Raw genomic sequence first — 57,671 nt, 5'->3', positions numbered from 1 at the left:
CTAAAAATAGGCACTGGTGGGCACCATCCTTGAAGTGCATGTTGTAATAAAAATCCTCCTACTATTCCTGAAATATAAAACCATTTTTTATTTACTTTAAGTCCTAGCATGGTACTTAAAATCACAGCAGATGCTGCATTAGCTTCAAGTAATCTTTCAATATCCCATTCTTTGTTAAGCTTTTTTATTCTAGATATAATTTCTTCATTTTCTTTATTAGTATAATACTCAATATTTTTCAAAGTTCTTTTTCTAATCTTTTCATTAATGCACTCATCCGTATTCAATTCTACTCTTTTTGTAGTATCTGGAAAGCTAAACATTCATAAAATACCTCCTATTAATCTATATAATAATTACCTATAGTTATTATGTTCGAAAATAAATTATTAATTAGGAGATATTTTATTGTGAAATGATACCAATTGTAAACATGAGCATAAGCTGCGCAATCTAAATGCATAAGAGTGAATATCCACTTTACTGTTAACTTTAATTATCCTGTCCTTTAATTAATACAAAAAAGCAAACCTTATTTTCTTCACATTCTGCCCATATCTCTCCATGATGTAGCTCAACAATGCTTTTTGCAATAGAAAGACCTATACCAGAACCTCCAGTTTCAGAGCTTCTTGCCTCATCAGTTCTATAAAATCTATCAAAAATCTTATCTAGTTCTTCTTTTCTTATACTCTTACCTTCATTTTCAATACTAACTATTGCCCCATCTTTATGCTGAGAAATTTTCACTTTTATGTTTCCTGCTTTATCACTATATCTTATGGCATTAGTAATAATATTTTCAAAAACTCTCATCATTTTCATAGGATCCACATTTACAATTACTTCTTTATCTGGCGCTTCTAAAAAAATGTTTAAATTATTTTGATTGCATGTAGACATCATACCTTCCACTACTTGCCTAATAAACTCATTTAATGAAATATTAGTTTTCTCAAGCTTAATATCATAAGAAGTCAGCTTAGTATACTCAAAAAGATCATTTATTAACTCTTCAAGTCTATGAGATTTATTGTCCATTATATCTATATATCTGCTTATATCATCTTTTCCTTTGTATTTTTCCTTTAGAAGTTTTACATAACCAACAATTGACGTTAAAGGAGTTCTTAAATCGTGTGATACACTGACTATAAGCATATCCTTATTTTTTTTAATCTGTTTTTCTTTTTCCTTTGCAATCTTTAACTCTTCAGTCATATAATTTATATTTTTTCCAAGAAGTGCAAGTTCATCTTTTCCTTTTATCTGAACTCGATAATCAAGATTCCCTTTTGATATCTCCTTTAGTCCTTTTGACAAATTATCTATATACTTTATTCTTCCATAAGTTAATAGTAAAAACACTACAATAAATATTATTATTAATAAAATGAAAGTTATAGAATCATCCCCCATAACCAAAAATACGGAAGCTACAATATATCTATTTTCATCTAATTTTTCTATATTGTAATACTTAATTTCCTTTCCATCAAAAAATATACCTTTATTCCCTCTAGAAAAGTAATTATCTTGTGATTTTATTTTTAGAAGTTTATCTATATCTAACTGTTTTTCACAATTATTTTGTTGTTTTAATAGTACCTCTCCATTCTTATTAACTATGTAGATATCCTTATTACTTGAATTTTTATCTATGATATTTTGTAATTCTTTTTTATTGTTCATATTTTCTTTTATTTCACTAAATATAGGCGAACATCTACGATTAAAATTTTGTATCTCTTTTGAATAATCTGTTCTTCTATTTCTTAAAATATTATTTATAGTAAGTGCACTAATGGTTGCGAAAATAATAGATATAAAAAATATTAAGAGAAATCTGAGTCTGATACCACCTAAGTACTTATTTCTCAATTTTATATCCAACTCCCCATATAGTTTTTATATATTTAGGATTTTTAACACTGTCCCCAAGCTTTTCCCTAATATTCTTTATATGTGTCATAATAGTGGAATCTGATTCATAAAATTCTTCCTTCCATACATGTTCATAGATGTTTCTGCTGCTAAAAACCACATCTCTATTTTCTGCTAGTAATTTTAATATCTCAAATTCCTTAGAAGTAAATTTTATTTCTTTTCCAGATACATAAACCCTATGTGTATCTGAATTTATTAGCAAATCATCAATTACTATTTCATTACTTTTAGGAACTATAGCTGCCTTGAGATATCTTCTTAGTTGTGCTTTAACTCTTACTACAAGCTCTAGGGGATTAAATGGTTTGGTAACATAATCATCTGCCCCTGTAATTATACCTAAAATTTTATCGTTATCTTCTCTCTTGGCTGATAGCATTATAATAGGTACATCTAAATACTCCCTTATTTTTTTACAAATTTGTATTCCATCAATATTAGGAAGCATAATATCAAGAATAATAAGTTGTATATTGCTGCTTTTAGCTAGTTCTAAAGTTTGAAACCCATCTTCTGCAGTAATTACATCATAGCCTTCATTCCTTAAATATATTTCTATAAGTTCTCTAATTTCTTTTTCATCATCCACAACCAATATAGTAATTTTATTCATAGTGACTCTCCTTAATATACTTTTCAAAAAAGTTATCAACAATAAAGTTGAGCTGATAACTTTTAAAAATTCTATTTATTATCAATTAAATTTATCAACATAGTGAATATATAATTATTATCATCAGCATTATCGTTGATATAAAACTATCTTTTAACTTAACTTTGTTTCTTCTTATTATCAAAAATCCTATACCTTGTAATATAAAAATTAATAACATAAAAATTATTATAGGATTTAAATTCTTATTACCTATCCAAATAGCATTGCTAGCAAATGCGGAAGTAAGCCCCAATAAAACATAAAATATAAATTTAAAAGATTTCTTAGCTATAGATTTAAATAAGTCATTTTTATTCTTAATTGTTTTTCTAGCAATTATTAAATAATAAAAAATTAAAAATATAACAAGCCATTCCACAGTTCTTAAAATTAAATGCTTAAAATTGCCAAGAGCTATATTGAAAACTTTATTTTCTATATTCCTTGAAATATTTTTAAGTTCATTTTTTACTTTTTTAAGTTTTTCTTTACTACTACTATTCTTTAAAATTTCAACAGAAGCTTTGGTTATTCCTTTTATTTTTTCAAATTCTCTAACATCGTTAAAATATCCATTTTCATCTCTATATGCAATAATACTTTCTGCATCGCTTTTACTTATGCCTTTTAATTTAAGTAAGTCTTCTTTCTCACAAGTATTTATATTAAATACATACATAGGGAAATTAAGACCTGCAAATTGATCCATAATTACATTAGAATGCTTACCTTCACTAACTATCCATATTTCTCTACCACATTCCTTTGTGAAATCATACCCTGTACTTTCATTAAAAATATTTAATACCCTATTCTTGTCTTCTGGATATTCTTTAATATATCCATTTGTAAATTGTATTAACTCAGGTTTATCGTCTTTATTTATATGTTTACTAAATACATTGAAAACCTTAGAATATCTTTCGCTTAATGTTCCTTTATCAGTAGTTATAAGTTTTACAAAAAAACTAGAATTAACTGCTTCTGTAGATAAGCTTTGTTCTAGTGTTCTTTTGTTAGATTTGTCTTGATAAAGTCCCATATTTCTATACAAAACTGATTTTTCGCTATTCATAAAATCATGTCTTAAATTTTTATACTTACCATGGCTATTTAAAGCAAATTCATGCCTTTTTAATCCTTCATATTGTGATTGGCAAAACATACAAGTTTCTCTATAATAATCTAATCTTAAAGGAAAAATAAAATCTCTGTTTATTCTGTTTATTCTTGGATTTATACTATTCTTTATTCTTTCTATATCATTATATATACCATCTTTAACTACTTTGTTTTCTTCATAAAGCCTTGAAATAACCTCAAAGTGCTCTCCAAAGCCTTCATTAAAGGCAATGCTATACTCTGTAACAATATCTGAATAATGTATATCTACTGTATTTTGATCAATATCCTTATTTTCTCCAGCAGTAATCCCATATAAAACATGTCCCATTTCATGAGGAAAAATTTGTGTTATAGATTGAAGCCTATTATAATTATTATTTAATTGATCCGGCGAAAGTTCTATATAAGGTGACTTTGTTTTATTATAAAGTTTCCCATCCTTTTTAAGATAAAAACCAATACTGCCGTAACAGCCTGAGCCTTTCTTAAAAGCTACATAGAATTTTTTATTTTTTGAGGTTGAATATTGTTGTGCTAGTCCATATAGATCTATGGATTCTTTCATAAAGGATTTGTTATAAACCTCCATAAAAGCTTTAGTATCTCCACCCTCTTCATAAACGGGAAATCCATCCTTAGTTTCGTTTCCAGCTTTAAGAACTATTATATTTATTATTTCTTTTGCTGATACCTTTCCTATTGTGAAAAATAATACTATAGATGTAATAAACAAAAAAATATATTTCTTCATAATTCTCCTCCTCTATTTTGCATTTTCAAAAATTAAGTTGTTATTTTTGGAAAATACCTTATTGCTTTAATTTTAGAATATATTTATCATGGAAATATAAAGCAAATCTGAAGAATTTCTGAAGAAATATAACTATATTTATGTTACTATACTAAAAGAAAGTGCGGCTTTTAATATAATTGAGGTTCTTCTACAAGAACCTCACTCATATTAAATAAGTTACTATGGTACTAATCTTTTCCTATCTCTTGTAATTAATGTTGCTTCTCTTACATTTTCTAGTCCTAGAATCTTTGCTGTTATTCTCTCTAAACCAATAGCTAATCCTCCATGTTTAGGCATTCCGTACTTAAAAATTGATAGATAACTGTCATAATCATTAGGGTTAAATCCTTTATATTTCATATTTTTTACTAGCATATTGTAGTTATTAATTCTTTGTCCACCTGTAGTAATCTCTATTCCCCTAAATAATAAGTCAAAACTATGGGTTCCCTCTTCACCAAGTGGCATAGTATACATTGGTCTCTTCTTTCTAGGATAATTGGTTAAAAATATGAACTCACTATTTAACTTTTCCTTTGCATATTCACAAAGAAGTTTTTCTCCTTCTGGGTCTAAATCTCCTTCTAGGTCATCTTTATTGTATTCTTTACTTAATATCTCCAAAGCCTCTTTAAATTTTAGCTTAGGTATCTCTTCCTGTATAACTGGCAATTCTGCCTGTAATAAATTTAAATATTCCTTACATTCTTTATTAAGCATTTCTAGTATAAACTTTAATACTCTCTCTTCAAGTTGCATAATATCTTTTTCATCTTCAATAAATCCCATTTCCAAATCCATACTTATATATTCATTAAGATGTCTATTGGTATTATGCTCTTCTGCCCTATAAGCATGGCCTACCTCAAATACTCTTTCAAAACCTGCTCCAACCATCATCTGTTTATAAAATTGAGGACTTTGAGCTAAATAAGCCTTATTTTTAAAGTATTTCACTTCAAAAACTTCTGTCCCACCTTCTGCCCCTTCCTTTACGATCTTTGGAGTATGAATTTCAGTAAATCCTTCCTTATTTAAAAATTCTCTAAAACCATTTACTATTGAGTTTTGCACCTTAAAAATTGCATTTATCTTTGGATGTCGTATACTTAACACTCTATTATTAAGCAGTGTATCTAAATTAACTTCTAAATCTTCCTTATTTATTTCTATTGGAAGTTCGTCTTCAACGTTACTTATAACTTCTAAATTTTCTACTTGTACCTCAAAAGGATTTAAAGCATTCTTGCTTTTTTTAACTTCTCCTATAATTGATACTACTGATTCAACCTTTACTTTTGATAAATCAAATTCATTATTGTTAACTATACATTGAACTAATCCTGATCTATCTCTTAAAATTACAAAAGTTATGGCCTTTAATTTCCTAATTTTATGAATCCAACCTTGAATATTTACTTTTTCATCTATAGAATTTTTTAATTCATTTACTAATTTTCTTTTCATTTTAATCATTACCTCCAAAATAAAATAATCCCCTTGAGTAAAAACTCAAGGGGCAAAATAATTTGCGGTACCACCCTTTTTTAACAATGTTCATAATAAATTAGGATAGGCATCACATATAGAAAGGAGCTCCTCTTTCTGTATAACTTCCTAGAAGAGTAATAAAAAAGCTTTCACTCCTTATAGAAGTGAAAGCATATCTTCACGGTACCATCCTAATTTAATAACGTATTAATACATTATTATCTCTAGTCCCTATAACGGAAGAAACCCGACTTATCCTAATACAATTTTCAGATAAGTATCTCCAGGATGTCTTTCGATACTACTTTTCTCATAGGCTCACACCATCCCTACTCGCTTTGGATACTTAGTAAATATCTACTCTTCCCTTCAAAGAATTTATCTTTTCTATATATTACTCTGGAGTAATTAATTTGTCAACACTAATTACGAAAAATTTATTTCTATTCCTCCACATATGAATCAGTAATTTTCTTACATAGCTTTACAAAACAATCCAATTCCTTTTCTGTCAAAGTGTTCTCAATCAAATCCATAATTTCATTTCTAAACTTTTCTGATCTGGCAAGAAAGTTCTTACCATCAGGAGTAATTAGAATGTCATAAGCTCTTCGATCAGTTTTCCTACGCTGTTGAACAATGTATTTTTTCTCTAACAATCGCTTCGTTAACTTAGACATTCCAGCCTGAGAAATCCCACGGATTTCTGCCAACTCCTTTGTAGTCTTAGAACCTTGTTTATCTAAAATATCCAATACATTATATTGTGCTGTTGTCACTCCCTCAATATTAAAACGGTTAATATTGCTGATAATCATACATTGAAAGGGTATATAATATTCTTCTAACTCTTTTTTAGCCATAAGCATTCTCCTTATTTTATATATTCCTTTAGATATTGTGCCGTTATGGATGACGAAGAATTTATTAAATCCTTTGGTGTTCCCTGAAACATTATATTTCCACCATTTTCACCAGCAAAAGGACCTAAATCAATAATCCAATCTGCTTGACTGATCACATCTAAATTATGTTCTATTACAATTACAGTGCAGCCTTGATCAACAAGACGATTCAAAATTTTAAGTAGCTGTGCTATATCAGACATATGAAGTCCTGTGGTAGGTTCGTCTAGTACATAGATGTTTCCATGACTCTCAAGTTCCGAAGCAAGCTTTACTCTTTGCAATTCACCACCAGATAAAGTGTTTAACGGTTGACCAAGTGTAATATAACTAATTCCTACGTCTGCTAGTCTTTTTAGTATATCACATATTTCTTTTTCATAGAAAAAATTCAAGGCCTCATCAATTGTCATATTTAAAATTTCACTTATGTTTTTGTCACGCAATTTGTAGTTTAATACTTCATCTGTGAATCGCTGCCCCTGACATACCTCACATACGGTAACAACTGTATCCATAAATGCTAAATCTGTATAGGTTACTCCCAAGCCCTTACAATTTGGGCAGGCTCCTTGAGAATTGAAACTAAATAAAGCAGGCTTAACATGATTTGCTTTTGAAAATAGTTCCCTTATATAATCAAACATCCCTGTAAAAGTAGCAATATTAGATCTCTTTGAAGTTTGTATTGGTTTTTGGTTAATAAAAATTGTATCTGGATAAAATTTAGGTAACACCTGATTGATTAGCGTACTTTTTCCTGAACCCGCTACTCCAGTTACAACTGTCATAACACCTTTAGGGATATCCACACTAATATTTTTAAGGTTATGTAAATTGGCATCTTTTAGAGATAACCACTGAGTAGGAGTCCTAACATTGTTTTTAAGCTGCGCCTCATTGCATAAATATTTTCCTGTAAGTGTATCTGATTGTGCTAAACCCTCTAATGTACCTTGAAACATTATTTTACCGCCACTTATACCAGCCTTTGGTCCCATATCAATGGCATAATCTGCAATTTTAATAACATCAGGATCATGCTCCACAATTAACACAGTATTTCCTTTGTCACGTAAAAGTTTTAAAAGCGTATTAATTTTGTCTACATCATGGGGATGTAACCCAACACTAGGTTCATCAAAAATATAGGTAAGACCTGTTAAACTACTTCCTAATTGGCGAACCATTTTTATTCGCTGCGATTCACCACCAGAAAGTGTTGAGGTTTCCCTGTTTAAAGTCAAATAGCCTAAACCAATAGAAACTAAATGTTCTAGGCGGTGGGCAATTGCTTTAACCATAGTTGCTGCTTTTGGTTCATAAATTGTCTGAATAAAATCTAATAAATCTGTAATTTGCATTTCAACACAATCTGCTATATTTCTATTATTTATTTTACACTGCAATACAGTTGGATTTAATCGAGTTCCCCCACAGGTAGGACATGTTTCTTTGCCAACAATTTTAGCTATTTCTTTTTTATATTTAGTAGCTTCTCCATCTTCTTTTTTTAGAAAACTTCTCTCAATTCTAGGTATAAGGCCTTCATAAAGTGAAGTCTTAGGCCACTCTGGATCAGAAGTAGTAACTTTAATACCTGACTTATGTAAAAGCAACTCCATTTCCTCTTCTGTAAAATCTTTTATTTTTTTATCGTTATCGAAGAAGCCTGAATGCACATATCTTTTTAATCGCCATCCTCCTGGTTCAAAGGTTGGAAATAAAATTGCTCCCTCATTAAGAGATTTATTTCTATCCAACAATTGGTTAATATTTATTGTATCGATTTTTCCAAGTCCCTCACACTCAGGACACATTCCTTGAGGATTATTAAATGAAAAAACATCAGAATAGCCAACAAATGGTTTCCCTATACGAGAAAATAATAGTCTTAACAATGAGTATATATCTGTAATTGTTCCAACAGTTGATCTTGCATTTCCTCCAATACGTTTTTGATCAATAATAATTGCCACAGATAAATTTTCTATAGCATCCACATTTGGCTGTCCATAATGAGGTAAACGATGACGAATGAAACTTGAATATGTTTCGTTTAGCTGCCTTTGAGATTCTGCTGCTATGGTATCAGATACCAAAGATGACTTACCTGAGCCTGAAACTCCAGTAAAAACAGTTATTTTTTTCTTTGGAATTTTTACATTTATACTTTTTAGATTTTTTTCCCTAGCTCCAACTACGTTTATGTATTCTTCAATGTTTTCTTTATTCATAAAATCACCCTTCAAATAAGTATTATATATAATTAAATAACCTAGTTAATATATAACCAGGTTAAGTATATTTTAATACTTTTCTTTTAGGATTGCAATAATTTTATCTTCAATACTAGAAATATATTTCCAATAACCTTTTAAGGACAAAGAAAATAATAGGTATTAATAAAGATGGTAATAAATTTAATACTTTTATCTTTTTTATCTCCAATATATTTAGTCCTGAGCTTAATATCAATATCCCTCCAATTATTGATATTTCATTTAATAAATCAGCAGTTATATATGGAGATACAATATTGGCAGATAAATAAATTGAACCTTGCCATAAAAATAATATAACAGATGAAATTATGATCCCTATACCAAAGTTTGAGGCTAAAACAATTGAAGTAATTCCATCCAATATGGAATTAGTATATAGCAATGTATTATCACCTTTTAAAGCACTTTCAAGTGGACCTAAAATGGATAACGTACCTGCACAGAATAATAATACTGCTGTGGATAATCCCTCTACTAAATTGTTTTTTGAAGATTTTCCTCCTATACTATAAAGTTTCTTTTCTAAATCAAATCTTTGTCCAATAAGTCCACCTATTGCAATACTTATAATAAATAAAACATGATATTTACTCTTAGGCATACTGTTAACAGCTGAGCTAATACCTATAACACTTGCGGACAGCCCCATTGCCTGCAGCATTATATCCTTATATTCTTCTTTTATTCCTTTTTTAAAAGCCGCACCTAAAATACTACCAGTAATAATTGAAATACAGTTTACTATTGTTCCTATCACCTTAACCCCCCCCATTTGTCTATGTTAAGGATTATAAACTGTCCAGTAACTGGAGTGTCAAGACTTATTTATTAATATTTGAATTTCAGTTATAAACTCTGATTTTTCAGTAGTTAGTCCAAAATCAATTAATGTTATTTCTACTGAGTCATCCATAATTGTGTATTCTTTTTCCTCTATATATTTTAAAAGTTTATTATAATATACTGGAGAATCCTTGTGAGTTCCATTAAAGCGAATAGTAACATAAACACCCTGTGGCAATACTTTTAATAAATTTTTATTATATCTCTCCCCTTCTGTAAAGGAAAATATATAATCATATTCATCAAATATTTCACTTTTTAATTTATCTATAGAAAGTGATACCCCTACTTTTCCACTAAAAATAGAAGCATCTTTATTAGCCTTATTTTCTAGCTGTCTAATTGATAATTCTAAATCATTGTTTGATTTTATTTTTTGTTTTAGTAAAACAACTTTTCTCTTTTCAAACTGAACCTCTTCAATTACATTTAAATTATCATATTGCCTTGCATAGTTAACTTGATTTATTCTATTTGCAATTTTTTGATTTATAAATTCTAGCTCCTTTATCTTTTCCTCAGTAATTTTTTTCTGCTTTTCAAGTAACTCAACAATATTATCAATACTCCGTTTCTTTAAATGATAATCTATTGTCTTTAGTGACATTCCAAGAGCTCTTAAATATTTTATTGTGTTTAATTGCTCAAATTGTTCTGTTGAATAATGTCTATAATTATTAGTTTTATCTATAAATGTTGGCTTAAATAAATCTATCTCATCATAATATCTTAATGTCTTTATATTTATATTAAATAATTTTGATATTTCTCCAATTGTAAATAAATCTTTCACTTAATTTCTCTCCCAATTATTAAAAATATAATTTTTATATTTAAACTCCTTTAATTAAATTCCCTGTATAACTTTCCTTTACTTTTGATACTTCTTCTGGTGTGCCTTGAGCAATAACATATCCTCCTTTATCTCCTCCTTCTGGTCCTAAATCTATTATCCAATCAGAATTTCTAATTACATCTAAGTTATGTTCTATTATTACAACAGTATTTCCTGCATTTCTTATTTTTTGAAGGAGTATTAAAAGGGTTTGAGTATCCGAAAAATGTAATCCAGTTGTAGGTTCATCAAGTATATAAAGAATTTTTCCGCTTGAATTTTTACTAAGTTCTTTAGCCAGTTTTATCCTTTGCGCTTCACCACCGGATAGTGAAAGTGCACTTTGCCCTAGTTTTATATACCCTAGCCCAACTTCGCATAAGGTATTTAAAATCTGTGTTATTTTCGGTGTGTCTGTAAAAAAATTCAAAGCTTCAGCCACATTCATCTGAAGAACATCATAAATACTTTTATTCTTATATTTTACTTGGAGAATATCTTTTTTATATCTTTTCCCCTTACAAACAGGACATTGTGTCCATATATCTGCCATAAATGATACAGGTGTACATACTCTTCCTTCTCCATGACACACTTCACACTGCCCTTCCTTACTATTAAAACTAAATTTATTTTCTTTATATCCCCTTCTCTTTGATTCCTCTGTACAAGCAAAAATATTTCTAATATGATCCATAACTCCAGTATAGGTAGCAGGATTTGAACGAGGTGTACGTCCAATGGGACTTTGATTTACATGAATAATTTTATCAATATATTCATCACCTGATAAGGCATTACAGTATCTACTTATATCTTTTTTCCTATTAATTCTATTTTCAATGGCAGGATACAATACCTTAGAAACAAGACTACTTTTACCTGATCCACTAACTCCTGTTACACAAGTAATCCCTCCAACAGGAAAAGAAATATCAATATTTTTAAGATTATTGCATGTGGCGCCATTAAGTTTAATCCAATTAAATTTATTAAAAACCATTGATTTTTCTATAGTTACTCGCTTTTCTCCTGAAAGATATTTTCCTGTTTCTGAATTATGATTTTTCATAATTTGTAATGGAGTACCTTCTGCTACTATTCTTCCTCCGTAAATACCAGCCTTAGGACCAACATCTATAATATAATCTGCCATAATCATAGTATCTATATCATGCTCTACAACAATTACTGTGTTTCCATAATCTCTAAGCTCTTTTATAATGTTTATAAGCTTTTCATGATCTTTTGGGTGAAGTCCCGTAGAAGGTTCATCTAAAACATAAAGCATATTTGTAATACCACTGCCTAATTGTTTTATAAGCCTTAATCTTTGTAATTCTCCACCAGACAACGTTGGTACAGCTCGATTAAGGGTAAGATAAGAAACTCCAACTTTAACATAACCCTGTAGTCTTTTATGAAGTTCTTTTAATATAGAATCTGCTATAGCTAACTTAGAATCTGATAACCTATTAGAAAGTTCTTCAATCCATTTATTTAAATCACTTATTGTCATTGAAGCAGCTTCTGGAAATCGTGTACCAAGAATCTCTACCTTTCTTCCTTCTTTTGAAAGTCGTTCTCCATAACAACAATCACAATTAGATTCCTTGATAAACTCACTTACAATTCTTTTTGCAGACTGTCCATTACTTTCAGAAAAAATACGCTTCAAAGAGTTATAAGCACCTTCCACTGGTCTTGTAATCTTTCCACTTCGCCCGTTACTATTTTTATATATAAAGGTAACTTCTTTTCCATCTGATCCCCAAATAGCTTGCCTACGAAAATCCTCTGGCAACTGATTCCACGGTTTTTCTAAATCAACTTTCATTTCATCTGCCAATGCTAATACTTCACCTTTCATCCAATTTGCATTTGGCTTATCTCTAAACTTTCTTAAATCTTTCCAAAAGTTTGAAGCTCCATCTAAGATAGATAGATGAGGACGTGATACAATCAAATTAGGATCAATGTCTATTTTAACTCCAAGTCCACTACAAACAGGACACATACTTTCGGGATTATTAAAACTAAATGTAGATGGAGTCAATTCAAATAGAATATGATTGCAATGATAGCACATTTGCGTTGTTTGAAATAAAATTTTCTCTTTATTATTAATCCTTACATAAATTGCTCCTTTACCTATTTCTAATGATTTATTTACATAGGATAACAATTTATCCTCTCTAGCATTATTTTCAGATACAACATATTCATATGAAGGACTATTAAGATAAAATGGCGTTATTTCAATGGCTGTATTGGACGAAAGTTTTGATAAAGTTTGTACAATCTCCTCCGCACTTAAAGGAATAATTGCATTTCCACAATGAGGGCAATGTCTTACTCCAATACTTGCAAACAGTGTACGGAGAAAATCATATATATCTGTAATTGTTCCTACTGTAGAACGTGGATTACGTCCAATGTTTTTTTGAGATATTGAAATTGATGGTGGAAGACCACATATCATGTTAACATCAGGCTTTTCCATTTGTTCACAAAGTGAATAATCAGCTGTAGAAAGACTATCCATAAATCTTCTTTGACTTTCAGCAAATATAGTATCAAATGCAAGACTAGACTTTCCACTGCCACTTACTCCAGTAATTACAGTAATTTTATTATAAGGAATTGTAACATCTATATTTTTCAGATTGTTTTGTCTAGCACCTTTTACAACAATACCCTTTGTATGTTCAATTTTTTCATTTTTATTACTGTGGAAGAAATTCTCCCTATTAATTATTTTATCATCAGATCTAAAATATTTCTTAATAATATCCAAACTAGATGGCTTTAAAGAAATCTCATTTCCTGAATTGTCTATTATACTATCATCTAACCACTGTGGCCAATGACATAACCATTTAGGAACTTTAAAATCCAAAATTTGATCAATTGCTGGTATATAAGGAGAAATTTCAATAAGTGGTGTATTATCAAAGCAATCTAAATTACCCACCTTAATTCTTCCTAGTTTTCTATCAAAGTTAATAATTCGTGCAGTAGTTAAAGCTATAGGATTAGGACGAACTGGTGAACGTGAAGCAAATACCCCAGTCCTTGGTGCATTTTCATATGGCGGTTCACATTCTGTTATTCTCCTATATTTGCTTTTATCAAAACCATTAAACCACCAAAAAATTTTTATGTAGGAATATCCATCAAGTCTTTCAAAATATATTTCAGTATTATTGTAAAACTGAAGAAAAAACTCCCCTTTTATCTTTCTAATGTTTCCTATAGATGTTACTTTTTCAGTGGGTACTAGATCCCTTTTACCCATTGTATCCTCTATTTGTGCAATTTTCCTCTGCCCTGGTAACTGCATATTTTCTGGTACGATGCAGTCCTTTACCCTATCTTCACAAGGGAAATATGGTTTAATATCATAAATAAAATCTCCTTCTGAAAAATATAAGTTTTTATTAAACGAAACTATTCCAGCTTTCTCATCAACACCAATTATTTTAATAATGCTATGTGAAAAAGGAATATTAGATTTTTGCTTTTTAGAATAGATTATTATGGCATGACTAAACAAAGATAAAAATTTAAGCCCTTTTACATATTCTTTATTAATTATTATTTTACTTTTATTATCTTCTATTTCTATTTGCCCAATTGGAAAAAGATCATAATAATTTTTATTATCCATTAAATACACCTCCTGCTTAAATCCATAATAAACCCTGACATCCTGTGAGAGTCAATAAAAAATGGACTGAATAATCTATCAATCCATTAATGTATTTGTTTTTAATTCAACAGGAATTTGTATTTCAGTAAGATATTTATTTGGGTCTTCCTCATTCCATGGCCCTTTATGACAAACTTGACGACTAATACCACTCATTTTATATTGATTATTTTCCTCCAGCCAATGCACAAAAGACATATAAACAGATGATATATTTTCATAAGGCCCATACACCATTGAACAAGCTACCTTTTCAATTGGTTCTGTTTCCCGAAATATAAAACCATCTTTATTTACACCCTTTTCTTCTGTTATAATGCACACTTCCACATCAACATCTTTGTCCTTATATTCCTTGTCATGATAAATAGCAAAACTATCATTGCTTTCCGAAATGTTTAGTTTTTTAGTTCTAATATAATCATATATTTCCTTCCATAGATAGCCTTCATAAAAATACTCCGGTATGGTTTTTCTTAAAGAAAAAACTCTATAGCTAGGAATTTCTTTCAGTGTTACATTATAATGAATTCCTATTTGTTTTTTATTTATATCATTCATAGCAGTTCTTATCTTCTCTAGTCGCCGCTTTTCTGAATTTATAACATCTTTAATTTTTTCTTCCTTTATTTTAAGCTGTGCTTTAATAAAATTATTATCCCAATTATTAAGAGCATTATAAATTTCTGCAACACTAAACCCAGTATCCCGGAAAAACAATATTTTATTTAAAGTTTTAATTTGTTCTATAGAATACATGCGATATCCCGTATATTTGTTTATTTCAGCAGGCTTCAAAAGTCCTGTTTCATCATAATATCGTAACATCCTTACAGAAACCTGTGTAAGTTTTGAAAACTCTCCTATTTTAAACATGTATATCCTCCTCATTTCAAAAGCGGTGTATCATAATTCAGTATATATTTTGTTTTAATATACTTCAAGATTACAAAATTTCCTCATAGCTACTTTTTTAAAATATTTTCATCTAATTTTATATATTTTTATATTCCATATTTTAGTATATGTTATGGAATATAATAGACTAATTAGCCAGTACTATCTATATACTTATAAGGTATACATGTAGGCGTTTTAAATACTGGACAAGGAATTACTTTAGAATTTATATCAAATACATCACTAATAAGCTTCTCTGTAATAATTTCTTCTGGCTTACCTTCTGAATATACCTTCCCATTTTTTATGGCTATTATATGATCTGCATATCTACATGCTAAATTAATATCATGAAGTACAATGATTATAGTTCTTTTTTCATTCTTATTTAGATCCTTAAGAAGATCTAAAACTTCAATTTTATATTTAATATCCAAATGATTTGTAGGTTCGTCAAGAAGAATAATATCTGTTTGCTGTGCTAATGCCATAGCTATCCATACCCTTTGCCTTTGACCACCAGAAAGATCAGAAATCTTCTTATGTTTTATATCAATTAGTCCAGTTTTGCTAAGAGCATAGTCTATCATTTCTTCATCCTCTTTACTCCATTGATTAAACCAAGTCTGATAAGGATAACGACCTTGCTTTACTAAATTAAATACTGTCAAATCAGGAGGTGCTTCAGGGGCTTGTGTAAGTATAGCTAGCTTCTTTGAAATTTCCTTTGAAGATTTTTCAAATATATTACTATCTTCTAAAAAAACACTTCCCTCAGCTGGCTTTAAAAGTCTAGAAATAGTTTTTAAAAGAGTAGACTTACCACAACCATTACTTCCAACTAATATAGTTATTTTATTTTTGGGTATAATTATATTTATATCTTTTAGCACAATGTTATCTCCATAGGCTAATGTTAAATTCTTTGATGATATGCTCATTTTACGAAACCTCCTTAAGTGATTTATGATTTTTAATTAGAAGATATATAAAAAATGGAGCACCTATTGCAGCAGTAAATATTCCAACAGGCAAATCCAAAGGAAAGAATAATGTTCTTGCAGCTATATCTGATAAAACTACTATTATCCCACCTATTAATGCAGAAAGTGGAGTTATATATTCAAAAGAAGAGTTTGTTAACTTTCTACATATATGTGGAGCTATAAGACCTACAAAACTAATTCCTCCACCAACTGCAACAGCTCCACTAGCTAGTGCTGCACTTAAAATCATAAGAATAAATCTATTCTTTTCAACGGCATTTCCAAGTCCTGTTGAAATACTATCATCTAGACTTTGAACGTTTAATTCTCGAATATATATTAAAGTAATTAGATAAATACATGAAAGCCAAATAAATAAAAGTTTTACATTAGTCCAGCTTGTACCGTATACTGTTCCAGTAATCCAAAGTTGAGCTTCTTTTATAAATATTACTGGCCCATTTATTATCAATATAGAAGTTAGAGCTTTTGCAGCGCCCGAAATAGCTATTCCTATAAAAATTAACCTATAGGGTGTAACTCCCTTTTTATATGCAAGAAAATAAATCAACATTACAGACAAAAGAGCTCCTACAAAAGCAAACACAGGCATATAAAATATACTTGTAGTAAGTGAGTTATTTTTGGGATCTGTAAATAAAGTTAAAAATACTAATGCTCCAACAGATCCACTATCTGTTATTCCAATGATATTTGGAGCAGCTAAAGGATTTTTTACTACCCCTTGGAGAATGGCTCCAGAAATTCCCAAAGAGGCTCCAACTAAAAATGCCCCAAGTGTTCTTGGTAATCGAATTGTATTAATAATTAATGAGTCTCCACCTTCACCATTTCCTAGCAATACTTCAATTACTTTAAATATGGGTATATACTTCTGTCCTATACTTGTACTAAGCAATATTGATGCAACGGAAAGTGTTAATACAATGGCAATTATAAAAACACTTCTTTTTTCATATATAAAAGACAATTTTCCTTTTCTAAAAACTATAAATCTGTTCATTACTTATTTTCCACCTTTCTAGCAAGGTATATGAAGAATGGCATACCAATTATTGCCGTAACTGCACCTACTGGTATATCTTTTGGATATACTATAAATCTTGATCCTATATCTGCTAAAAGTAAAAATATTGCCCCTAATACTATACTAAATGGAACTACCCATTTAAATTCTGATCCAACCAAAGTACGAGTTAAATGAGGAATTATTATACCAACTAAAGATATCGGACCTGCAACAGCAACTGAGGCCCCTGCCATAATAACTACTAAAAGAAGAATTTGGAGTTTAATTAATTCAGTATTTAAACCTAATCCCTTTGCTATCTCTTCACCAAGAAAGAATATATTTAATTTACCTGAAATTAGATAACATATAATCCAACAAACAACCATATATGGAATAACAATCTTAAGAGACTCTATAGATCTACCTTCTACTGAACCTGTTAGCCAAAACATTACTTCCTCCATGGTTTTTTGATCTTTATAAAGCACTACTTGAGTAAGAGAAATAAAAAAAGCGGAAATTGCAGCACCTGCAAGTATTAAATCAAAGGTGTTAATTGAACCTCTTATTCCTCCAGCTAAGGTATATACAAGAACTACAGCCATAGCAGCACCAATAAAAGAAAAAAGTATCATATAATTTTGTGAAAGACTTGGAAAAAAACTGTAGGTAAAGACCATAAAGAATGCAGCTCCTGAATTTACTCCAAGAAGTCCTGGAGATGCCATTTGGTTTTTAGTAAGAGTTTGCATAAGCACTCCCGAAAGACTTAAACTAGCACCTATAAATAGAGCAGTAACTGCTCGAGATATTCTTGATGTTTTTAAAATTATATGTTCTAGGCTGTTATTATAATTTGTAAATGTATTTATTAAGTCTACATAAGAGGTTTTAATATAACCTAAAAGTAAACTGGCTATAAATGATACAATTAACAAAGTGATAAGTATAATCAGTATAATAATCTTTGATCTACTACTTTCTAATGGTAATTTTCTTTTAATACTCACCTATCAATACATCCTTTCATTAGTAATGTTACAATTTTAACCTAAAATGTATATCCTTATATACCTGTAAAATCAAGCTTTCGCTAATATATTGAGAGTATAAACTATGCTTAAAATATTGTCAATGAAATTTATTATCATTTGCTAACGAAAATCACTTGCATTTAAAAATTATATATGATATCATTTCTTCACAATATTAAATTAACAAAGGAGAAGATTATATTATGAAGGCAAAAAAATTAGTTAGCGCCATTTCAGCATTAGTTCTAGCAGTAACAGTTACAGCCTGCTCACCAGCTAAAGAGGATGTGGAAAAGTCCCCTAAAAAAACTAGTGACACTATAAGAACTATAGACCACGCAATGGGCAAAACAGAAATTAAAGGAAAACCAACAAAAATTGTAGTTCTTACAAATGAGGGAACAGAAGCACTTCTTGCTCTAGGAGTAAAGCCCGTTGGTGCTGCTAAATCTTGGACAGGCAATCCATGGTATAAACATATTGAAAAAGATATGGAAGGAGTGCAAAACCTAGGAGAAGAAAGTCAAATTAACATAGAGGCAGTAGCTGCGTTAAATCCAGATTTAATTATAGGAAACAAAATGAGACATGAAAAAATATATGATCAACTTTCAAAAATTGCACCAACAGTTTATTCTAATACGTTAAGAGGAGAATGGAAAACTAATTTAGCATTCTATGCAAAAGTATTAGACAAGGAAAAAGAAGGTGAAGAAATAATTAAAAATTTTGATAACCGCGCAGCTGAAATAGCAAAATTATCAGGTGATAAGCTTAAAACAGAAGTTTCCTTAGTAAGATTTATGCCTGGAAAAACTAGAATATATCTAGGAGATACATTCTCTGGAATGATTCTTAAACAAATAGGCTTTGCTAGACCAGAAACACAAAGAAGTACAGATTTTACTCTTGAAATAGGTAAGGAAAGACTAAAAGAAGCAGATGGACAGGTTATGTTTTACTTTACTTATGAAACAGGAAATGGTGAAGGTTCTTCAAGAGAAAAAGAATGGCTAAAAGATCCATTATTTAAATCATTAAATGCTGTTAAAAATAACAAGGCATACAGAGTTGATGATGCTATTTGGAATACTGCAGGTGGTGTAAAGGCTGCGAACTTACTACTTGATGATATAGAAAAGTTTTTAAAAGAAAATAAGCTTTAATATATTTCAACAAGCGATTTACAGTACTCTAGTAAAATATTTTTATAATTTGCCTATATAATTATATAGTTTAGAGAAGTATTATTCTTCCTTAAAATAATACTTCTCTATTTTTTCAATCAAGCTTCCAGTTCCTATTTCAGCTTGATAAATAAAATCAATTATCTTTTCATTCCAGCCAGCTAATATATTCACTTTTTCACCACAAAACTGTTGTGTTCCGTAGCCCTGCATATCTATAGCGTGTACCCATACATTAGGATTAATTTTACTTTTATACTCCTCAACATATCTTTGGCACACACGGCCATAACCTCTGTTTATTTCATTGTCAGACAAAATTATTATTCTATCTACGAAAACTTTATTGTTAAGCAAATGTCTTATAGGTAATGAAATATCTGTTCCTCCTCCATTAACCTTTATAGAATTAGCATTAGCAATAATTCCATTTTTAGTTGATAAATTACTCATATAAAGCTTACTATCAAAGGTTGTAGTTATGGTTTCTTCGCATATATAATTGGCTATAGACATCATAAGTACAGCAATTTCTGCACATGTGATTTGACTTTTTTCACTTATGTAACAATTCATAGAACCAGATACATCTGCTGAAACCATTGTCTTTCCTGTGAGCTTATTAATATTTTTAGTAGAATGTTTTATTGCAGTTTCCAAGGTATCAAATATCTTTGATGTTCCTATGCCCTCATTTTCCAAGGTCTTATATGCAGAATAATATCTAAATGGCAAGAGTTTGTTTCTTAACACCCTATTTTCATCAGATAAAAATTCATATACCTTGTCTATATTATATACATCGCCTTTTAATATATTTCTTAAATTTCGAAGCATTGCCATGTATCCTAAACTATTATTTTCAATAAGCTCTTCCCACACTTCCTTTTTATTGCCTCTACTTGATAATTGTGTTTCCCATGTAATAGGCGTTTTAAGCTTATCTTCAAGTAGTCTTTTAAACATATCATTTTGTTCTTCATCTTTAGCCTTAGGATGAACCAAACAAAGCAAATCTTTAAGTTTTACTGCATTGCTACTACGATTATACTTTGCTAACTGATATTCATCAAAATTAAGCAATTTATCTCCTATGCCTTTTTTTATAGAGTTGGGTATAGGCTTTCCATATTTGTTTATATAATAAGCAAGAATTTCAGTCATATCATCAACTCTTAAAATACAATTATTCATTGCATTTCTAACATATGGTTTACCTTCATTTGCCTTTGCTAATTCTCCAATTAATACCTGGGAAATAGTTCTTAAATGCATTTCCTTTCTTGTATATATACATAAGTTTGCAATAAATTTAGGATCTTCCTTTATAACTCTTTGGACTGTATTAACTATATCCTCTGAATTATCTTTATAAAATTTATTTTCATTAAAAAGACTGGTTAGTACTTGAGTAACCAGTTTTTCTTTATCCGTCATTTGGTAAGCCTTATGCATTGATAAGTTTTTTGTCTTTATATAACTTTTGCAATTAAACTTTGCCATAGTTGTCACTCCTTTATTAAATTTTAACTTGGGAGAAAATTAGAAGTGTTTTTCAGCTTTTGATAAGAAGTAACACTTTCTAGCACTACCCAAGCTTTTTTAAAAATGGAATAGAGAGAAAAATTATTTGAGTATTTAGTGCTCTACCAACTGAGCTATTCATTTTCATAAGAAAATGAAACTGGAATCGAACCAGTGACATCCACTCTCAAATTCGAAGTAACTCAAATATACACTACTCTATACATTTTTAACTTAGAGGAGAAATTTGAGAAGAGATCTTAAATCCAATATGAAGTAACTCTTCTCTGCACTGCCTCTTAATCAAGCTCAACTTAGATTTAAGAATCACTTGATGTTTATATTATAAGGCTAATATAAATTAAGTTACAGACAAAAACTTTGCAATAATTAACTTAGGCATATTTAATTAAATGATAGATGAAATTCCTAATCTATTATCTTTTTCATATATCTTAATAACAAAAAAAGCCAGATTTATATCTGACTTAAAAATTAATTTATTCCCCTGCTTTAAAATTGTAAATAGGCTTGATTATTTTTAATATATGAACAGTATCTTGAATATTATTTATAATTTCCTCCATAGGTTTATATGCCATAGGAGCCTCATCAAGAGTTGATAAATTTACTGATGTAGTAAATATACCCTCCATGGATTTTTCATATTCTTCAAAATTTAAGATTTCCTTTGCCTTTTTTCTACTCATAAGTCTTCCTGCTCCATGTGGTGCAGAATAGTTCCAATCAGAATTTCCTTTTCCTACTGCTAATATGCTTCCATCTCTCATATTTATAGGGATTAATACCATTTCATCCTTATAAGCTGATATACTTCCCTTTCTAATAATGTTATCCTTAAAATTTATATAGTTATGTATAGTATTAAAGTAATGATAGTCCTCTAATTTTTTACCAAATAGCTTGTTTAATATTATATTTGCCATAGTTTCTCTATTTAAAGCTGCATATTCTTGACATATATTCATATCATGTAAATAACGTTCTCTATAGTCCCCCGTTAAAAAGCACAAATCTTCCGGATAGTCTGGTAATAAATCTTTATATTTTTGTTTCAATTTCTTTAATTCACCTTGAATAAGTTCTCTCTTCCCTTCCTTCTTATATTCATGGATTATTCTATCTCTTTCATAAAAATACTCTTCTTTTCCTGAACATAAATCAATGGCCATATTTTGATAGCATTCTGCTACTTGTTTTCCTAAATTTCTGCTTCCAGAATGAATAACAAGATATACATTTTTTTCATCATCAATATCTAATTCTATAAAATGATTTCCTCCACCTAAAGTACCTATACTTTTTTCAATTCTTTTCGTGTTCTTCAATTCTCTATAACAATATAACTCTTGAAGTTTAGGAAATCTTACTACTCTTCCCTCATGAACTTCCATTCCTGCTGGTACATACTTTCTAATAATTTCATCTATTTCTTTTAAATCTATATCAACTTTGCCTAGTTCAATGGTAGTCATACCACAACCTATATCAACGCCTACTATATTAGGTATAACTTTATCTCCTAAATCTGCTGTAAATCCAATGACACAGCCCCTTCCTGCGTGAGTATCTGGCATTATTGCAATTTTACTATCCTTGCAAAATTCCTGATTACATAATTCCATTACCTGGGAAATAACTTCTGGTTCTATTTTATCAGTATATACTTTTGCACTAGTGCATTTCCCTTTTACTTCCAACACTTTGTTTCCCTCCTTGTAGGTAATATTACCCTTATTTAACTCAATAGCTTCTCTTATTCTTTTAATTATTTGTTCTATAATTCTTTGTGGCGATGTAACTTTAACATAGGGTCCAAGAGCAAGTATCTTTCCTATAACTTCTTCTTCTTCAAAGGTATAATAAAAAAGTTTCATCTCATATTTATCTTCTCCAATACATCTTGAGTACCGCTCCATTTCCGAAAAACTCATAAAGCATCTCTCCATTGCAGCCTTTTCATCTATTACTTCAAGAACAATTGGCTCCTTAGAATATCTATATTCATGAACTAGATTTATTGCAGTATCTCTATGTACTTCAATACCTTCCTCTTTATCTATTTTTATATTATCCAGAGAAAATATATTTGCCATTATAGGTCTTTTATCATCTAATGAGTACATAGAGACTCTAAATCTTCCATCCTTAAGGGAATATTCTATTCTTATGGGAATAGCTCTTCTTTCACTATACACATTACCAAATCTATCAGTGTTACTATATGTTATCTCTTTTTTATCTAAAATTGCCCTTAATAAAATTCTAAAATTCTCTTTATATTTTTCTATATTATCAACATCAGGTAATATTGATTTATTTGTAACTTCAATAATTTCACTAGTATTAGCATAATCAAAATCCTGTAATATTGATTTAAGCTTTGCTATTGTGGTATCACTTAATATCAGCTGTATTTCCTCTTCATTTAGCATATTCTTTAACCATGACTTTTCAATATTTGTAAGTCTAACAGGTATTGTTGACTTTTTATCTACTTTAATATTAGGATAATATACTTTATCCTCTTGTTTAATTAAGTTAAAGTTTTCATTTTCTTCATATTCATTTAAAAGTAACCCTTCAAAAGTTTGAAAATCCTTTCCTATAACTTTTTCCTGAAATTCCTCTCTATCTACTATTTTGATAATATCATCTCTACTCATACCTATTTTACATTCATTAAGTACAGTAAATATAATATGAAAATATCTATTTTTCACTTCATCAAAAAGCTCCATATTTATTAAGCATCTCCTTCCAGTCCTCATTAACCCTATTTATAAGCCCTCGTCCCTGTATAATCTTTATATACCCAGAATAACTTCTAATCCAAGGAACCATTTCTATGCTATCATTAACAATCATATCTAGCTTGTACCGTCCTTGTCCTATTCTTTCTATAGTTCCTTTTTGAACCTCTCCTCTAATTTTCTCAACTATGTAATTTTCTTTAGGCTCATCTATATTAATTTCTAAGATTATCTTTTCTGGCTTGCTCCCTGAACCTAAAGGCACACTGGACCAACTATATTGCATGTTGCCATTATATAGTGATTTTAAATTTCTTATTTCATATTTAAACTTGGTAATCTCAACACTTTCTATCCTGTCTAGTCTGGATATTACACACCTATTTTCCTTGCTATAGGATACTAAATAAAATCTTCCACAGCTTATGTCATATCTAATTTTATAAGGCCTTAATGGTTCTTTTGTATTACTTTTTCTTTTAGTTTCCCTAGGAATATAGTTAAGTATTATGTATTTTCTTTCATGTATTGCCTTTAATATTTTGCAAAGTACTTGTTCTTCAATTACTGGATGAAAATGAAGATTTTTATATTGAAAATTATCACTTAATTCTATATTTAGTCCTCTCTCATACTTAGCATAATCCTTTAAGCTTTGTTCACAATAGTATCCTGCTGTTACTGGAAAGGATATATTTTTAAATAAGGATATAGCAATAATCAACTCTTCAAGCTCCTTGTTATCTAATCCTTCAAAAATGTCCTCTGTTATATAGTAATATTTAGTCCTCTTAATTGTCCTATATTTAAGTACCCCAAGACTCTTACACATTTCATTAAGCTTTCTTTCAATAGTTTTGCTACTTATATTATCATAGGATATTAACCCTTCATCTATCATGTATTCCTCTATATCACGAAAACAACATTCTTTTCCCTTAGCATTTAAAATCATTAAAAGATTAAAATATAATAATAAATCTGCTGAAGTAAAGCTCTTTGTCATATATGTTTTCACTAAAAAATTTTCTGTATTTGTTATAGAATCATAGGTCAAAGCTAATAGCTTGTTTCTTCCCTGTCTATCAGTTTTAACAAATGACCCCTCTACATATTGTTGTATTCTTCTTATTTCATAGCTTATCTTTCTTGAGCTAAGCTTTCTCTTATCGCCTAAATCTTCCCTAGAAAAGCATCCATATAGAAACACATCTCTAAGAATTGATCTTATTATGTTATAGTGTTTTATAAAATCATTAAACATTAAGTTTTCTCCTCTACAGCTATTTTCCGTTAATCATGTGTCAAATTAATTTATATACAAAGTATATATTGGATGGATAGTTTTTTACAGACAAAAAACTTGCTAATTATGTTATAACAATAATCACTTGTAATCTAATATTTTAATAAAAAGCGGCCATCTCAAAACAGAAAAATAACACAATATATTGATTAATTTTCAGATTAAAATTTCAATATATTGTGTCTAAAATTCATTTTGAGACAGCCACAAAGTTAAACATTAACTAAAATTAATCCCTATGTTTAGTTTATTGGCATCCCATATTACTTAGCTATGAAAAATAGTTTACTTAACATTTTCATACCATAATGCTTATTAGAAATATTAATAATCTTCTTACCTTCACCATTTATATTCTGTCTGTAAATTCTAGAATCCTTATCCTTAGTTTTATAATATATATAATCATCTATCATTTGAGCTTTTGAAACATTGCAATCTGTTAATTTGCTTACATTGAGTGTTTCTATATTAAACATATAAAGCATATTTTTCACATACTTTGCCTCTACATCAGTAAAACCTTCATAAGTAAACAAAATATATTGATTACACATACCCAATATGTTATTACATTGGTTCATTTCATAAACTTTTTTTCCTGTTTCTAAATCTTTTATAACTGCTAGGCTAGAATTTTTATACTGGTATATCATATAATTTTTATAAAAATATACTTCATTATAAAAAGTCTCAACGACATCCTCTTTTATCTTCTCATTTATATTAATCTTCTTCAAAACTTCTTCCTCTTTATAAGAAGGATAGTTTTTTCTCCTATAATATATGTGATCTTTAAAATAATATAATGTAGAAATACAACCTACAGATTCATGTATTATAGAAATATTTCCATTATTTAGTCTCGTAGCTTTTATATAACTTCTAAAGTTGTGATTTTCACAATAGTATATAATTCCATGAGAAATACAATAGGCATTGGTGTAAGATAAATCTTTACACACAATATATGTATCTTTTCCTTCTAAATTACATTTAATTAATGTAATCTTTCCTTGATGCTTTATAGTATAAAATATATTATTTTCTGCTATAACAACATTCTCTACCCTACAATCTACTATGATGTCTTTTTTGTCATCATACTTAAAAATTCTATACAATTTATAATCTTGTGAGGCATCAATATAATAGATATATTCTTTTGTTTCTATATAAACATTTAAATTAACTTTATCATAAATAAAAGCTACATTATTTGAATTATTTTCTGTTGTAACTATTTTGTTTACATTTTCCATAAAAATCCCTCACATTTTCATTTATTAATTAAGATTACTATATTAATCGAAGATTTTTACAGAAAATTAAATAAAACATCAAATTTTTACACTATTATATAATTAAATATACTATAATTTTAAAAAAGATTTAATTTTACCCACCGTTTTATCTGTTTAGCTTCCAATTAGCATCAAAACCAGTTTTAGCTTCTAAAGCTCTATCTACATCGTAAAGTATTTCACTAAAAAATCTTTTTGGTACTTTTGCCGGAAGGATAATATTCTCCTCACTTATTTCATCATAAACATAGCTTCCTCTTTTAACTGTATTAGCTTTATAGAAAGTTAACTCATAGATAGTAGTTTCTTCATCTGCACATCCAACATAAAGCCAATCAAAAGAAATTTCTGCACCAACACCTATTTTTTCATCTTCTTTATAGAACTGATAGTATCCTCCAGCATCTTGTACAGACCCTCTATACCAGCCCATTTTAGTAAGCTTACCTGCCAAAGAAAGCCCATTAATTTTTATGCCTGCAAAACGTTCTACAGAATTCATTTCTTTCTCTTTTTCGTTTATCTCATAAACCTTTCTATTTAGCTGAAGGAAAGGTTGTACAATTTCATAATCTTCAAATTGCTGAATCCAAGTATTTAATGTATCTTTGTCTAATTCTAAAGGATGTACAAGTCCTATAAGGGAATCTTCTAAAAGCTCATATTCTTCCTCATCCTTTGTATTAAAAGTACCATCTTCCATGTATCTAAAAGTATCTTTTAATTTTCCTTTTACATATACTCCCCATACTAAACCAAGAGAAAATTTATGCATAATAGGATTTTCTACAAATAAGTTTTCCCAATCTTTTTTCTTCCACACTCTATTTACTGAAAGCGCTGTTTCTAATCTTAAAGTTTGAATAGAAACTACAGTTTTAATTTGTTTTTTTAGATTTTTAAATTCTTTTGATTCTTCTTTAGCCTTTAATTCATCATCAGCTTTATTTGGTTTTGGTAAAGTTTTAATTATTTTTCCTTTATCATCTACAATTTCTAGTGAAAAATCTAAATCTAAAGTCACCTTAAAACTTCTGCTTCCAAAGTCAAATACCCTTTCTCCTCTTTTATTAAAATCTAAATCTGGTACTATTTTATCTGCTAAATCTTCTTCCGTTAAATTAAGCATTTCAGCTGCAAAAACAAAAGCTTCTTCTGCTGCTTTTTTAATTTGCTTATGTTTAACTTTTCTTGCTATTGTATCTATTACTATTAAACACTCACTATTTCCATTTAAGGCTAAAGCTTTTATTGCATCACATGCAATAGCACCTCTTGAACTTTTAGCCCATATATCTATTTGAATTTTTAATGTATTAATAACATTAAAGCCTCCTATTGCTGAAATTAAAGATAATATCCACTTTTGTTTTGTATCTGCACCATTATTAATCCAAAGTGTTAATATTTCATTCCCAAGTTGATCTAAATCATACTTATTACATTTTTTAATTACCTTTTCTGCTGTTAAGTTTCTTTCCACAATGTTTTCTAAAGAATACTTACTTATCAAGTAAGTTATTACATTCTTTGATAATAATTTTCCATCCTCATATCTTATATCTTGTAGCATATTTACTGGAATCCATTCTGGAGCAGTATAAGCAGTTTTTTTAAGTCTTTCAGTACAATACTCACTTATACTTTCAGCAGTTTCAAGTGTTTCATTATCTAAATAATCTGCATTTATAATATTTAACAGTAACACCTTAATATTTTCTTTTTTTTCTGAGTCTGCAAACTTTTGAAGTTCTTCAACGGAATTTCTCATATCAAAGTTTTTAAGAATCCTAACAACTGCTTCCCTAACTGCTAACTTCTTACTATTTAGTTCACTTAATACTTCTTTTTTACATCCTTCATAAGAACTAAGTAGAGTTACCATCTTATCTCTTATAATCTTAGAGTTATCTGATAAATATTTTATAAGAATAGTAGCATACTTTTCTTTATTTACATTAAATAATTTTTCAAGTACTATTTCTTTCACATTTATATTTAATTTGTCTATATTATTTATAAGCTCTGTATTTTCCTCTAAACACAGATCACTTAAATATTCTATAACCTTTGATTGACTTTTAAAATTATATTCATTTAAAGCTCTATCTGCTGTTAGAATTAAATGTTTCTCACTTATATCTCTACATGTAAGTTCTTTAGCAAAACTTATATAACTCATAGACTTACTCTCTATTATTTTATCTATAATAGAAGCTGATAAAGAATATCTTCCAGATTTAAGAGTAAATTCTAAAAATCTATACATAATTTCTCTAGTTTCATTTATAGAATAAATTAATTTAAAACAAAGAGCATGATAACTCCATAAACCTGCTCCACCTTCTACATTTCCAACTTTAGCAGCATATTCTTCTATACACTTTTTATTTATTCCTTCTAATACATATTTCAAAATCTTAGATCTTTCTAATGGAGGTACTGCCTCTGAATCTCTACAAAAATATATGTATGCTTTTAAAATTTGTTCAATATATTTATTAAGATTTTTTAAGTCTTCATCTTCTTTTGAATAATTATAAATAAAAGAAGCTAGTGTAAGTCTTTCTACATCTTGAATATTACTTTTATTAATAAATTCTAAACTTTCTCTGAAAACTAATGGTATTTCCTCAACCCTTTCATTTATCTCTTTAAGTATTTTCTTATTTTCATCTCTAATATATAAATCTATCAATCTAACTACATATAACCTCTTATCAATATCAAAAGCTTTTACAATATCATAAACATTAGCTTTAGAATCATATGTATTAACAAATCTTATCCATTCATCAAATATAGTTCTTTTGTTAATACTATTGTTAACTATAGTTGTAATAACATTTGCAAATTCCTCACTTTTATCATGAGCATAGTATAAAATTTGAACTAAAGCTATTTGCTTATCTCTTAAGTATTTATTTATATTCTTAATATCATTAAAATAGGATTTTATAAATTTTTCTCCATCTTCAGGCAAATCACAAGAATTTTTAACTGCTATAATAGCTAACACTACCTTTATAAAGTCGTCTTCTAATATTGAAAAGGCTTTTGAAAATATTGTGTTATCTTCTTTTATTAATTCTTCAGAGACCTTAATTATTCCACCTGCATAATCTGAATAACCGTAATAATTCGAACGTTCTTTTATAACCCATATTAAAAAACTTTCTTTGTTATCCATGGATTTTATATAATCTAAAATTTTACTGGTAGAATAAAATCTATTATATAACATTTTAAAAAAGCTTTCCCCACCTATAATAAAGAATACATTTAAAAGCCTTTTAAAAATATCTTTGTCCTCCATAAAACCGTCCATTAGTTCCCATAGTTTATTTTTTATATTATACTGCCCTCTAGGTGGAATTATATTGTATTTATAATCTTTGCTATAATCCAATACACCTCCATTTTCAATATATTCCTTAATTTTTTGAACTTCTTCATCCCTTAAAGAACAATTACAAAGATTAACTTTTAATAAATTTAATAGTTCGTCCATATGCTTACCTCCCTCTTACTTCTGGCTTCTTCAAATCAATTACTCTTACTTTTAATCTTTTAATACAAATAATTGAACAATGTCTATGATTCTTTCTCTTATTAAATCTTCAATTTTCATATAAATAGTATTTTTCAACTCCTAATTCTTATTTTATGTTTAAAACTATTTGAGCCACTTTTCCCTTATTAAATCTACATCATCAAAACTTTCATCTTTGCCAAGCTCCCATTTTATTAACCAAAAATCTTTTTCCCACAAAGTACAATCTTCTTCGTAATATTCAAGAAAATTCACTACTGCTTCTGTATCAGCTGCATCTATGTCAATCATATTATTTTTATGGAATAATGCAGTAAGTCCATGTTCAATAGATAACAAACAATTATCGTAAAAATAGATTGAAAAATAAGCATTATCCTCTTTAGTATATTCATGGAGTATTTCTATATTTGGTGTTCCTATATATCTATGTATATCTTCATAACAATTAAATTTAACAGGTATGAAGTCTGATGTATCTTCGTCAAATATTTCAGATGGTATGTATTCTCTTTTATACCATTCATATAAACCTTTTAGTATTTTTTCATAAATCACAGGAAAATTAATCTTTATATGATTTATAGCATTATACTCTGCTTCCGTAAGCCGTTCTGTACCTTTCATATAAACTCCCAAAGATATTTCATCTTTATTAAATAAAGATTGTGAACATTTTACAGTTATATATCCTCCCCACTCTCCAAGTTCTTCATAATATTCTAATCCATCAATTGAATAATTCATTTTTCAGCTCCTTAGTCATATAACTTATTAATCCAGTTATACAGTTTTAGTATAATATGTAATATTATTAGTAATTAATTCTGTGCTGATATAATCCTATAGAATATAACTACAACTTAAATTCTTCATCATAATTATTAGGATGAATTATCCTATATTCATTCTCATCTTCACCATCGCCATCAGCAATAGCTATAATACCTGATTTATAAATATCATTCTCTAAAAACTTCTCTTTCTTTAAAATTTCTAAAACAGTAATTGCATCTTCTTCAGGATTTTCTGAGGTCATGAAAATAATTATAGAATTTGTACCATCTGAACTATAATCGTATCCATTATCTTGAACTCTTTCTTTTGTAACTTCCTCAATTCTATCTGGAATTAAATATCTTAAATCTAAATCTGCATTTTCAAGCTTTTCTGGATTTAGTTTTATAGCAATTGTACCCATATATCTTTACTCCTTTTTCTCATTATTTATAATCTGACAAATGTTGTCCGCCTTTACAACATTTATTTTTCCATTAAGTATTCTTCTTTGTATCTCAAAAAATCATCTTAATTTTTATTAATGCCATCTCTTTAAACTATTAAAGCTAAAGCACTTTCATCATTGCATGCATACCATAAACCACCATGATCCATAATCAATAATTTATGATTATAAATATAAAATGAATGATCTGGTTCTTTGTTAACATAAAAACCATCTAACCACAACGGTTCTGAATTTTTAAGAATTTGTTCCATTTTCAATTTATCTTCTATTGTACCAACATACCTACTGCCAAACACTAATTCTTGTAAACAATAAGTAATTAAAAAATTTGTAAGAGACTCACATACAATCTCATGCCCTGAAGCATTTTCATCCCAAACTTCAGCAGCATCACTATATACTGGTGAATTATCATTATTTACCTCAACTTCACAAGTCCAATTTCCTTGGTTTTCAAAAAGAAACGTTACTTTGCCATTCTTTTTTTCTAAACTTTCCACTTCCACCAGAAAATCCTGGTTATCAAAAATTTTTTGATCTCCATATGGATCACTATATCCAACATCCTTCTTTCTTGGATGAGGCCACTTACCAGAAAAAAGATAAAGATCTCTTAATGGTTTAGGTAAAAATCTAGGTACTTCCTCATCTAACATTCCATATTCGGGTAACGCTTTACCTTCCCACATTTCAATAAATAATTTGAGATTTTCCATTCCATTTTCATCATCTTTTATATACATAATTTTCTTCCAATCTATTCTTTAATTTTCTATTAGCAACTTTCTATAATAAACTTCAAACTACCATCTTTCATATTTATAAAGAAAAATCCCATTCCAGCATCTCCAAAATTAAGTGCAAATGGAATGTTTGTTGCATCTAATTGCAATAATAACTTCCATGTATCCTCCTCTGGAAGTTCATCACAATTTAAAAACAAAGGTGTTCCACCTATTTTATTTCCCTTTAATACCTCATCATAGTTTTCTGGACTATCTTCAAAAACAAGTTCCTCATCTATAAAGTAAGGTGCTTGATGAACAAAATCGTAATCCTCTTCAAAATTTAAGTTAACTGTAAACTCACATTGTTCTTCAGATAAAAACACATCATTTTTCTTCTTTTTTATCATTCTATAAATACTTGGACCATCAATTATCTCTTTTGTAAATACCTCTGATTTTGACTGTTGACATATTAAAACATAGCTATTCCATTCTTCTGAAACAAATAAATAGGCCATTTTAAGTTTATTGTCACCAAAGATTTTATGGCAAAGTTCTATTTGACATATAAATCTCATAGGTTCACCATTTTCTTCATCAATAGGCCATTGGACTCCATCTACCCAAACCGGTTGTCCCCCAAATTTAGTTACTAGCTTTTCTACTTTTTTCTTTTCCTCAATAAAGTCTATTGTATACTTTTTAATCATGTATTTTCCCCTTATATAAATTCTTTTGGTAGTCTTTGCCCAATTAATTTAATTGCTCTTTTGTATATATGACTATTCAAAATATCTTTTCCGTTTAACCCAAATTCCCTATCTTCTAATATCACAGGTCTTGAGAACTCTAATGTATCTATTTCTTTATTAAATGCCATTTTTTTATATTCTCTAATTTTAATATTGTTTAGTATGGTTAATGTATTTTTATCTATTTCCTTAAAAACTTCATTTTGAAAAATATATCTTACAATTCCTTTAATTTTCATTTTATATATTCCCTTCTCACTACTTCCACTTCTATAACAACTAAATTTATCTCTCCTCTTTCCAATTTTCATTAGTTCCTGTTTTTGAAGCAGTTGCTTTATTTATTTGATAAAGAATTTCACTAAAGAATCTTTTAGGAAGTTTATCTGGTGATAAAATATTCTGTTTATACATTTCACTTGTATAATAATATGTTGATACAGTTCCTGCCTTATAAAAAGCTAAGTCATATACTGTTACTTCTTCATTTTCATAACCTACACCTGCACCACTAAACTTTAATTCAACATCTATGTTAAAAATACTATCTTCCTTATAAAAAGTACAATACCAACCAGCGTCTTCAACTGATCCCCTACTCCATCCAAAACCAGTTAACTTTCCTAATAAAGATAACCCATTTAAATTGATTCCTCCAAAACGCTCTACTTTTTTATTATTTTTTTCTTCTTCAGTAACTATAAATACTTCTCTACTTAATTGTTCAAGAGGTTGTTTAATTTCATAGTTTTCAAATTGTTCCTTCCATAGCTCTATATCATCACTATTTAATTCTATTGGATGAACAATGCCTATTACCATTCCATCCTTTAATTCATATTCCTCTTCATCTTTAGTATTAAAACTTCCATCTTCCATATATCTAAAGCTGTGAGTTAAAGCATTGTTTTCATAAACACCCCATACAAGACCTATAGCAAATTTATGCATAATAGAATTGTTAACAAAAAGCTTTACCCAAGATTCTTTTGTCCACTTTCTGTTGCTAGATAGTGCCATTTCTAAACGAATAGCTTGTATATTTACTACTGTTTTTAATTGCTTCTTTAAGTTTTTAAATTCTTTTGACGCTGCTGTTGCTTTAGTTTCATCATCCTTTTTACCTGGAGTTGGAAGGTTCTTAAACTTTTTACCACTTTCATCTTGTACCTGTAAGGTAAGCTCTGGAGTAAGAGTTACAATAAATTTTCTTTCTCCATAATCAAAAACTCTTTCCCCTCTTATATCAAAGCCTAAATCTGGAACTATTCTATCTGAAAGTTCCTCCATATCTATCCCCATTTGTTCAGAAGCAAATTTTAGTGCAGTAGCTGCAGCATTTTTAACCTGCTTAAATTTAAACTTTCTTGCTATATTGTCTACTATTATAAGAGCCGTTGCATAAAACTTATAAAAAGTTATAAATATATAAATTTTACTTATGTTATTCATTGCTAAATAACATTTCCTATTTATAGAATTCTATTTCAAACAATTTCTTATTCTACTCTAGTTTGGTGTAATTCTCCAAGGACTTAAATTCCCCCACAACGCAGGGTACACATAACATAATTTTTTTAAATCACCAATTATGCTATTTTATAAGCACCAAGATTAATTGAAGCATTTTTATCTCTATCTATTTCTAAGCCGCATTTATCACATACATAAACTCTATCTTTTAACTTTAAATCTTCTTTTTTACTGCCACAACAGCTACAAATTTTACTTGAAGGATACAATCTATCTGCTGCAACAAATTCCATTCCGTTAAACTCACATTTATATTTCATCTGCCTAATAAATTCATAAAATTTTTGTTCCTGTATGCTTTCTGATAAATGTTTATTTTTCATCATTCCACTGATATTCAAATCTTCCATAACAACTCTATAGGGTTTTAATTTAACTATCTTATTAGTAGCTTGATGTATATGATTAAGTCTTATATTATTTAATTTTCTATGGATAAGCTTAATTTGTTTTTCTAACTTTATTATATTTTTAGTTTTTACAAACTCCTTACCCTTTTTATTTGCTTCATATTTTCTTGATACTTGCCTTTGTAATCTTTTTAATTTCTTTTTTACCTTTCTAATTTTTATAGATTTATTAATGTTTTTTATTGGTTTATCTAAACAATTTACTATAGCTAGATTAGAAACTCCTAAATCAATTCCAACAGATAGATCCTTGTTTAACTCAACTTGGTTTTCGTTGTGTTCAAATCCTAATGTTAAATACCAATACTTTCCGTCAAAATAGCATTTAGGATTAATATATTTGGGTAAATTAGGAGTGTCATAATTAGTTTTATATTTAACCTTACCTATTTTCTCTAAATTAACCTTGCCATCTTTAAATTTAATAGCATCATATCTAACATAAAAACATTGTCTTGACCTTTTCTTAGTTTTAAATTTAGGGTGTTTTGATAAACCTTTAAAGAAATTATTATAAGCATCATTTAAATCTTCAAAAGCATGTTGTGTAACTTGAGCAGATACCTCCTTTAACCATACAAATTCCCTATCCTTTTTAATTGTATTGTTAAATTCAGCTCTTATTTTTACCTTTGAAGGTTTAAACCCGTTTTTATTCATTTCTTCCCATTTTGAAAGTCCCCAGTTGTAAGCAAATCTTGCACAACCTGCGGATTTAAACATCAATACTTCCTGCTCATTAGTTGGCTTTAATCTTATTTTTATTGCCTTTATCACATTCTCACCTCCCTTCCATTATTATTATCTCCTAATTGCTAGGCATTATAATGAAATTAAGGTAAATTAAAAAGACTACTTGGTGTTTTATATACTTATAACTCCCTACAAGTTTTATGCATAATTCACTTAGTATCGCTACCACTAAGCAGTTCTCAAAGTCTTGTAAAACTTATGAACTTCTCATACTTTCATATGAGCGTAGACTATATCATCACCTCAATTAAATTAAAAATTGAAAATTAAGAATGAAAATTTATATTTAATTATCAACTTTCAACTCTCAACTAATATAAGGTGTCCTCCACTTCCACTACCAACCGCTTGTAGTGTACTCCCATTACAGGATAGTCGTTGAAGTTTCCTCTTTTCGAGGCTTACCTGCTGATTGCCCATTTTATAACACTTAGGATTTAACCTTATGCCATCTAACTAATTTTTTCTACTTTCGTAACTATCACGCCTAGGCTTATTTCATCCTTACGTTGTAGTTTAGTTAGCTTTAGGGGGTTCCAGCAATTCAAAGGATTTTGGATGTATATCATACATCACTCCATGCTCTTTACGAACATGGGAGGCTGTCAACAATTTTCTAAGTTATTAATTTTGTTAATGTTTTATAACTTATTATAACTTATTTGTAACTGTTAGTTACCTCATTGCTTCCATTAAGTGCAAGTGCTTTTACTCCTTCACTAGCTATAGCCCCTCTTGAATTTTTTGGCCACTCTTCTATATTCTTTTTTAGTAAGCTAATTACATTGTAATCTCCATAAACAGATGCAAAAGGAAGTACCCATTTTTTCTTGCTCTCAGCACCACCATTAAGCCATCTTTCTAAAACTTCTAAAGCAAGTTTTGATAAATCTTTTTTATCTAAAAGTTCACTTACCATTCTTGCTTCACTACTTAATCCTATTTCAATACAGGATGAGTAACATATAAGCATATATTTTATAATTTCATCTTCTGCAATTTCTTCACTATCCTTAAGCCTTACCTTTGGTAAGGTATCATAATTTAACCACTTCAACCCTGATGCTTTATTACCTTTTAAAGCTTTTTTACAGTACTCTAAAATATCTAATTCTTCGCTATTTTCTTCTAAATCACTTTCCACATTTAAAACTTCTCTTAATAGCATTTTTATTTTTTCAGTTTTTTCTACTTCTAAGGCTTTATTTAATGCTTCAATTACTTTTTCATTACTGCTTTTTGAAAGTATTTTTACTGCTGCTTCTCTAACTATTTGTTTTTTTGCACTTAAACTAGGTATTATCATTTCATGAGTTTTTTCACTTAAAGTCAAAAGTTCTATAACCTTTTCCCTTACAACCTTTGAAGAATCGCCCAAATACTCTATAAGAACTTTTGTACCTTTAGAATCATCACAATGCTTAAATAATATTTCTAAAAGACGTTCTCTTATTTCAGACTGACAATAAGGTATGTTTTTTATAACTTCTTCTTCATCCTTTTCAATTAATTTTGCAATAATACCCTTTGCTTCATCACTAGCTCCTGCATAATAGGAAGCCTCAGTTCCTAAAAAGGATAGATAATTACTAATTGAAGCACCATAGCTATCTAATAATTCTATAAAAGAACTTAAATCTTCATCTTTATTACTTATACCTTTAAATTTTTTATAACCATGATATATGTGATTTAATATTTTACAATTTCCTATAGCAATAAATATTTTCATAGCTCTTTCAAACATAGGAGATACATCTTTTAACCAAAATAGTACTTCATCAAGCATACAATTATACAGATATATATCTTTTTTTCCTAATAATCCTTTTAAGCTTTCACTTATATTATCAAAAGAAATATTATCTCTTAAATATTCAATAAAGTTTTCATAAACATCTTTTTCAATATTTAATTGATCCATAACAGCAGAAAATTCATGAATAAAAACCTCTTCACCCTCACTTACAAATTCTAAACCTTCTCCACTTTTCCAAAGAAGTGAGGCCATATAAGCTTTGTTAATACTACTACACATTGTAAGTGCCTTTATAAATTCTTCTTTATTTTTATCTAATTCTTCTTTTAACTCTTTTTCAAAATAAAAACTGTTATATCGAGTATTTATCTCGCCCATCCATGCAATATACAGTTCTTTTTTTATTTGTAGCTTCTCTGTAAGCTTTATAATTTTGTTATACCTATTATATTTAAGATAATTATATAAACCATTAAAAGCTTTTTCATAATCAAATAATATAGCAAATTTAATAAATCTATTTGCCATAGTTGATTCATCAGAAATAGTAGTGCTAATTCCTACAAGGAACTTTAAAATATATGTATCAATATTTAAAGCCAAACTATTATTGCTTTTTAATAGTTCTATTGTTTCTTCTAACTTTGAAGATTCACCTTTTAAATATTTAATCAAAACATCTAATTCTTCTGAAGATATATTCTTATTAAATAGAGCTTCTATTGAGTTAAGTATGTCTTCCTCTAGCCAACTACAAAGCTCTTTATCTTTTTCTTTATGAATTAAATAAGTTGCTATAATCACTTGGTCATTTATTTTACTCATGTGAAAGGCTTCTTTAAATGCATCTTTGTGTTCCTCATAAATGCTATCATAAAATTTAATAAACCCACGGTTTAGAGAACTTTCTTCTTTTGTAATACCACTAGCATAATATGCTATGACAAAAGCTGGATTTAAATTATATTTTAAAAATTTCTTACAATCCTGCTCTCTATAATAACTATAATTTGTCTTATCTATAATTGAAAATACAGATACTTTTCCTATTTGGAATAATATTTTTATGTACTTTGAAAAATACTCATAATCTTTATATTTCTCTAAAGATCTATATGTATTTACTATTTGTTCTACTAAATCTGCTTTTAAATAGCCCATATCTATATAAGGAAGGTTTTTAAAAAATTCCTCTTCTTCTAAATTTCCCTCCATATACTCTTCAAAACTATAAATAACTTCATCTGATAGTCCTAGCTCTAATAGTACATTGCTTATTTTATCTATTAAATGATCTTGTAATCCCATTATAAATTTCCCCTCTCTTTATTCTAAGCACCAATCTTTATATTCTTCTAGAAATTTTTTCACAAAATTTTTGCTTAAATTATTTATTCCAATATCATTTATGTATTATTAAAAGAACAACTATTGAAGCAATAATAAATAAAAAATACACACTGGAAAGAACAACAGCTATAACAGAAAAATGTTTCATGTCTTATGTTAGTCTTATTCAAAATCTTTTCTAAATAAATGTTCTAAATATTCTTCATTGTTTCTTCGTTCCTCATATGGGACATAATTATATACAATTTCAACTGGGAAATCTATTGCTTCAATCAAACCCTGAAAAAATTTATCTCTTCCATCATTAGTTTCTTCTGACATTAAATTAACATTATGTTTTATTACCAAAAAGAAAAAAGCAATATCTTCCCTCTCCGGGAACTGCATTTTTCCATTTATATCTTTATTAGCTAACAATTCTAAATGCCAAATAGACCCTTGTCCAATACTACCTCGTTTTGTTCCTTGCCAATAAAAATAATTATAATTAAATGGGTACCTTGCCTCTAACATCGACTTATCAGTTTCTTTTCGTAAATTTTTTATTTCTTTTGACCTAAGATATTTATTAATCTGCCTAATAATCTTTTTCTCATCTTCAACAGTAGAAACTATTCCATACTCCACCATCTTATCAAATGGTTTTATATTTACATCATTATTCAATACTAATGCCTCCTGAATATCCATATATTATTTTATTATTATTTTTACTTATTAACTTATAATAGATTGATATTCCTCTACTCATAAATTCACCAACTTTAACTATACTTTCATTCATATATCTTTTGGAAATCTTAAATCAAACCAACTATTACATCTTTATATGGATAATTTTTTATATCTTCTGGCGACCACTTATTAGCAATTTGAATAATATGTTCTTCATTAATTTGGGTATGTTTACCATCAAATGCTTCATTAAAATTAGCAGGAAATTTTACCTTTAATTGTTTTTCTATTGGTGTTATTTTTCCTATACTAATTATTTCATCTTCATTACAAAAATAAAATCTTCTTATTTCTCCTTTACTAATTTTTGCAAAACAATGTGTTTCTGAAACTCTTTCTGTAAGATAAAAGCATACTTCCTTGCATATTTTCCCCAACTCTAATAGCCAATCTGGATTATTTGCCATTTTAAACAATCCATTTCCAACTATGTAAATTTTGCTATTATACTTGCTACTTATAAAAACTCGATGTTCACTAATTTTAGATACATCATAAACAAATTCAAGCCCTTTATCCCATGTCATTTTTTTCTTTTTTGAAAGCTTTAAAACCTCTTCTAATTTTTGCTTTGTTGTACCTTTTAAAACAAGCCAACTGCATTTATAGCCTGTCCCTTCTATAAGCTTAATTACATTTTTTTCTTCTTCTATTTCTTTATCATTTTGTATATGCCAATTTATTCCGTCTGCAATGTATTTTTTCACAAATTCATTGAAATTATCAGCATATTCATTAAATTGCTTGCTCCACTTATTAAATGCTACAACTGGACATTCACCATCACACATTCTACTTGTATCAAAGAAAAAAACAATTCCATCACAGCCCCAGCCTATACCTATACAAATGAATTCTTTTTTTAAATTGTATTCCTCTCTATACCTCAAAGTAATATCAAGTAATCTTGAATCAACCTTATCTGTCCACTTAAAAATTCCGTAAATCCAAATCTCTCCCCAGCCACCATCTCCGTAAGTTTTTAAATATTCTATGTAACTTTTTGGTAATTCATCAATGCCAAGTTTTTCAATTATATTTCTAATCATTTTATCTGTAATAATTGTTTTTATATTTCCTTTCTCATCAGCAATATATGAATATTCACTCATATTTTCTTTTGTAATATCTCTTCTTTTTAACACAGCGATTTGCTCTTCATTTAATTCATCAAAATATTTATCATAAAAATCTGCCTTCATTGTTCTTCTCCCTATAATTTTAGTAGTTTCTTCAATTAAATATTTTCTCTAAGTATTTTAAATCCATGATATTCTATCAATGCCCTAAAAGAATCAGCTCCCCCATATGGCCAAGACCATGGATTATATTCAATTCTGCCTTTTCTTTCAGATAACTTTTCACAGGATATGAAGTCATATTCTCCATTAGCAAATGCATCTATCATTGATTCAAAATCCCATGGATGCTGTAATTTTTCACACGTAAAGCGTTCTTCTACTGGAGTTCGCTCCCATAACTTTACATATTCTTCAATCTCCTCCGATGAAGGCCACCAAAATTTCATAAGAGTATCTTCATCAAAATAATCAATCCATTTCAAATCTTCTGATTTAATTTTTTCTTCTTCTTTACTTAATTTTATGGCATAATAAAAGTCTTGTAGCTTTTTAAACTTATCTTCATTATTAATATGAAATTCAATAAAGCAATTCACTTACCTAACCTCAATTCATATGTTATATTAACGTATTCCTAACTTCCATCTGTTCTTTTGCTTTTTCTATATTTAATTTACCTTTAATAACTTCTATATAATTGCTTAATAAGAAGTATTTACTCATACTTTCTTCACAATTGTAGTTCATGTCATGTCTTTTTTTCTCTTGAGCTTGTACAATGTCTTTAAGAGTTTCACTAGCAAAGCTTAGTCCAACTCTTTCACAATGCTCATAAATCTCAGTCATATTATCTAATACACTTGTGTTTATCACATTAAAACCACTTATAAGCATGCTTTCCATTAAGCCTTCAATGTCTTCAATAAGTAAGTATAAATTATCGTACTTTCCCATAAAACAAACTCCTTACAACATTTTCTAAATACCGCTAAATAGCTAAATCTTATTTAAAGTTAAATTCACTATATCTCCATTTTCATAATAAGCTACAATAGGTAGAACTTTAACTTCACCTTCCTTTAAATAAGCATGTACAAGAACTCTATCAGGATACTTTTTTATTCTTTCCATTCGTTCAAAGTTTTGTATCATTTTTTTTCTTTCTTTAGAGTAATCAATCTCTATATAAATAATATTTTTTTCTTTATCACAAATAGGCAATATAAATCTTTGATTTATATTATCAAAAGAACTTTTTCCATAGCTTGCAATTTTAATAATATATACATTACTATTTTGTTTAGAAAATACTTGTAAAAGATGCTGCCAGTTATCTATAAATATCTGTTTAAAGTTTAACTTATATATATCAGTTTTTTCTAAAAGTTCTCCCTTACTTTGTTCGCTAGAAGAAATTCTTCTCTCATCATTAATTTTCCCCTTATTAAGTCTTATTATATGTTGCGATATCTCATCTAAACTACCTTCTATACCCCAACTTGGTACTTCTCTATAAGCCATTTTGTAGCTTCTTTGTTCTGTATCATAATAGGTTGGTCTTGAATTTGTATATGTAAATATTTCTCCTATATTTTCTTCAAAATAATAATATGTAATTCCCTCATATCCTGATTTAGAATTCCAAGCCTCTGCTCCAATTCCATACAGAGTAATCTGTGGTATATCATAATAAGTTGACTTATGTTCTCCACATAACTTATAAAGCTTCACTTCATCCTTACAATTTTCTATAGCTAAAGCAGTGGTGTATGTATAACTTATTCTTTTTCTTAAGGAAGCTATTGAAAATGAAGCATTTTTATTTATATAAAGTTCTACTTCATTTTTAATTCCTCTAAGCATTTTTTCTAAATTAGGTAAATTATAATTGTGACATAGTACCGCTGTACTCTCTATTTTATCTATAATACTTTTTGGAAGCCTAGATATTCCTACAAACAAAAGCTCTTCCATAAGTTTTTTAACTAAAAATACCCCTTCCATTAAAAGCTTCTTTTCAGAACTAGACTTTTTATTTAAAACCATTAATTCTTCTTTTCTTATAAATCCTTTAAAAATTTCATACTGAACTAATGCTTCTACCTTATGCCTACAAATATCTTTACTTTTACAAGAGCATGTAGCCTCTTCTAAAATTTCTCTTGGTGATATTTCTTCTTTAATACTAGGAATGAATTTTACCAAATAATCCTCATCTTTAAAATCTACAGTAAGCACTGATGCTTCCTCTATATGTGCTTCCACACCAAAATTAATTCTTTTTACTATTTCATTAAAAGACTTTTCTCCTATAAGCTTTGATAGATTTTCAATTCTTATATTTAAAAGCTTTCCAAAGTCAAATTTCTTATGTTCTTCATTTTCATTTAAACTGATTTTTTCTACACCAAGCAAAGAGTTAAAATTACTTTTTAAATACAAATAGCACATTATTACATGCTTACATGTAGTTCTTGAAGGACAAGAACACTTATACGATTTAATATCTTCATTTATTACGCATTCTGTTCCATCCTCTAAAATACATTTTAGTGTGGTCTCTTCTATTTCTACTTTTATATCCTTGATTTTTTCTAAATCTTTTTTAGCTCTGTTAAATATACCTTTATTACTTATTCCTATTAAAAGTTCATCATCTATAGTTAACAAAATCTCTCCTATTTCCTTTAAGAAATTATCTTTGCTATCCATTTTGCTAATCCTCCTGGAGTTACAGCAGCTACATTTGCACCTAAAGCCACCATTCTTTCTGCAGCACCTCTATCATATACAGGCTCTGCATCTATACCAAGGGCAGGAAGTATTATAAGCTTTGCTCCAGACTCAATTATATCCTTTGCTCTAGCATACATAGTTTTATAACTTCCCCCTTCATAAAGGTCTGTTACCAATATTACTATGGTTTTATGTGGGTTCTCCATTAAGCTGCCACAATACTGAAGAGCTCTAGATATGTGAGTTCCTCCACCCAATTGAATACTCATTAAGGTCTGTACCACATCATCTCCATACTCTGTAAGGTCAACTATTTCCGTATCAAATATAACTAAATTTATTTTCAGCATAGGTAATTTAGAAAATATACCTGCCATAATAGCACTATGAATAACTGAATCCAACATACTTCCACTTTCATCTACTGCAATTACTACTCTCCATGGATTAGAAGGTTTTACTCTCTTATTAAAGTAGATCCTATCCACTACAAGAGTATTTAATTCTCTATTAAAATTCTTTAAATTTTGTTTTATTGTTCTTTTAAAATCTAAGTTTCGAGCAGAATTTATGCTACCGTATTTATTTCTATCCAGTCTACCATTAATAGCTGTCTTTATATCCTGCTCCAACTTTTTAGCTATTTCCTCCGCTGTAACCTTTACTATTTTCCTTGCAGTTTCTAAAACCTCACCCTTCATAAGATGCTTCATTTGAAGAATACTCTTTAAAAGCTCTGGATTTGGCTCCAACTTTTCAAGAACAGTTTTATCTGTAAGTAATTCCTTTAAGTTATATTTATCTAAAGCATGTTTTTCTAATATTTCTACTGTTTCTTTAGGAAATAATTCTTTTATCTTCGTAATCCACTGTGGTACTGTAAGACTTGATGGATTTAAATCCCCTAACCTTCTATAACTTCTTACTCCTCTTTCTTCCCCATACTCTCTTTCATATAAAAATTCTAGTAAAGTATCCATATTTGCATAGTTTATATTATCCTCTGAGAAACTTAAGTTGTTGTTAGAATACTTTCCTAAAACTAATCTCCACCTATTAAGTGTGCTTATATCTTTACTCATCTAATAATCCCAACTCCCTCAAAGCTTCTTTCCCAAATTTATCAAGCTCTATAGCTAAATTTAATTCTTCTGGCTGTACTGCTTCTACATCAAACAGCTTTCTTTCACTTATACCATAATTCTCACTTATAGCTTTACCTATCTGATCTATTTCATTAGGAGCAAAGAAGCTAAAGGAAAGTCTAAGTTCAGGTAAAAGCCTTAAAAAATCTTCTTCCCTAAGATTTTTTAATACATTATCTATTCCTCTAATCATTTTTTCTTCACTTAAAACCACATCTCTTGCTGTAGAAAATAATCCTTTTAAGAAGATAGCTGAATTTAAAAATTTCTCTCCAGTACCATAAAGATACCCCTCTGCCTTTTTTAATATATAACAAGTATCCACTTCATTAAGCCCAAGTAATAAACCTAAAGCCGCTCCTTCTACTGCTGCATTTGTAGATGCTTTATTTGTAATAGAAAATAGCGCCTCTTTAAATATGTCCCTATGCGCTTCAAATTCTTCCTCTAAACATATATGATATAAATTCTTCAACTTATCTATAACCTTATTTTCCTCTTCTCCTGGTACCGCATAAAGTTCTGGAACTAGAGTTACTGCTTTGTTATAACATTGAATTAAAAGCTTGCTTAGATTTTCATCCTGTGAATTTGAAAACAACATATTGCCGCTATATAAAAAATAGATGTTGTATGTGCACTCAGCTACAGAATAAAAATTGTTATCATTTATAACTATATCTTTTATAGCAGCTATAGTATTTAAAAGAATATTATTATATCCCATCATAAAAGCTTCTATAAGTCCTTCTGACATAACACTGCTATCACTTGTATTGCTAGATAACTTTTTTAAAAGCAAAGATTCTACTGCTTCTTTTACGGTTCCACCATGTACTGAGTTTTCAATTAAACTACTTTCTACATTAACACTCCATTTGTAATTCCAAGTTTCCCTTATAAGATTTACATTCTTTTTATTTATGAAATCTGGCCCCTTAGTATTTAAACAAAAACTTGTATTTAAAAACTTCATCCTATGAAAAAGTTGACTTATTTCCTTATGCTTATGGTTTTTATAAAGATCTAAAACTATTTCCTGCTTTAAAGTACTGTTAACCTTTATCTTATATTTACTGCAAAGTTGTCTAAAATCTAAAACAATAGGTGGCACTTCTGCATTACTACAAAGACATCCCATGCCGCCTCCTCTTAAGAGCTTTAATAAATCTAATAGTGGAGCATCTGATGCCATATTTAGTTCGCCTTTGATAAAGGAAGCTTTTACTGCATCTTGAAGTTCATACACTCCACATTCTGATTTACCTCTGAGAACTTGAAGTCCCTTTGCCATATTTAGTGCTTCAATTTCATCTGCAGTAGACAACCCACCTACTGAGTTTCTTATATTTCTTCCGCACTTTACTATAAAATGTAGTACCGCTTTTTCATATGGTTTTTCAATATTTTCCCATAGATTATTCCATATTCTTTGATAAAAAGCTGGATAAGGCATGCCACTAGCATATCCACTTAATTGATCACTTTCTTCGAAGGAATACACCATAGCATAAGCTCCTATATTCTTTTCACTAATATTATGTAATTTAACCTCTGTATTTTCTTTAGAAAGTTGTATAAGTCCTGAAGTATGAAATCCTCCTGTTACTACTAAAATTTTATTATACTTTGAGGAAAATTCTCTTATTTTAGAAACCATGTATTTTTCTCTAGAAATACATCCATCTTCCTTAAGCATCTCCTCACTTTCAAAACATCTAGAAAGATAGCAAAATGCTATCATGTTTTTTATAAAACTTTCTGTTTGTATTTTTAAACCATCTATTTCAAATAACATTTCCCATAATTCATTAAAACTTCTACACCCTTGTTTTTCACAAAGAGAATTTATAAATTTGCTCCTTTGAAATAAGTAATCATCACTATAAGAATTCTTTTCTTCAGTTTTTCTAAGCCCTTTCCCTTCCTCACTATTTATTAAAATTTCGGCATAAGGAAGGTCTATAAATTCAGATGAAATATTTCTTTTCCTGCTTTCTCTTATGGCTAAAAGCTCTGGAGAATAGTCTAAAAAAGGATAATAACATTTATACTTTTCTCCTTCTTCTGTAACTAACTTTTTTTCATCCGTATAGCTATAATAAATGCATACAGGCGCCTCTGTATCCTCATGAGCAATATAAGGTATTACTGAATTAGCATCTGAAGGCCCTTCTATCAAAATAATCTCTGGATTGTAAGCTTCTATTACTTTCTTCAAATGAAAAGAACAAGCCGGACTGTGATGTCTTACTGGAAAATACACTATATTACTACATAAGTTATATGCTGTTTTATATATCTCTTCTATTTTATCCATTTCCTTGCCTCGTAAAAGTCCTTCCATAATCCACCTTCTTTTAAGCTTTTAGATTTTACAATAATGTTGAAGTAATTCTTCAGCTTATCTATGTCTTCTCTACTTTCTTTAAGCACAGTTCCTAATATATTTTGAACCATAGAATCTACATTCATTTTTGACTTATCATAATAGTAAGAGCTCATAGCTGTTTGATAACATACAGATACAGCTTCTGCAGTACTCATAACCGCATTAGGCTTATCTATTCTGTTTCCCTCTGCTGTAACACCTTCTCTTAGTTCATGGAAAGTAGTTGCTAATAAGTTAACGACATCTCTATCTATTTTTACTTTAATTTCTGACTCTTCTACTAGCTTTTGTACTTCTTGTTCAATGATCTTAGCTTCTAAAGACACATCATTTATAGGGAATATAGTTTCAAAGTTAAATCTTCTTTTAAGGGCACTACTCATTTCATTTACACCCTTGTCTCTTATATTAGCTGTAGCAATAATATTAAATCCTGGTTGTGCAAATAAAAGCCCTTCATCACCTAGCTCTGGTATGTTTAAAACCTTATCACTAACTATACTTATTAAACTGTCTTGTACTTCTGAAGGACATCTAGTTATCTCTTCAAATCTAGTTATTATTCCTTTGCTCATACTTACATAAAGAGGTGAAGGTACTAAGGCTTCCTTGGTAGGTCCTTTACCTAAAAGCATGGCATAATTCCAACTGTACTTAACCATATCCTCAGTAGTCCCCGCTGTTCCCTGCACTGTATTAGTACTTGTACCACTAATAGCTGCACTTAAAAGCTCACTAAGCATGGTCTTTGCAGTTCCAGGTTCACCTACAAGCATAAGTCCTCTATTTCCTGCTAAAGTTATTATGCATCTCTCTATAAGACTATCATCTCCATAAAACTTTTTCTTTATCTTAACTTTTTTTCCATTATACTCAATTGATCTACTACTTCCCAATATAAAAGTTTTCACAGCCTTTGGAGATAACCTCCAATTTTTAGGCTTAGGATCTTTATCATTTTCTTCTAAAGCTTTAAGTTCTTCTTCATAAAAAATCTCTACTGGTGGTTTTAATGCATTTAATTTTTTCATCAATTAATCCTCCATTTTTATCTGATGACTATATGCCCTAATACTTAAATGGCACTTAATTTATTCGAAAGTAATTATCACCATTAATTGTCTTTTATTATTTTCGACTATTAAAATGAAATCTTGGGTATTTTTGTGTTTTTATTTATTATTTTCATATACATTACAAAAGTCCTTTCTGATTTCGTTAAATATAGAAATGTTTTAGGTTATTTAATATTGGATAAAAAAATGAACAAAATAAAAGACTAGAGAATACTCTCTAATCTAAAGTTAAGCATTAAATTAATCCATTTATTTAATTTATTAATATCCTGTATTACTTGGTCATAAACAATAAATCTTTATCTATTCCATATTCTGAAAAAATTTTATATTGAAATATAATGCTAATATTGATAAGAGAACGAAAGTTACTACTTTTGTTACAACAACCTCAACTGGAAGTAAAATTCCTACCCTTAATTGAAATAATGTTTGAATTGGAATCATTATTCCTATAAAATTGCATACTGTTAATAACACTTCTAATAAAACATATCCTATTCCATTTCGTTTTTTTAATTGAAACAAACAAATAAAAGCAACAGGAGCAATGATACCTATATCTAAAACATATGTAACTTGTGTTGTGTACACTTCAATTAATTGTAAAGAACGACCTAAAACTAATGAATTAATGATATCGGGAAGCCAAGCTACAATTAATGCAACTCCTGTTAAAACTAAAAATATATAAATTCCTTTGCCAAGTAATTTATCTTTCATCCTCTCTGCTATTTGGTTACTATCTATGCTTTTAATCCCAATAATCAATCCAAAAAAACTGGCTGAAAAAAGTGCTATATACACTAAATGCAACATATTATATGTTACGCCAAATGCTATACTTGCAGAATAATAAGTAAATAATGAAATTACAGATATTAAGAACAATCGATTTTTCAATTTTTTATTTTTCATGTCTAGTATCAATGATACTATTAAAGTTGGAATAGCAAAACATATGATTGTAAAGTCCGTTCCACGAAATATAGGTGCCATAAAATAAGAATCACGTGCATACAGTCCATTGCCATATATTTTTACTGTATCACCATATTGATTCACAAAATCAAATGATTTACCACCTGTTGTATATAAAAGACCTGTTACTGATACTAGAATGCCTAAAATAATAATTAAAAAGGTAAGTATATACAAACTCTTATTATCATTCTTAATCATAATCTACCTCCCTGTAAACTTTCCTCTTTTTACATTACCTCACTCTTAGTTGAAAACTTTATTTTATAACTCATTCTAGTACCAGATAACCTGTTATTTTTTTAGTGCATTTTCAATAGATTTTAAATAAGCTTTACTTGTAACTGTAGCACTTGAAATAGCATCTACTTCTACATTTTGCTTTTCTATTACCCTATTAAATAATTTTTCTCTAACATCATCCTTTTTAAAAAGAACATCTTTTACTATATCAATTTTTGTGATTTTGTGATTCTTAATGCTTACATTTACAGAATTAGTCCATCTTCCGCCCTTATATTCTCCACTATACACACCATCATTTAAGGATGATACATTAACATTATTAATTACTACTTCGCTTCCAGCTTTAAGTCCTCTAGTAAGAAAAATTATTCCCCCTGTAAAAATTAAAGCCACAACAATAACTATAGATACTATAATTTTTAAAAAAGATTTAATTTTAACCACCCCTTATATTAAATTAATCATTCATCATTTGTGCAAATTTATTAATATTCTCATATAATATATTAGACATATCTTTATCAGTTTTACATAATTTCTTAATTATGAATCTCTCAAAGAAATTCATTTTGCTAAAAATAACTTCTCCTCCAAAATACCCTTTAGCAACAGCATTAGATAACAATTCTTCTGTGAAAACATTATTAAGCTCTTCCTTTCCTTTTTCCTCATCTATCATTCCGCATATGAATAGTCCAATTTTCTTCTCTTTTAATTTATTAATATTTTGAGAGCAAAATTTAGTTATTTCTTTTTGAATTTTTCCTACATAAACTGATCCTCCAATAATGATGTTGTCAAATAAATTTATATCTGGTACATTTCCTTTTTTTATGTCCGCAATTACAACTTCCCCATGAAGTTTGTTTTTTAAATCTTTACTGCATTTTTCCACACATCCATGTTTAGATCCATAAACTATAAGTGTTTTCATAAATTTTCTCCCCCTTATTCGAATAAACAGAATTCTTGGCTTCAGATGGAACCTTTATTCTCACTAACGCTTAGAAATTGTTATAGAACATTTATTTATTAGATAATCCTTTAATAATGATTTCAATGTTGTGATTTATAAGTCTCTCCTTTTGTTGAGCAGATATATTTTTTTCTAGTATCAATCTAGAAATAAGCCCTTGAGTGGATGTTAATATTATTTGAGCAGTAAGTTCTATATCCATTTTTCTGAATTTATGTTTTTCAATTCCCATTTCTATTAACTTACAAAGTTCTCCTATGCTTTTTCTCTTCTCCCTAATTCCCTGTTCTAAAATATTTACTTTATCCTGAATACCTTCAATATCATTCATTAAAATAGCCCTAAATTGTTCAGGTATTTCTAACATAAGTTCAATATATGCCCTTAGCGTATTTTCCATTGTCTTATCTGGATTTTCACTATCCACAGGAATAGAACTTATGGTTTTTAATATATTCCCATAGCCCTCCTCTACAATAAAAGTCACTATCTCAGCTTTATCTTTAAAGTAGTGGTAGATAATTCCTGGGGAATATTCTATCTTATTTGCAATTTTTCTAATAGATAAATTTTCATAACCCTCTTTAACTAATATTTCTCTTGCGGCATCTATTATCTTTTTTTTAATAATTTCTTTTTCCTGTTGTCTTCTTTTAGTAATTCCCATATTTCTTCTCCTCTATATGAACTAGTTATTTAACGCTGTAATAAATTTAAACACTGTTCAATAATTATTTTATCATTACTTTATATAAATGTAAATACATGAAAAATGTTCTTCTTAACTAAGAAATTTATATTCACATAAAAAAAGAGCTGTATTCATATAAAAATACTTTCTATATGAATACAACCCTCTATCTTATAATAATTTAAAAATATTCATTAAAAACACCTCACTTCATAGCTAATTTAAAATTGTATATAGATAATAAAGTGTTTTTTTACTTATTATTTACCCTTGACCCTTTTCAGCTATTCTCCAGCCACTTTTTTCAACTTCTTTTTTCATGGTACAAAGATCAAAATCAACTCCATCATCTGATGTGATAAATTCAAAGTATTTAAAATCAGCTATTGCCTTGTAGATTAGTGTCTTGTCGTCATTATCAGTACTATCTATTTTTTTCACCTCTAATAGCTTTGCACTTTTTATATTTGTATCACTAGCGTCTTTTTCCTTGTTAAATAGATAGTGATCATCCATATTACATGCTAAATACTGGCATAAAGTCTTTCTTGTAATGGTTGCCCACTGCATTTTAATATCATTTTTATCCAGTGCTTTATAATGTTCCTTGATTATATCCTCTGGTTTCATTTTAGATAACTTTATTTCTAGCTCGTCATCATAATTAATATAATTTTCAATCCACTGATTCCAATTCATTCCTGTGATATTCTCTAATGACATTCTATCAAGAGAACATGCAAATGAATCATGTCTTCCCATATCTATATATGCTCCAATTATTTTATCTTTGTACTTTAAAATAACTCCCCGTGCATTTCTTTGAGGCTTCAAAAATTCTGGTAAAGGTTCTCTTAGAGCATAAATTTCCGCTGTTATATTCTTTCCGAGATAATCCCTAAAATCCAATCCAATTTGCCTAGACAATTCATTATTATAGGCCCAGTATATCTTAACTGGATATTCCCCTGCATTATGTTTTAAATTCTCCGGAAGCTTTTCTTTTAAAGTATTTATTTTATAATCAACAGTCCAATTATATTTTTTAAATAAATCTAATACTGGCTTTTCAATATTTGTATCAAATTTTTGATACTCAATTAAATTACACATATATCTAAAGAAATCATAGTTAGGTTTTTTAATCTTTCCTCCTCTTTCTACATATCCAAATTCATAAAGGCTGTCAAATGAAAAGAAAATCTCTTCTTTACTTCCATTTTTTTTAGTTAAAATTAATTTATTATCATTACAATTCATCTTCTCCATATCTTCTAATTTTGTTTTGCCCTTTATTGTTTCACTATTTTCTATCATAGACATAATATCATTGATTATTTTTTTATCTTTAATTGATATATTTTTTAACTTAAAAGGACTAGCAGCATACTCGGCATTATTAAATGTAAAGTCAATTTTTTTAAATGTAAAGTCATTTTCTCCCTTGATGTCTTTATTAGTTAGAGTTACTATCATTATTAAACCTATCAATGTTACACAAAATAATGTAAACCAGATCTTTGGTTTCCTGTAATTCATTATATTTTTAATCCTTGTCTTTATATTTGTTTTTCCAAAACCTATAAAATTCTGTTCTAAAGGATGTATTTGTTTATCAGCAATGTCTATTAATGAATTAGCATAATCCCGCCTTATATCATTTTCCCAAATTTTCATTACATTTTCATCACAGGAAAGTTCCATATCTTCATTAAATAACTTTGCCGCTACCCAAATTATAGGATTAAACCAATATATAGCTACTACTATAACCCATATTAGTTTTAGTATATTGTCATACCTTTTAATATGTATCAATTCATGAGTTAATATGTGCTTTGATTCCTCTTTTTGTATGGTATCTTTCATAGAGTTTGGTATAATAATTCTTGGTTTAAAAAGCCTATATATCATAGGACTTTCTATGCCACACAATGTGTAAACATTAATATTTCCTCTTATCTTTACCTTTCTTTTAAGTTCTTCTATATCAAAATTATAAATATTGGACATTTCTAATATCTTTGAAGCTTTATAATATTTAATTAGTCCATGTAATATTAAAAATGCCAATCCTACTATCCATAGTATAGCTGCTACAAATATAAACTTTTCCATCAAACTTACCGAGGTATTAGAGCTCCCAATACCAGTAATAGGTGATGATACATTATTGGTTACAATGTTAGATATTTTTTCTCTCTGTGCTTCACCAGTTATAACCCTGTCCATTACTATATTTGCTTGTGGCATATAGTTAAATAAACTTAATCTAGATGTAAAGTTCATAGAAAATATTAGTCTAAACAAAACAGCAAACCATAGATAATAAGAAAAATTTTTAGGTAATCTTCTACCAAATGTAAATCTTATTGCAATTATAAATAGAGCTATTATTGACCCTTTAATACTCATACTGACAATGGCTCTAAATAAACCTTCTAGCATATTAGTCATCCCCTATTCTAATTTATCAACGATTTCTTTAAGCTCTTTTATATCTTTTTTAGATAAATTGTCCTTTTGAAGAAATGTTGCAAAAAACTTTTTAATAGAACCATTGTATACCTTATCTATTAATTCCTCCGTTTCTGATAATTGAACTGATTTCCTATCTATAAGTGCAGATACTATTGTATTTTCATTAGATATAATGTTTCTTTCTTTTAATCTTCGTATAACCGTATAAGTAGTAGACTTTTTCCATCCCAATCTCTCATACGCTAATTTTACTAAATCAGAACTTTTAATAGGTGAGTTTTCCCATATAATCTCCATAAACTTAAATTCAGCATCAAATATCTTAAAATCATTCATAAAATCCCTCCTTGGTTTAAGTCATTAAACCTATTTATTTTAGTTTATCCCATTAAACCAAGATTGTCAACATTTGGATACACTTTTAAAGTTTTAAACTAATTGTTTCATCCTATAAACCTACTCTTATCCCCTATATTAAATAGTGATAATTTATGCAAGGCTCTTGTGCAAGCAATATATAAAAGCTTTTTATCTTCTTCTGTATTATAGTTATCATCATCAGTTCCGTAAACAATAACTCCATCAAATTCAAGTCCCTTAGCCATATAAATAGGAACTATACTAGTGCCACTAATATCATCACTTTTATTAGTGATAATATTAATTTCTATTTTATCTTTTAATCTTTCATAAAGTTCCTCTGATTCTTTCATACTTTTACATATCACTGCAATTAATTCGCATCCAAATTCCCTATATTTTAGTATATAACTTATTACAGCTTCATCTAATTCAGCTGTGCTGAGTTTTGAAACTATTGCTGGTGGCTCCTCATGTCTTTCAAATCTTTCCACTTCAAAATTTTCATCAATAAATTTACTGCTAAATTCATTTATTTCATAGGAATTTCTAAAGCTTTTATGCATAGATACCATTGTACTTCTAGATTTATTTAATATTGTTTTAATATCATCATAAATACACATATTTGCTTCTTTTCCTATAGTCTGATTTATATCACCTAAAACCGTGTATCTAGCATTTTTAAACATTTCTTTTAATATTTCAAAATGTATAGGATAATAATCTTGCGCTTCATCAACAACAACTTGTTTTATATTTTTATACCTGTCATAGCCACTAATTTTTACTTTTAAATATATTAATGCCAATGCATCTTCATAGGATATAATATTTTCATTACTAAAATTATTTAGTATATCATCAATATTATCTGGCAGCCTAATACCTTGTGCCAACCTATAAAATAAATCTCTATTTTTTAATAATCTTTTATATATATTGACATAATCAATTTCAGTAAATTTTTTAATTTCTTTAAGTAACTTTGAACTTTCCTTTATTGAAATCAATCTTGCCAATGATTTTATTTCGAATTGATGTTCTGGATATCTACTTACAAACGCCTCTAACTTTTTCATACGTTCTTTTCTAATGGGTTTTATCTTATCCAGTATCCTTACTTCAATTGTTTTAAGTCTCTTTTCAATTGGAATATTTATACTATTCTTTAACAGAAACTCTTTTAATAAATATCTATCTGCAATATATTCACCATTATAATAAATATCTCTAAAGTCTATGATTTTGTGCTGAAAGTACCATATAAACCTATTGAGAATAGTGATAAATTCTTTTGATGTTTTAAACTCTAAGCTTTCCTTAATAATTTTTCTTTTCTTATTATCTTTACAAGTTATTATTTCTTCCAATGTTTCATTTCTCAACTTAATAGCCATATCATTACTAAAAATCTGGAAAAACATATTTTCAAATGTTAATCTTGTAATATTTTCTTCTCCAAGCTCTGGAAGAACATTTTGAATATACTTACTAAATAAATTATTAGGTGAAATTATTACTATATTATTTGCATAAAGCTTTGTAAGGAGACCTTGATACATTAGAAATGCTACCCTATGCAATGCTATAGATGTTTTTCCGCTACCTGCCACTCCTTGCACTATTAAAAGTTCACTTTCAATATCACGGATTATTACATCTTGTTCTCTTTGTATTGTTTCAACAATAGTTTTCATCTTTGAAGATGTATTTTTAGATAACACACTTCTTAAAGCATCATCCATAATATTTAAGCCCGAATCAAAAAAATAATTTAATTTTCCATTCTTAATATCATATTGACGCTTAAGTAAAACTTCACCCTCGATCTCTCCATCTGGTGAATTATACTTTGAATCTCCTAACTCATATCTATAAAATATACTAGCAACAGGTGATCTCCAATCATATACATAAAGATCATAGGTTTCTTCATCTAAAAGATTAGAAAAACCTATATATATTTTTTCTTTATAGCTTCCCTTTTCTAAGAAATCAATTCTTGCAAAATAAGGTTTTTTAAGCATTGTTTTATATTTATATATGTTTTCCTCTATCTTTTCATAGCATGTTGTTTGCCCTTGAACAACTGACAAACTTTGTTTTATATCTGCTAATCTATCAATATCATCAGTAGAATGTGCAGTATTCTCCCACATATCTCGTCTAACATGAATTAATTCTTTTTTTGCTTTGGATACTTTATTTAGTTCCATATCTAAATTCTTATTTATAAGTATCATTGTGTCTTCAAGATAGGAAATCTCCTTTTTTAATTCATCATCATAATTGCTCATAAAAACTATCCCTCCTCATTTAATAGAAGTCTTGTAAACTTAATTGCTTCTTTAGTTACATAGTTTTTAAAAGCTATTTCATCCTGTATTAATGATCTTTTAGCAATATATATAGATACTTCTCCATGTATATAACAATGTACATTGTGTAACACATATTTAATTTTTTCTTTATTAGGGGTAAAACCATAAAGATTATCCCAAATATTTTCTATTATATCTGCAAATGCATCAACGGTTTCTACAGTAGCTATCTTATCATCCTCTGGACGTTCACCCTGTATTATTTCAAACCATGCAAGACGAAACCATCCTTTATTATATAAAGGGAATTCTACAAAACAACTAAAAAAACATTCTAATTTTGATCTATAATCATCTATTTGTGATATCTTTTCACTAAGCCCATCCAAAAATCTTTTTAATATTGCTATATGAGTGCACCATAATAAATCATCGAAACAACTAAAATGATTATATAAATTTGTATGTGCGCATCCTATCGCGCGAGCAATTCCCCTTAAGTTTACATCTCTTATATTCTCTTTATCCTTTATTAAACTTAATGTTTGTTCAATTACTTGTTCCTTTGTAATGCCCTTTTTCATTAATATCACCCCTTATACAATTCTTATTACCACTGGTAACAAGAATTATACTCTTTATTATTACAAAATCAAGTTAAATTTATAAACTATAATGATTCTTAGGGGGTTTAGTTAAGTTTGATGTAATAGATATAAAATAAAAAACCGTACTGCCTCTGACATCCTTCCTTTATAGTAGCCAGCTTAAATAAAAAACTATCTACTATAAAGGAGTCATATCATTTTACAATACGGTAAAAAATATTACTCTCTATTTTTATTAACTTCTTCCTCTTTGTATAAAGTAATACTCTAACACTTTCTTTTGCATAGGTATAACATGGTGACTTCCACCTTTTGTTTTAACATCTTCAATTATAGTGACTAAAACCATTCTAGGGTTATTAGTATTCATAGTTACAAGCCAGCCATATTCTTCTCCGCTAGTATCCTCAATACTTTTTTTCAATTCTGCTGTACCTGTTTTACCAGCCAAAGGTACTCCATTTATTTTAACTCCATGTGCTGAACCAACTGGATTATCTACAACTGCTGTAAGATCTTCTAATAACGTATTTGCATTTTTCTCAGAGATAACACCTTTCTTCCATACTTTTGCTGGTGTCTTATTCCCTGAAATCTGAAGAGTAGGTGTCATCATGTCGCCCTTGTTTACTACAGCACTATACATTAACGCTATATGCAATGGACTCATCAATACCTGTCCCTGCCCATACGCACTATCTGCTAGTTGAATATCATTTTTCATATTATTGTCATAGGAAATCTGAGATTTTGTAATTGGATAATCTACAGGTAAATTTTCTCCTATACCAATTCCTTTTGCTTTTTCTATAAAAGCATCTTTACCCATTTTAAGCGCCTGTTGTGCAAAATATATATTGTCAGAGTATATGAAAGCATTTTTTAAATCTATTGGTTTTCCTGGGTCTGCCACTCTTGTAACCTTATATCCTCCCCAACTAGCATTAGGCTGCCACTTATTTCCCTGTATATTAATGGCTTGTGATGGATTTATACTACCTTTTTCTAATCCTGCTATTGCAGTAAATAGCTTAAATGTAGAACCTGGTGCATAAGTAGTTTTAAATCTATTGTCAAATTCTATATTTTTATCCTTCTGCCATTTTGCT

General features: G+C 28.7%; 46 protein-coding genes and 1 other annotated feature (2 of these 47 running past the window's edge). Of the genes, 1 reads left to right on the top strand and 45 read right to left on the bottom strand.

The annotated features are described in order from the left end of the window. From T514_RS0109605 to T514_RS0109540, 14 genes are all read right to left on the bottom strand, one after another. On the bottom strand, positions 1-323 hold the 5' portion of the coding sequence (locus T514_RS0109605) for a YgaP family membrane protein (RefSeq protein WP_027624582.1). The gene continues 85 nt to the left of window position 1, outside the view; the window shows 323 of its 408 coding nt (coding positions 1-323); the start codon lies at positions 321-323; its stop codon lies off the left edge, out of view. Between the two features lie 169 nt (positions 324-492). Then, on the bottom strand, positions 493-1,881 hold the full coding sequence (locus T514_RS0109600) for a HAMP domain-containing sensor histidine kinase (protein WP_051541983.1): 1,389 nt from the start codon (positions 1,879-1,881) through the stop codon (positions 493-495). Then, positions 1,871-2,560, bottom strand: a complete 690-nt coding sequence (locus T514_RS0109595) for a response regulator transcription factor (RefSeq protein WP_027624580.1) — start codon at positions 2,558-2,560, stop codon at positions 1,871-1,873. The genes T514_RS0109600 and T514_RS0109595 overlap by 11 nt, the downstream gene beginning before the upstream one ends. 94 nt (positions 2,561-2,654) lie before the next feature. After that, complete coding sequence (locus T514_RS25680) at positions 2,655-4,478, bottom strand: helix-hairpin-helix domain-containing protein (protein ID WP_027624579.1); 1,824 nt, start codon at positions 4,476-4,478, stop codon at positions 2,655-2,657. Between the two features lie 222 nt (positions 4,479-4,700). After that, on the bottom strand, positions 4,701-5,990 hold the full coding sequence (aspS, locus tag T514_RS0109585) for an aspartate--tRNA(Asn) ligase (RefSeq protein WP_027624578.1): 1,290 nt from the start codon (positions 5,988-5,990) through the stop codon (positions 4,701-4,703). Between the two features lie 181 nt (positions 5,991-6,171). Beyond that, positions 6,172-6,396 (bottom strand) — a binding site (T-box leader). A 61-nt stretch (positions 6,397-6,457) separates the two neighbouring features. Beyond that, the gene (locus tag T514_RS0109580; RefSeq protein WP_027624577.1) at positions 6,458-6,877 is read right to left on the bottom strand and encodes a MarR family winged helix-turn-helix transcriptional regulator; all 420 of its coding nucleotides are present in this window, start codon (positions 6,875-6,877) and stop codon (positions 6,458-6,460) included. A gap of 11 nt (positions 6,878-6,888) precedes the next feature. Beyond that, positions 6,889-9,156, bottom strand: coding sequence for an ATP-binding cassette domain-containing protein (locus T514_RS0109575; RefSeq protein ID WP_027624576.1), 2,268 nt, complete (start codon positions 9,154-9,156; stop codon positions 6,889-6,891). Positions 9,157-9,271: 115 nt separating this feature from the next. Continuing rightward, entirely contained in the window at positions 9,272-9,961 is a 690-nt protein-coding gene (locus tag T514_RS0109570) for a DUF554 domain-containing protein (protein ID WP_027624575.1), read from the bottom strand. Positions 9,962-10,018: 57 nt separating this feature from the next. Continuing rightward, positions 10,019-10,840 (bottom strand): MerR family transcriptional regulator, encoded by an 822-nt coding sequence (locus T514_RS0109565; protein WP_027624574.1) that lies wholly within the window; start codon positions 10,838-10,840, stop codon positions 10,019-10,021. 40 nt (positions 10,841-10,880) lie between these two features. Beyond that, on the bottom strand, positions 10,881-14,552 hold the full coding sequence (gene uvrA / locus T514_RS0109560) for an excinuclease ABC subunit UvrA (RefSeq protein ID WP_051541982.1): 3,672 nt from the start codon (positions 14,550-14,552) through the stop codon (positions 10,881-10,883). A gap of 78 nt (positions 14,553-14,630) precedes the next feature. Continuing rightward, positions 14,631-15,470: a MerR family transcriptional regulator gene (locus tag T514_RS0109555; protein ID WP_027624572.1), complete on the bottom strand. Its 840-nt coding sequence runs from the start codon at positions 15,468-15,470 to the stop codon at positions 14,631-14,633. Between the two features lie 173 nt (positions 15,471-15,643). Then, positions 15,644-16,435, bottom strand: a complete 792-nt coding sequence (locus T514_RS0109550; RefSeq protein ID WP_027624571.1) for an ABC transporter ATP-binding protein — start codon at positions 16,433-16,435, stop codon at positions 15,644-15,646. Position 16,436: 1 nt separating this feature from the next. Further along, entirely contained in the window at positions 16,437-17,504 is a 1,068-nt protein-coding gene (locus tag T514_RS0109545) for a FecCD family ABC transporter permease (RefSeq protein WP_051541981.1), read from the bottom strand. Further along, the gene (locus tag T514_RS0109540; protein ID WP_027624569.1) at positions 17,504-18,523 is read right to left on the bottom strand and encodes a FecCD family ABC transporter permease; all 1,020 of its coding nucleotides are present in this window, start codon (positions 18,521-18,523) and stop codon (positions 17,504-17,506) included. Before T514_RS0109540 ends, T514_RS0109545 begins: the two co-directional genes overlap by 1 nt. Before the next feature lie 227 nt (positions 18,524-18,750). Between T514_RS0109540 and T514_RS0109535 the strand changes: the two genes are divergently transcribed. Beyond that, positions 18,751-19,713, top strand: a complete 963-nt coding sequence (locus tag T514_RS0109535; protein WP_027624568.1) for an ABC transporter substrate-binding protein — start codon at positions 18,751-18,753, stop codon at positions 19,711-19,713. An 81-nt stretch (positions 19,714-19,794) separates the two neighbouring features. On the opposite strand, the gene T514_RS0109530 is transcribed toward T514_RS0109535, so the two are convergent. The 31 genes from T514_RS0109530 to T514_RS0109380 form a co-directional block, all read right to left on the bottom strand. Next, a complete protein-coding gene (locus tag T514_RS0109530; RefSeq protein ID WP_027624567.1) occupies positions 19,795-21,237 on the bottom strand; it encodes a TROVE domain-containing protein in 1,443 nt (480 codons plus the stop codon). 521 nt (positions 21,238-21,758) lie between these two features. Continuing rightward, positions 21,759-22,982, bottom strand: a complete 1,224-nt coding sequence (locus T514_RS26955; RefSeq protein ID WP_027624566.1) for an RNA-splicing ligase RtcB — start codon at positions 22,980-22,982, stop codon at positions 21,759-21,761. A 1,024-nt stretch (positions 22,983-24,006) separates the two neighbouring features. After that, complete coding sequence (locus tag T514_RS0109520; RefSeq protein WP_027624565.1) at positions 24,007-25,296, bottom strand: helix-turn-helix transcriptional regulator; 1,290 nt, start codon at positions 25,294-25,296, stop codon at positions 24,007-24,009. Positions 25,297-25,601: 305 nt separating this feature from the next. After that, entirely contained in the window at positions 25,602-26,600 is a 999-nt protein-coding gene (locus tag T514_RS0109515; protein ID WP_027624564.1) for a DUF5050 domain-containing protein, read from the bottom strand. Between the two features lie 148 nt (positions 26,601-26,748). Then, the gene (locus T514_RS0109510) at positions 26,749-30,153 is read right to left on the bottom strand and encodes a DUF4132 domain-containing protein (RefSeq protein ID WP_027624563.1); all 3,405 of its coding nucleotides are present in this window, start codon (positions 30,151-30,153) and stop codon (positions 26,749-26,751) included. Between the two features lie 165 nt (positions 30,154-30,318). Next, positions 30,319-30,942 carry a DUF6985 domain-containing protein gene (locus T514_RS0109505; protein ID WP_027624562.1) on the bottom strand — a complete coding sequence of 208 codons (624 nt, stop codon included), beginning with the start codon at positions 30,940-30,942 and terminating at the stop codon, positions 30,319-30,321. Positions 30,943-31,051: 109 nt separating this feature from the next. After that, positions 31,052-31,396, bottom strand: a complete 345-nt coding sequence (locus T514_RS0109500; RefSeq protein WP_027624561.1) for a hypothetical protein — start codon at positions 31,394-31,396, stop codon at positions 31,052-31,054. A gap of 131 nt (positions 31,397-31,527) precedes the next feature. Then, complete coding sequence (locus T514_RS24310; RefSeq protein WP_051541980.1) at positions 31,528-32,187, bottom strand: hypothetical protein; 660 nt, start codon at positions 32,185-32,187, stop codon at positions 31,528-31,530. 32 nt (positions 32,188-32,219) lie between these two features. Next, entirely contained in the window at positions 32,220-32,882 is a 663-nt protein-coding gene (locus T514_RS0109490; RefSeq protein ID WP_027624560.1) for a DUF1963 domain-containing protein, read from the bottom strand. Between the two features lie 11 nt (positions 32,883-32,893). Then, positions 32,894-33,163, bottom strand: a complete 270-nt coding sequence (locus T514_RS0109485) for a hypothetical protein (protein ID WP_169735815.1) — start codon at positions 33,161-33,163, stop codon at positions 32,894-32,896. Between the two features lie 46 nt (positions 33,164-33,209). Next, positions 33,210-34,376, bottom strand: coding sequence for a DUF4132 domain-containing protein (locus T514_RS0109480; protein WP_027624558.1), 1,167 nt, complete (start codon positions 34,374-34,376; stop codon positions 33,210-33,212). 137 nt (positions 34,377-34,513) lie between these two features. Next, the gene (locus tag T514_RS0109475; protein WP_027624557.1) at positions 34,514-35,644 is read right to left on the bottom strand and encodes an RNA-guided endonuclease InsQ/TnpB family protein; all 1,131 of its coding nucleotides are present in this window, start codon (positions 35,642-35,644) and stop codon (positions 34,514-34,516) included. 634 nt (positions 35,645-36,278) lie between these two features. Next, on the bottom strand, positions 36,279-38,687 hold the full coding sequence (locus tag T514_RS24305; protein ID WP_051541979.1) for a HEAT repeat domain-containing protein: 2,409 nt from the start codon (positions 38,685-38,687) through the stop codon (positions 36,279-36,281). Between the two features lie 204 nt (positions 38,688-38,891). Next, positions 38,892-39,395, bottom strand: coding sequence for a hypothetical protein (locus tag T514_RS0109465; protein WP_027624556.1), 504 nt, complete (start codon positions 39,393-39,395; stop codon positions 38,892-38,894). Continuing rightward, complete coding sequence (locus tag T514_RS27525; RefSeq protein ID WP_278246518.1) at positions 39,388-39,513, bottom strand: hypothetical protein; 126 nt, start codon at positions 39,511-39,513, stop codon at positions 39,388-39,390. Before T514_RS27525 ends, T514_RS0109465 begins: the two co-directional genes overlap by 8 nt. 16 nt (positions 39,514-39,529) lie before the next feature. Continuing rightward, positions 39,530-40,666: an SMI1/KNR4 family protein gene (locus tag T514_RS0109455; RefSeq protein ID WP_027624555.1), complete on the bottom strand. Its 1,137-nt coding sequence runs from the start codon at positions 40,664-40,666 to the stop codon at positions 39,530-39,532. Between the two features lie 35 nt (positions 40,667-40,701). Further along, a complete protein-coding gene (locus T514_RS0109450) occupies positions 40,702-41,142 on the bottom strand; it encodes a hypothetical protein (RefSeq protein WP_027624554.1) in 441 nt (146 codons plus the stop codon). Positions 41,143-41,164: 22 nt separating this feature from the next. Beyond that, entirely contained in the window at positions 41,165-41,500 is a 336-nt protein-coding gene (locus T514_RS0109445) for a hypothetical protein (protein ID WP_027624553.1), read from the bottom strand. Positions 41,501-41,542: 42 nt separating this feature from the next. After that, positions 41,543-43,258, bottom strand: a complete 1,716-nt coding sequence (locus T514_RS0109440; RefSeq protein ID WP_027624552.1) for an SWIM zinc finger family protein — start codon at positions 43,256-43,258, stop codon at positions 41,543-41,545. After that, positions 43,234-44,364 (bottom strand): VWA domain-containing protein, encoded by a 1,131-nt coding sequence (locus tag T514_RS0109435; RefSeq protein ID WP_027624551.1) that lies wholly within the window; start codon positions 44,362-44,364, stop codon positions 43,234-43,236. The genes T514_RS0109440 and T514_RS0109435 overlap by 25 nt, the downstream gene beginning before the upstream one ends. After that, on the bottom strand, positions 44,357-46,774 hold the full coding sequence (locus T514_RS0109430) for a DUF5682 family protein (RefSeq protein WP_027624550.1): 2,418 nt from the start codon (positions 46,772-46,774) through the stop codon (positions 44,357-44,359). Before T514_RS0109430 ends, T514_RS0109435 begins: the two co-directional genes overlap by 8 nt. After that, on the bottom strand, positions 46,735-47,850 hold the full coding sequence (locus T514_RS0109425) for an ATP-binding protein (protein WP_027624549.1): 1,116 nt from the start codon (positions 47,848-47,850) through the stop codon (positions 46,735-46,737). Before T514_RS0109425 ends, T514_RS0109430 begins: the two co-directional genes overlap by 40 nt. A 348-nt stretch (positions 47,851-48,198) precedes the next feature. After that, on the bottom strand, positions 48,199-49,077 hold the full coding sequence (locus T514_RS0109420; RefSeq protein ID WP_156939863.1) for a hypothetical protein: 879 nt from the start codon (positions 49,075-49,077) through the stop codon (positions 48,199-48,201). A 93-nt stretch (positions 49,078-49,170) separates the two neighbouring features. Then, positions 49,171-49,566 carry an FMN-binding protein gene (locus T514_RS0109415; protein WP_027624547.1) on the bottom strand — a complete coding sequence of 132 codons (396 nt, stop codon included), beginning with the start codon at positions 49,564-49,566 and terminating at the stop codon, positions 49,171-49,173. A gap of 13 nt (positions 49,567-49,579) precedes the next feature. After that, the gene (locus T514_RS0109410; RefSeq protein ID WP_027624546.1) at positions 49,580-50,056 is read right to left on the bottom strand and encodes a flavodoxin domain-containing protein; all 477 of its coding nucleotides are present in this window, start codon (positions 50,054-50,056) and stop codon (positions 49,580-49,582) included. 91 nt (positions 50,057-50,147) lie between these two features. Further along, positions 50,148-50,765: a TetR/AcrR family transcriptional regulator gene (locus T514_RS0109405; protein WP_027624545.1), complete on the bottom strand. Its 618-nt coding sequence runs from the start codon at positions 50,763-50,765 to the stop codon at positions 50,148-50,150. Between the two features lie 288 nt (positions 50,766-51,053). Further along, the gene (locus T514_RS25675; RefSeq protein ID WP_051541978.1) at positions 51,054-53,237 is read right to left on the bottom strand and encodes a M56 family metallopeptidase; all 2,184 of its coding nucleotides are present in this window, start codon (positions 53,235-53,237) and stop codon (positions 51,054-51,056) included. A gap of 12 nt (positions 53,238-53,249) precedes the next feature. After that, positions 53,250-53,606 (bottom strand): BlaI/MecI/CopY family transcriptional regulator, encoded by a 357-nt coding sequence (locus T514_RS0109395; RefSeq protein ID WP_027624544.1) that lies wholly within the window; start codon positions 53,604-53,606, stop codon positions 53,250-53,252. Positions 53,607-53,713: 107 nt separating this feature from the next. Further along, on the bottom strand, positions 53,714-55,930 hold the full coding sequence (locus tag T514_RS0109390; RefSeq protein WP_027624543.1) for a HelD family protein: 2,217 nt from the start codon (positions 55,928-55,930) through the stop codon (positions 53,714-53,716). 5 nt (positions 55,931-55,935) lie between these two features. Beyond that, entirely contained in the window at positions 55,936-56,538 is a 603-nt protein-coding gene (locus T514_RS0109385; RefSeq protein ID WP_027624542.1) for a TetR/AcrR family transcriptional regulator, read from the bottom strand. 259 nt (positions 56,539-56,797) lie between these two features. After that, positions 56,798-57,671, bottom strand: partial view of a penicillin-binding transpeptidase domain-containing protein gene (locus T514_RS0109380; protein ID WP_027624541.1) — the 3' portion only. 1,190 nt of this gene lie beyond the right edge of the window; 874 of the gene's 2,064 nt are visible here — the last part of the coding sequence; the start codon falls outside the window, past its right edge — the gene reads right to left on this strand; it ends in the stop codon at positions 56,798-56,800.

It is taken from the genome of Clostridium lundense DSM 17049 (assembly GCF_000619945.1).
Taxonomy (GTDB): domain Bacteria; phylum Bacillota; class Clostridia; order Clostridiales; family Clostridiaceae; genus Clostridium_AO; species Clostridium_AO lundense.
The sequence above is the reverse complement of the archived record's forward strand: the minus strand, read 5'-3'. Positions and strand labels throughout refer to the sequence as shown.

What these genes read in the sequence shown, in the direction of transcription:
- T514_RS0109490 (WP_027624560.1), bottom strand. Translation starts at nt 32,882, where the DNA reads ATGATTAAAAAGTATACAATAGACTTTATTGAGGAAAAGAAAAAAGTA.
- T514_RS0109440 (WP_027624552.1), bottom strand. Translation starts at nt 43,258, where the DNA reads ATGGATAGCAAAGATAATTTCTTAAAGGAAATAGGAGAGATTTTGTTA.
- T514_RS0109595 (WP_027624580.1), bottom strand. Translation starts at nt 2,560, where the DNA reads ATGAATAAAATTACTATATTGGTTGTGGATGATGAAAAAGAAATTAGA.
- T514_RS0109550 (WP_027624571.1), bottom strand. Translation starts at nt 16,435, where the DNA reads ATGAGCATATCATCAAAGAATTTAACATTAGCCTATGGAGATAACATT.
- T514_RS0109420 (WP_156939863.1), bottom strand. Translation starts at nt 49,077, where the DNA reads ATGATTAAGAATGATAATAAGAGTTTGTATATACTTACCTTTTTAATT.
- T514_RS25675 (WP_051541978.1), bottom strand. Translation starts at nt 53,237, where the DNA reads ATGCTAGAAGGTTTATTTAGAGCCATTGTCAGTATGAGTATTAAAGGG.
- T514_RS0109505 (WP_027624562.1), bottom strand. Translation starts at nt 30,942, where the DNA reads ATGAATTATTCAATTGATGGATTAGAATATTATGAAGAACTTGGAGAG.
- T514_RS0109535 (WP_027624568.1), top strand. Translation starts at nt 18,751, where the DNA reads ATGAAGGCAAAAAAATTAGTTAGCGCCATTTCAGCATTAGTTCTAGCA.
- T514_RS0109485 (WP_169735815.1), bottom strand. Translation starts at nt 33,163, where the DNA reads ATGAAAATTAAAGGAATTGTAAGATATATTTTTCAAAATGAAGTTTTT.
- T514_RS0109545 (WP_051541981.1), bottom strand. Translation starts at nt 17,504, where the DNA reads ATGAACAGATTTATAGTTTTTAGAAAAGGAAAATTGTCTTTTATATAT.
- T514_RS0109430 (WP_027624550.1), bottom strand. Translation starts at nt 46,774, where the DNA reads ATGGAAGGACTTTTACGAGGCAAGGAAATGGATAAAATAGAAGAGATA.
- T514_RS0109390 (WP_027624543.1), bottom strand. Translation starts at nt 55,930, where the DNA reads ATGAGCAATTATGATGATGAATTAAAAAAGGAGATTTCCTATCTTGAA.
- T514_RS24310 (WP_051541980.1), bottom strand. Translation starts at nt 32,187, where the DNA reads ATGTATATAAAAGATGATGAAAATGGAATGGAAAATCTCAAATTATTT.
- T514_RS0109530 (WP_027624567.1), bottom strand. Translation starts at nt 21,237, where the DNA reads ATGGCAAAGTTTAATTGCAAAAGTTATATAAAGACAAAAAACTTATCA.
- T514_RS0109405 (WP_027624545.1), bottom strand. Translation starts at nt 50,765, where the DNA reads ATGGGAATTACTAAAAGAAGACAACAGGAAAAAGAAATTATTAAAAAA.
- T514_RS25680 (WP_027624579.1), bottom strand. Translation starts at nt 4,478, where the DNA reads ATGAAGAAATATATTTTTTTGTTTATTACATCTATAGTATTATTTTTC.
- T514_RS27525 (WP_278246518.1), bottom strand. Translation starts at nt 39,513, where the DNA reads ATGAATGAAAGTATAGTTAAAGTTGGTGAATTTATGAGTAGAGGAATA.
- aspS (WP_027624578.1), bottom strand. Translation starts at nt 5,990, where the DNA reads ATGAAAAGAAAATTAGTAAATGAATTAAAAAATTCTATAGATGAAAAA.
- T514_RS0109395 (WP_027624544.1), bottom strand. Translation starts at nt 53,606, where the DNA reads ATGAATGATTTTAAGATATTTGATGCTGAATTTAAGTTTATGGAGATT.
- T514_RS0109480 (WP_027624558.1), bottom strand. Translation starts at nt 34,376, where the DNA reads ATGAATAACATAAGTAAAATTTATATATTTATAACTTTTTATAAGTTT.
- T514_RS0109385 (WP_027624542.1), bottom strand. Translation starts at nt 56,538, where the DNA reads ATGAAAAAGGGCATTACAAAGGAACAAGTAATTGAACAAACATTAAGT.
- uvrA (WP_051541982.1), bottom strand. Translation starts at nt 14,552, where the DNA reads ATGGATAATAAAAATTATTATGATCTTTTTCCAATTGGGCAAATAGAA.
- T514_RS0109410 (WP_027624546.1), bottom strand. Translation starts at nt 50,056, where the DNA reads ATGAAAACACTTATAGTTTATGGATCTAAACATGGATGTGTGGAAAAA.
- T514_RS0109555 (WP_027624572.1), bottom strand. Translation starts at nt 15,470, where the DNA reads ATGTTTAAAATAGGAGAGTTTTCAAAACTTACACAGGTTTCTGTAAGG.
- T514_RS24305 (WP_051541979.1), bottom strand. Translation starts at nt 38,687, where the DNA reads ATGGGATTACAAGATCATTTAATAGATAAAATAAGCAATGTACTATTA.
- T514_RS0109575 (WP_027624576.1), bottom strand. Translation starts at nt 9,156, where the DNA reads ATGAATAAAGAAAACATTGAAGAATACATAAACGTAGTTGGAGCTAGG.
- T514_RS0109500 (WP_027624561.1), bottom strand. Translation starts at nt 31,396, where the DNA reads ATGGGTACAATTGCTATAAAACTAAATCCAGAAAAGCTTGAAAATGCA.
- T514_RS0109520 (WP_027624565.1), bottom strand. Translation starts at nt 25,296, where the DNA reads ATGTTTAATGATTTTATAAAACACTATAACATAATAAGATCAATTCTT.
- T514_RS0109455 (WP_027624555.1), bottom strand. Translation starts at nt 40,666, where the DNA reads ATGAAGGCAGATTTTTATGATAAATATTTTGATGAATTAAATGAAGAG.
- T514_RS0109515 (WP_027624564.1), bottom strand. Translation starts at nt 26,600, where the DNA reads ATGGAAAATGTAAACAAAATAGTTACAACAGAAAATAATTCAAATAAT.
- T514_RS0109425 (WP_027624549.1), bottom strand. Translation starts at nt 47,850, where the DNA reads ATGAAAAAATTAAATGCATTAAAACCACCAGTAGAGATTTTTTATGAA.
- T514_RS0109510 (WP_027624563.1), bottom strand. Translation starts at nt 30,153, where the DNA reads ATGGACGAACTATTAAATTTATTAAAAGTTAATCTTTGTAATTGTTCT.
- T514_RS0109580 (WP_027624577.1), bottom strand. Translation starts at nt 6,877, where the DNA reads ATGGCTAAAAAAGAGTTAGAAGAATATTATATACCCTTTCAATGTATG.
- T514_RS0109445 (WP_027624553.1), bottom strand. Translation starts at nt 41,500, where the DNA reads ATGGGAAAGTACGATAATTTATACTTACTTATTGAAGACATTGAAGGC.
- T514_RS0109435 (WP_027624551.1), bottom strand. Translation starts at nt 44,364, where the DNA reads ATGAGTAAAGATATAAGCACACTTAATAGGTGGAGATTAGTTTTAGGA.